General features: G+C 68.5%; 50 protein-coding genes, 1 tRNA gene and 1 pseudogene. 24 read left to right on the top strand and 28 right to left on the bottom strand.

Annotated elements, in window-relative coordinates; genetic code table 11:
• Positions 1 to 359, bottom strand: a 359-nt coding sequence (locus tag AXK60_RS05380; protein ID WP_175399937.1) for a transposase, incomplete at its 3' end; no start/stop codon positions are given.
• A gap of 307 nt (positions 360 to 666) precedes the next feature.
• Positions 667 to 737 (bottom strand) — tRNA-Gly (locus AXK60_RS05385).
• 111 nt (positions 738 to 848) lie between these two features.
• On the opposite strand from AXK60_RS05385, the gene AXK60_RS05390 reads away from it, so the two are divergent.
• Positions 849 to 2,207, top strand: a complete 1,359-nt coding sequence (locus tag AXK60_RS05390) for an MFS transporter (protein ID WP_068570082.1) — start codon at positions 849 to 851, stop codon at positions 2,205 to 2,207.
• Positions 2,197 to 2,934, top strand: coding sequence for an ArsR/SmtB family transcription factor (locus AXK60_RS05395; RefSeq protein ID WP_068570083.1), 738 nt, complete (start codon positions 2,197 to 2,199; stop codon positions 2,932 to 2,934). The genes AXK60_RS05390 and AXK60_RS05395 overlap by 11 nt, the downstream gene beginning before the upstream one ends.
• A 42-nt stretch (positions 2,935 to 2,976) precedes the next feature.
• On the opposite strand, the gene AXK60_RS05400 is transcribed toward AXK60_RS05395, so the two are convergent.
• Positions 2,977 to 3,765: a sulfite exporter TauE/SafE family protein gene (locus tag AXK60_RS05400; protein ID WP_082777833.1), complete on the bottom strand. Its 789-nt coding sequence runs from the start codon at positions 3,763 to 3,765 to the stop codon at positions 2,977 to 2,979.
• Between the two features lie 80 nt (positions 3,766 to 3,845).
• Between AXK60_RS05400 and AXK60_RS05405 the strand changes: the two genes are divergently transcribed.
• Both AXK60_RS05405 and AXK60_RS05410 read left to right on the top strand, forming a co-directional pair.
• Complete coding sequence (locus tag AXK60_RS05405; protein WP_068570084.1) at positions 3,846 to 4,610, top strand: helix-turn-helix domain-containing protein; 765 nt, start codon at positions 3,846 to 3,848, stop codon at positions 4,608 to 4,610.
• Positions 4,611 to 4,619: 9 nt separating this feature from the next.
• Positions 4,620 to 5,420, top strand: coding sequence for a crotonase/enoyl-CoA hydratase family protein (locus AXK60_RS05410; protein ID WP_068570085.1), 801 nt, complete (start codon positions 4,620 to 4,622; stop codon positions 5,418 to 5,420).
• Here AXK60_RS05410 and AXK60_RS05415 read toward each other — a convergent pair.
• Positions 5,407 to 5,997: a helix-turn-helix domain-containing protein gene (locus AXK60_RS05415; protein WP_231855437.1), complete on the bottom strand. Its 591-nt coding sequence runs from the start codon at positions 5,995 to 5,997 to the stop codon at positions 5,407 to 5,409. The genes AXK60_RS05410 and AXK60_RS05415 overlap by 14 nt on opposite strands.
• Positions 5,998 to 6,135: 138 nt before the next feature.
• Here AXK60_RS05415 and speB point away from each other — a divergent pair, with 138 nt between their 5' ends.
• The 4 genes from speB to AXK60_RS05435 are packed head-to-tail and all read left to right on the top strand — an operon-like array spanning position 6,136 to position 11,057.
• The gene (speB, locus tag AXK60_RS05420) at positions 6,136 to 7,116 is read left to right on the top strand and encodes an agmatinase (protein WP_068570086.1); all 981 of its coding nucleotides are present in this window, start codon (positions 6,136 to 6,138) and stop codon (positions 7,114 to 7,116) included.
• Entirely contained in the window at positions 7,113 to 8,549 is a 1,437-nt protein-coding gene (locus AXK60_RS05425; RefSeq protein ID WP_068570087.1) for an amino acid permease, read from the top strand. The genes speB and AXK60_RS05425 overlap by 4 nt, the downstream gene beginning before the upstream one ends.
• Entirely contained in the window at positions 8,546 to 9,337 is a 792-nt protein-coding gene (locus tag AXK60_RS05430) for a carbon-nitrogen hydrolase family protein (RefSeq protein ID WP_082777834.1), read from the top strand. The genes AXK60_RS05425 and AXK60_RS05430 overlap by 4 nt, the downstream gene beginning before the upstream one ends.
• Before the next feature lie 19 nt (positions 9,338 to 9,356).
• Positions 9,357 to 11,057, top strand: a complete 1,701-nt coding sequence (locus AXK60_RS05435; protein WP_068570088.1) for a flavin monoamine oxidase family protein — start codon at positions 9,357 to 9,359, stop codon at positions 11,055 to 11,057.
• A gap of 12 nt (positions 11,058 to 11,069) precedes the next feature.
• Here AXK60_RS05435 and AXK60_RS05440 read toward each other — a convergent pair whose 3' ends face one another.
• Both AXK60_RS05440 and AXK60_RS26790 read right to left on the bottom strand, forming a co-directional pair.
• The gene (locus AXK60_RS05440; protein WP_068570089.1) at positions 11,070 to 12,563 is read right to left on the bottom strand and encodes a cytochrome P450; all 1,494 of its coding nucleotides are present in this window, start codon (positions 12,561 to 12,563) and stop codon (positions 11,070 to 11,072) included.
• A gap of 58 nt (positions 12,564 to 12,621) precedes the next feature.
• Complete coding sequence (locus tag AXK60_RS26790; protein ID WP_156485574.1) at positions 12,622 to 12,774, bottom strand: hypothetical protein; 153 nt, start codon at positions 12,772 to 12,774, stop codon at positions 12,622 to 12,624.
• A 175-nt stretch (positions 12,775 to 12,949) separates the two neighbouring features.
• Here AXK60_RS26790 and AXK60_RS05445 point away from each other — a divergent pair, with 175 nt between their 5' ends.
• Entirely contained in the window at positions 12,950 to 14,137 is a 1,188-nt protein-coding gene (locus AXK60_RS05445) for a sensor histidine kinase (RefSeq protein ID WP_068570090.1), read from the top strand.
• The gene (locus AXK60_RS05450) at positions 14,134 to 14,811 is read left to right on the top strand and encodes a response regulator transcription factor (RefSeq protein ID WP_068570091.1); all 678 of its coding nucleotides are present in this window, start codon (positions 14,134 to 14,136) and stop codon (positions 14,809 to 14,811) included. Before AXK60_RS05445 ends, AXK60_RS05450 begins: the two co-directional genes overlap by 4 nt.
• 76 nt (positions 14,812 to 14,887) lie before the next feature.
• Here AXK60_RS05450 and AXK60_RS05455 read toward each other — a convergent pair whose 3' ends face one another.
• Positions 14,888 to 15,679 (bottom strand): crotonase/enoyl-CoA hydratase family protein, encoded by a 792-nt coding sequence (locus AXK60_RS05455; RefSeq protein WP_068570092.1) that lies wholly within the window; start codon positions 15,677 to 15,679, stop codon positions 14,888 to 14,890.
• Between the two features lie 100 nt (positions 15,680 to 15,779).
• On the opposite strand from AXK60_RS05455, the gene AXK60_RS05460 reads away from it, so the two are divergent.
• The gene (locus AXK60_RS05460) at positions 15,780 to 16,355 is read left to right on the top strand and encodes an HhH-GPD-type base excision DNA repair protein (protein ID WP_068570093.1); all 576 of its coding nucleotides are present in this window, start codon (positions 15,780 to 15,782) and stop codon (positions 16,353 to 16,355) included.
• Positions 16,352 to 17,029: a hypothetical protein gene (locus AXK60_RS05465; RefSeq protein WP_068570094.1), complete on the top strand. Its 678-nt coding sequence runs from the start codon at positions 16,352 to 16,354 to the stop codon at positions 17,027 to 17,029. The genes AXK60_RS05460 and AXK60_RS05465 overlap by 4 nt, the downstream gene beginning before the upstream one ends.
• Here AXK60_RS05465 and AXK60_RS05470 read toward each other — a convergent pair.
• The 6 genes from AXK60_RS05470 to AXK60_RS05495 all read right to left on the bottom strand — a co-directional run bounded on the left by AXK60_RS05470 (position 17,020) and on the right by AXK60_RS05495 (position 20,827).
• Positions 17,020 to 17,718, bottom strand: coding sequence for a hypothetical protein (locus tag AXK60_RS05470; protein WP_068570095.1), 699 nt, complete (start codon positions 17,716 to 17,718; stop codon positions 17,020 to 17,022). The two genes, AXK60_RS05465 and AXK60_RS05470, sit on opposite strands and share 10 nt — an antisense overlap.
• A 52-nt stretch (positions 17,719 to 17,770) precedes the next feature.
• On the bottom strand, positions 17,771 to 18,136 hold the full coding sequence (locus AXK60_RS05475; protein ID WP_068570096.1) for a hypothetical protein: 366 nt from the start codon (positions 18,134 to 18,136) through the stop codon (positions 17,771 to 17,773).
• 32 nt (positions 18,137 to 18,168) lie between these two features.
• Complete coding sequence (locus tag AXK60_RS05480) at positions 18,169 to 18,444, bottom strand: DUF3618 domain-containing protein (RefSeq protein WP_068570097.1); 276 nt, start codon at positions 18,442 to 18,444, stop codon at positions 18,169 to 18,171.
• A 17-nt stretch (positions 18,445 to 18,461) separates the two neighbouring features.
• Entirely contained in the window at positions 18,462 to 19,457 is a 996-nt protein-coding gene (locus tag AXK60_RS05485) for a PE-PPE domain-containing protein (protein WP_068570098.1), read from the bottom strand.
• Between the two features lie 83 nt (positions 19,458 to 19,540).
• Positions 19,541 to 20,344, bottom strand: a complete 804-nt coding sequence (locus tag AXK60_RS05490) for an Fpg/Nei family DNA glycosylase (RefSeq protein WP_068570099.1) — start codon at positions 20,342 to 20,344, stop codon at positions 19,541 to 19,543.
• A complete protein-coding gene (locus AXK60_RS05495; protein WP_068570100.1) occupies positions 20,345 to 20,827 on the bottom strand; it encodes a ribose-5-phosphate isomerase in 483 nt (160 codons plus the stop codon). It lies immediately after the preceding gene.
• A gap of 491 nt (positions 20,828 to 21,318) precedes the next feature.
• Here AXK60_RS05495 and AXK60_RS27530 point away from each other — a divergent pair.
• Positions 21,319 to 22,281, top strand: a pseudogene (locus AXK60_RS27530) (M48 family metallopeptidase); the annotation flags it as partial.
• A 271-nt stretch (positions 22,282 to 22,552) separates the two neighbouring features.
• Here AXK60_RS27530 and AXK60_RS05505 read toward each other — a convergent pair.
• Positions 22,553 to 23,176 carry a mycothiol-dependent nitroreductase Rv2466c family protein gene (locus tag AXK60_RS05505; protein ID WP_068570102.1) on the bottom strand — a complete coding sequence of 208 codons (624 nt, stop codon included), beginning with the start codon at positions 23,174 to 23,176 and terminating at the stop codon, positions 22,553 to 22,555.
• A 215-nt stretch (positions 23,177 to 23,391) separates the two neighbouring features.
• Between AXK60_RS05505 and pepN the strand changes: the two genes are divergently transcribed.
• Positions 23,392 to 25,959: an aminopeptidase N gene (pepN, locus tag AXK60_RS05510; RefSeq protein WP_068570103.1), complete on the top strand. Its 2,568-nt coding sequence runs from the start codon at positions 23,392 to 23,394 to the stop codon at positions 25,957 to 25,959.
• Between the two features lie 58 nt (positions 25,960 to 26,017).
• Here the strand turns inward: pepN and AXK60_RS05515 are convergent, their stop codons facing one another.
• Positions 26,018 to 26,479 carry a nuclear transport factor 2 family protein gene (locus tag AXK60_RS05515; RefSeq protein ID WP_068570104.1) on the bottom strand — a complete coding sequence of 154 codons (462 nt, stop codon included), beginning with the start codon at positions 26,477 to 26,479 and terminating at the stop codon, positions 26,018 to 26,020.
• 96 nt (positions 26,480 to 26,575) lie between these two features.
• Here AXK60_RS05515 and AXK60_RS05520 point away from each other — a divergent pair, with 96 nt between their 5' ends.
• On the top strand, positions 26,576 to 26,899 hold the full coding sequence (locus AXK60_RS05520) for a YchJ family protein (RefSeq protein WP_244881037.1): 324 nt from the start codon (positions 26,576 to 26,578) through the stop codon (positions 26,897 to 26,899).
• 92 nt (positions 26,900 to 26,991) lie between these two features.
• Positions 26,992 to 28,500 (top strand): MFS transporter, encoded by a 1,509-nt coding sequence (locus AXK60_RS05525; protein ID WP_068570105.1) that lies wholly within the window; start codon positions 26,992 to 26,994, stop codon positions 28,498 to 28,500.
• Positions 28,501 to 28,568: 68 nt separating this feature from the next.
• Here AXK60_RS05525 and AXK60_RS05530 read toward each other — a convergent pair whose 3' ends face one another.
• From AXK60_RS05530 to AXK60_RS05545, 4 genes are all read right to left on the bottom strand, one after another.
• Positions 28,569 to 29,051, bottom strand: coding sequence for a DUF5130 domain-containing protein (locus AXK60_RS05530; RefSeq protein WP_068570123.1), 483 nt, complete (start codon positions 29,049 to 29,051; stop codon positions 28,569 to 28,571).
• Complete coding sequence (gene ctaJ, locus AXK60_RS05535; RefSeq protein WP_068570106.1) at positions 29,038 to 29,295, bottom strand: aa3-type cytochrome oxidase subunit CtaJ; 258 nt, start codon at positions 29,293 to 29,295, stop codon at positions 29,038 to 29,040. Before ctaJ ends, AXK60_RS05530 begins: the two co-directional genes overlap by 14 nt.
• A 65-nt stretch (positions 29,296 to 29,360) precedes the next feature.
• The gene (locus AXK60_RS05540; protein ID WP_068570124.1) at positions 29,361 to 29,918 is read right to left on the bottom strand and encodes an HNH endonuclease; all 558 of its coding nucleotides are present in this window, start codon (positions 29,916 to 29,918) and stop codon (positions 29,361 to 29,363) included.
• Between the two features lie 179 nt (positions 29,919 to 30,097).
• Entirely contained in the window at positions 30,098 to 31,453 is a 1,356-nt protein-coding gene (locus AXK60_RS05545) for a sensor domain-containing diguanylate cyclase (RefSeq protein ID WP_068570107.1), read from the bottom strand.
• Positions 31,454 to 31,543: 90 nt separating this feature from the next.
• Between AXK60_RS05545 and AXK60_RS05550 the strand changes: the two genes are divergently transcribed.
• Positions 31,544 to 31,948: a globin gene (locus AXK60_RS05550; protein WP_068570108.1), complete on the top strand. Its 405-nt coding sequence runs from the start codon at positions 31,544 to 31,546 to the stop codon at positions 31,946 to 31,948.
• A 13-nt stretch (positions 31,949 to 31,961) separates the two neighbouring features.
• Positions 31,962 to 33,560, top strand: coding sequence for a glycoside hydrolase family 13 protein (locus AXK60_RS05555; RefSeq protein ID WP_068570109.1), 1,599 nt, complete (start codon positions 31,962 to 31,964; stop codon positions 33,558 to 33,560).
• 67 nt (positions 33,561 to 33,627) lie between these two features.
• Here AXK60_RS05555 and AXK60_RS05560 read toward each other — a convergent pair whose 3' ends face one another.
• Complete coding sequence (locus AXK60_RS05560; RefSeq protein ID WP_231855435.1) at positions 33,628 to 34,113, bottom strand: DUF4188 domain-containing protein; 486 nt, start codon at positions 34,111 to 34,113, stop codon at positions 33,628 to 33,630.
• An 85-nt stretch (positions 34,114 to 34,198) separates the two neighbouring features.
• Between AXK60_RS05560 and AXK60_RS27535 the strand changes: the two genes are divergently transcribed.
• A complete protein-coding gene (locus AXK60_RS27535) occupies positions 34,199 to 34,855 on the top strand; it encodes a MerR family transcriptional regulator (protein WP_175399938.1) in 657 nt (218 codons plus the stop codon).
• Here AXK60_RS27535 and AXK60_RS05570 read toward each other — a convergent pair.
• The 7 genes from AXK60_RS05570 to AXK60_RS26200 all read right to left on the bottom strand — a co-directional run bounded on the left by AXK60_RS05570 (position 34,819) and on the right by AXK60_RS26200 (position 44,601).
• The gene (locus tag AXK60_RS05570; protein ID WP_068570112.1) at positions 34,819 to 35,475 is read right to left on the bottom strand and encodes a DUF8185 domain-containing protein; all 657 of its coding nucleotides are present in this window, start codon (positions 35,473 to 35,475) and stop codon (positions 34,819 to 34,821) included. The two genes, AXK60_RS27535 and AXK60_RS05570, sit on opposite strands and share 37 nt — an antisense overlap.
• On the bottom strand, positions 35,472 to 35,909 hold the full coding sequence (locus AXK60_RS05575) for an acyl-CoA thioesterase (protein WP_269451155.1): 438 nt from the start codon (positions 35,907 to 35,909) through the stop codon (positions 35,472 to 35,474). The genes AXK60_RS05570 and AXK60_RS05575 overlap by 4 nt, the downstream gene beginning before the upstream one ends.
• A gap of 63 nt (positions 35,910 to 35,972) precedes the next feature.
• Complete coding sequence (locus tag AXK60_RS05580) at positions 35,973 to 40,193, bottom strand: NAD-glutamate dehydrogenase (RefSeq protein ID WP_068570113.1); 4,221 nt, start codon at positions 40,191 to 40,193, stop codon at positions 35,973 to 35,975.
• 210 nt (positions 40,194 to 40,403) lie between these two features.
• Complete coding sequence (gene ettA / locus AXK60_RS05585; protein ID WP_068570114.1) at positions 40,404 to 42,080, bottom strand: energy-dependent translational throttle protein EttA; 1,677 nt, start codon at positions 42,078 to 42,080, stop codon at positions 40,404 to 40,406.
• A gap of 162 nt (positions 42,081 to 42,242) precedes the next feature.
• Positions 42,243 to 42,599: a hypothetical protein gene (locus tag AXK60_RS26190; RefSeq protein WP_139057768.1), complete on the bottom strand. Its 357-nt coding sequence runs from the start codon at positions 42,597 to 42,599 to the stop codon at positions 42,243 to 42,245.
• A 130-nt stretch (positions 42,600 to 42,729) separates the two neighbouring features.
• Entirely contained in the window at positions 42,730 to 43,539 is an 810-nt protein-coding gene (locus tag AXK60_RS26195; protein WP_139057769.1) for a hypothetical protein, read from the bottom strand.
• 471 nt (positions 43,540 to 44,010) lie between these two features.
• A complete protein-coding gene (locus tag AXK60_RS26200; protein WP_139057770.1) occupies positions 44,011 to 44,601 on the bottom strand; it encodes a hypothetical protein in 591 nt (196 codons plus the stop codon).
• A gap of 1,080 nt (positions 44,602 to 45,681) precedes the next feature.
• Here AXK60_RS26200 and AXK60_RS25610 point away from each other — a divergent pair.
• From AXK60_RS25610 to AXK60_RS05605, 5 genes are all read left to right on the top strand, one after another.
• The gene (locus AXK60_RS25610; RefSeq protein ID WP_175399939.1) at positions 45,682 to 46,725 is read left to right on the top strand and encodes a tyrosine-type recombinase/integrase; all 1,044 of its coding nucleotides are present in this window, start codon (positions 45,682 to 45,684) and stop codon (positions 46,723 to 46,725) included.
• Positions 46,726 to 46,967: 242 nt separating this feature from the next.
• A complete protein-coding gene (locus AXK60_RS05590) occupies positions 46,968 to 47,378 on the top strand; it encodes a DUF732 domain-containing protein (protein ID WP_139057771.1) in 411 nt (136 codons plus the stop codon).
• 72 nt (positions 47,379 to 47,450) lie between these two features.
• Positions 47,451 to 49,637: a serine/threonine-protein kinase gene (locus AXK60_RS05595; protein WP_068570116.1), complete on the top strand. Its 2,187-nt coding sequence runs from the start codon at positions 47,451 to 47,453 to the stop codon at positions 49,635 to 49,637.
• Between the two features lie 19 nt (positions 49,638 to 49,656).
• Complete coding sequence (locus AXK60_RS05600) at positions 49,657 to 50,397, top strand: hypothetical protein (protein ID WP_068744137.1); 741 nt, start codon at positions 49,657 to 49,659, stop codon at positions 50,395 to 50,397.
• Positions 50,398 to 50,435: 38 nt separating this feature from the next.
• Positions 50,436 to 51,758, top strand: a complete 1,323-nt coding sequence (locus AXK60_RS05605; RefSeq protein WP_139057772.1) for a serine/threonine-protein kinase — start codon at positions 50,436 to 50,438, stop codon at positions 51,756 to 51,758.
• A gap of 430 nt (positions 51,759 to 52,188) precedes the next feature.
• On the opposite strand, the gene AXK60_RS05610 is transcribed toward AXK60_RS05605, so the two are convergent.
• Positions 52,189 to 52,550, bottom strand: a 362-nt coding sequence (locus AXK60_RS05610; RefSeq protein ID WP_175399940.1) for an ATP-binding protein, incomplete at its 5' end; no start/stop codon positions are given.

Genomic DNA, 52,550 nt, shown 5'->3' on the forward strand with positions numbered 1-52,550 from the left:
GACGCCGCAGCGATCGCCGCCAACGCCGCGTCGACATCGCCTGCTAAGGCGGTGATCAGCCGCGACACCGTCGGATCGGAGGCGACCTGGCCCATCACCTGTGGTTGGGTGCGGAGCTGATCGAGGTCGGCCAGGCAGTCCCCGCCCGCCGCGATCGACACCGCCAGATCAAGCACCGTCTTCCCCGGATCGTGGATCGCGTTCGGCTTGCGCCACGGCATCAACGCACTGGTCAGAGCCGCGGTCAGACCGACCGTCTCGGCGGTACGAAGCAACAGCACTGTCCCGGCATGCGAGACGAGGTTCGTTCCGGCCGCGTCGACCGACACCTTCGGGTAGCAGGACGTAGACTGACTCACCAGAAAGGTGCTCCTTCGAGACTGGAAATAGGTTGGTGTGGTAACCCCTATTCTTCCAGCTCAGAGCACCTTTCTTCATGTCCGACACGACCTCACCCGCGAAAGGCCGAGGCTAGTCGTTGCCGCAATCGTAGCGGGAGCCACATCACGGTGGCTGGCACTTCTGACTGGCCGCTTCCGGCTGAGCGTAGACAGGTTCGCCCCGAATCGACGCGCGGCCCCAGCGCGGCCCCAGCCCCTTGCAGCGCCCCCGAACACGACAAAGACCCCGGCCGGAAACCTACTCCGACCAGGGCCTTTCCATCTGAGCGGGCGACGGGAATCGAACCCGCGTAGCTAGTTTGGAAGACTAGGGCTCTACCATTGAGCTACGCCCGCGTACGTCTCACGACGCTCGCAACATGCTACGGCATGGCCTCGCACGGGTGGAAATCACCTGCGGCGAACTGTTCGGCGGGCACCGAACCGTTCCGGCACCAGGCTGGTGTCATGCATCCCGATCGGCGGCGCACCGTCGCACTCCTGGCCCTGTCCCTGGCGTTCGGCCTGATCCAGTTCGACGCCACCGTCGTCAACGTCGTCCTGGGCTCGATGACCCGCGATCTGGGCGGCGGCCTGGGCCTCGCGCAGTGGGCGGTCGACGGCTACACCATCCCGTTCGCGGCGCTGATGCTCCTCGCCGGCCCCGCGGCCGACCGATTCGGACGCAAGCAGGTCTGCGTCCTCGGATTCGCACTGTTCGCGCTCGCCACGGCGGGCTGCGCACTGGCCCCCGGCTGGGCGGCACTGATCGGCTTCCGCGTCGTGCAGGGCGTGGCGGCGGCGATGATCCTGCCCAGCTCGCTGGCGATGATCGGCGAGCTCTACCCCGGTGCGGCGGAACGGGCACGGGCGCTGGGGATCTGGGGCGGGATCGCCAGCGCCGGATTCGCGGCGGGTCCGCCGATCGGCGGCCTCCTGGCCGCGAGCGCGGGGTGGCGCGCGGTGTTCTGGGTGGGCGCGCCGATCGCGATCCTCGCGGGGCTGGCCGTGTGGGCGACGGTGCCCGACTCGCCCCGGCACGCCCGCCCCCTGGACGTGCGGGGCGCGACCGTCGGCGCGGCGGCGCTGGCTCTCGGCACGGCCGCCCTCATCGAGCTCGGTCAGGGGCGCGCTGCGCTCGCGGGCGCCCTGGCGGCCGCCGCCGTGCTCGCGACCAGCGCCTTCGTCGCCTCCCAGCGCGTCGCGCGGCATCCCATGGTTCCCCGCGGGCTGCTCGCGCGCGGACCGTTCCGAGGCGCGGCGATCACGGGGCTGGTCTTCAACTTCGCGCTGTACGGGGCGCTGCTCGTCGTCGGGTTGGCCCTGCAGCAGGTGCACGGCCTGACGGTGCTCGAGACCGGGGCGGCGATCCTGCCGATGACGGTGGTCGTGGCACTCGGATCCACCGCGAGTGGATTCGTCACCGCGCGTACCGGTCCCCGGCCGCCGATGGTCGCGGGCTTCGCCTGCGCGGCGACGGGCGCGCTGGTGGTCGCCGTCGGCGCGTCCCACCCGAGCGCGATCGTCACGGGGATGAGCCTGATCGGGCTCGCGTCGCTCGCCATGCCCGCGATGACCTCCGTCGCGCTGGACGCCGCGCCGCCCGAACACGCCGGGCTCGCCGGGGCGGTGCTCAACTGTGCGCGCCAGGCGGGCGGGGCGCTCGGCGTCGCCGGATTCGGGGCGCTCTACAACGCCACCGGCCGCACCTCCACCGCGCTCGCGGTGACCTTCGGCGCCGTCGCGGTCATACTCGTGGTGGGGGTGGTCACCAGCATCGGCGCCACCGCCCCCGGAGAGCAGGAGGTGCGCAGCGATGCCGGGTGATGCGGATCTGGCGGGGATCGGCGAGTTGTTCGCCGACCGCACCCGCAGCCGGATCCTCTTGTCCCTCTTGGGCGGTAGGGAGCTCGCCGCCGGCGTCCTCGCCGACGAGGCCGGAGTGTCGCGCCCCACCGCGAGCGGCCACCTCCGACGCCTCGTCGACGGGGGCCTGCTCGCGGTCCGGTCCGCGGGGCGCCACCGCTGGTACCGGATCGCGGGGCCGGAGGTCGCCGACCTCGTCGAGCGGTTGGCCGCGTTCGCCCCGCCGCAGCCGGTCAGCTCGCTCAAGGCGACCACCCGCGCGGAGCGCCTTCGCACGGCCCGCACCTGCTACGACCACTTCGCAGGCCGCCTCGGCGTCGCGATCATGGGCTCGCTGCTCGACCACGGACATCTGACGGGCGGCGACGGCCTGTTCCGCGACGACGGTGCCGACCGCCCCGCCTCGGCGGGCCGGGAGTTGGACTACCGCCTCACCGACGACGGGCTCGCCTTCCTCGACGACCTCGGCGTCGTGCTGCCCGACGGTGCCGCCCGCCCGCTGGTCCGGTACTGCATCGACTGGACCGAGACCCGGCACCACCTCGCGGGCGGCGCAGGCCGGGCGCTCAGCGACCGGTTCTTCACCGCGGGCTGGGCCGAACGCCTACCGCTGTACCGCGCCGTGCGGGTGACCCCCGCCGGGGAGCGGGTCCTGGCACGTCGATTCGGCGTCGACTGGCCCACCTGAGCCCATCCACCCGGATCACCGGGCTCACCGGGCTCACCGGGCTCACCGCACCAACGTGGCCGCCATCGCGATCGTCACCACCACCAGCAACCCGACGTACCACCGCGCGTGCGCAACATCGGACAGGCGCGGTGTGCGACGCCGCACCAGGACGATCACGGGGAGCGATCCCAGCATGAGGGCGCCCGCCGCTCGGAGATCGACGGCGCCCAGGAAACCGAATCCCGCACCGGCGGGCCGGCCGCCGGACCACAGCAGGAACACGGTGGTCGCAGGCAGCGCCACCGCGAGGGTCAGCGGATTCGCCAGCGCCGCCGCCACGTCCATGCGATGCCCGTTGCGCCGCATCATCGGCACGGTCAGGACGCTGCCGCCCACGCCCAGCACGGCCGCGACGGCGCCGATCGGGAGGCCGGCGGCCGACGGGATGGGAGGAGCATCGTCACCGTCCGGCCGCACGAAACCCGGCCGGACGGTGACGGACACGATCGTGACGACGAGGTAGGCGACGAAGCCCACTGCGATCGCGCCGCCGGGGACGTGCCGCGCCACGACCGCCCCGGCCGCTCCGCCGACGGCGAGGAGGCCGAGCAGGCGCCCGCTCCCCCGCAGCTCGGACAGCACCGCACGCCGGGTGGAGGCCGTCGCCACCGCGGCTGCGACCACCATCAGTACCGACGAGGTCGCGACGGCAGCGCGTGGGGCGTCGCCTCCCAGGTACGCGTCCGCCCACGTCAGCACCGGTACTGCGACGAACCCTCCCCCGAAACCGAACATCGCGGTCGTCACGCCCGACACCGCGCCCACCAGGACCAGGATCACTGCACTCACTCATCGATTCCACCGGACTCCGACGCTGCCGACAATCGATCGTGAGCTGGATATCTTCGAATCCCAGTAGCATCACGGGCATGCGGAACGTTCCGGTCATCGATCTCGAGGACCTCCCGCGGGACGTGCTCCCCGTCGGCACCGACTACCCCGACGGCTACGAACAGGCGCGGCACAGCCACCGTCGAGCGCAGTTCCTGTACGCCGCGACGGGCGTCATGGAGGTCGACACGGCGGACGGGGCGTGGACGGTGCCGACCGACCGCGCCGTCCTCATCCCGCCCGGCGAGCCGCACGCCGTCCGCTACGCGGGCGTGAGCACGCGCAGCCTCTACATCGAACCGGCCGCCGCTCCGTGGTGGCCGGCGCGTTGCACGGTCGTCGAGGTGACGGGACTGCTCCGGGAGCTCCTGCTGACCGCCGTCGACTTCCCCGCCGACTACGACGAGGCGGGACGCGCCGGAGCCGTCGCCGCGTTGCTGCTGCACGAGATCGCCGCCCTGGCACCGCTTCCGCTCCACGTTCCCCTTCCCGCCGATCCGGAACTGCGCGCGCTGTGCCGCGAGTACCTCGTCGAGCCCGAGGTCGCCGTCGACAACGCCACGTGGGCACGGCGGTGCGGGCGGAGCGAGCGCGCCTTCACCACGCGGTTCCGCGCGGCGACGGGGACCAGCCCCGCGGCGTGGCGCAGGCGTGCCCGGCTGCTCGCCGCCGTAGCGCTCCTGCGCACCTTCAGCGTCACGGCGACCGCGGGACGCCTGGGGTATTCGACCCCCGCGGCGTTCACCGCCGCGTTCACGGCCGAGTTCGGGATGCCTCCCTCGCGCGCACGATGGTCCGCCTAGGGTCGGATCATGACCGAACCCCTCCTGATCGAGCGCGACGGCCCCGTCGTCACCTGGACCCTGAACGACCCCGCGGCGCGCAACCCGGTGTCCGACGACGCGATGATCGAGGCGATCGAGCGCGCCGTCGACGCGGTCAACCACGACGACGAGGTCCGTGTCGCGATCCTCACCGGCGCGGGGTCGGCGTTCAGCTCCGGCGGCAACGTGAAGCACATGCGCGACAAGGAGGGCATGTTCGGCGGCACCGCGGCCCAGCAGCGGCAGGGCTACCGGCACGGCATCCAGCGGATTCCGCGGGCGCTGTACCACTGCGAGGTCCCGACGGTGGCCGCGGTGAACGGTCCCGCGATCGGCGCGGGCTGCGACCTCGCGATGATGTGCGACCTGCGAGTGGCCTCCACACGGGCGCTCTTCGCGGAGAGCTTCGTCAAAGTGGGGCTGATCCCCGGCGACGGCGGGGCGTGGCTGCTCCCCCGCATCGTCGGCATGGCGCGCGCCACAGAGATGGCACTCACGGGCGACGCGGTCGACGCCGAGACGGCGCTGGCATGGGGCATGGTGTCGAGCGTCGTCGAGCCCGACGACCTGCTCGCCGCTGCGCGCACCCTCGCGGACCGCGTCGCGGCGAACCCGCCGCAGGCCCTGCGGATGACGAAGCGCCTTCTCCGCGAGGGGCAGCACCAGAGCCTCGACGCGCTGCTCGAGCTGTCCGCGGCGATGCAGACCATCGCGCATGCGACCGCGGACCATCACGAGGCGGTCGCCGCCATGCTGGACAAGCGCCCGCCCCGCTTCACCGGGGCGTAGCCGCCCCCGCCCGCGCCCCGCCGTCCGACCGGCCGGGCAACGCGGGCGCCATCACCCACAGCACGCGCGCCCCCTCGGGTCCCGCGGCGAAGGCGTGCGGGCGTCCGGGGTCGAAGGTCATCGCGTCCCCGACGGCCAGCTCGACGCCCGGCTCCGGGGGCAAGGTGAGGTGCAGCAGCCCGCGCTGCACCAGTACGAAGGACACCTCGGCGGGTAGCGCGTAGGACTCGTCGCCGCTGCCGCCGCCGGGCTCGATGTCGCTGAGCAGCACCTGAACCCGCTGTTCGGCGGACGGCGTGAGCAGATACTCGGACAGGCCGGTGCCGCCGAAACTCACCTGCGGATAGGCGTCGGCCCGGACGACCGAGCCCGCCCCGCCACCGTCGAACAGCGATCCGACGGGGACCTCCAGGACCTCGCACAGCCGGACGAGGACGGCCATCGACGGTGCCGCGAGCCCCCGCTCCACCTTCGACAGGTATCCCTTGGTGACGCCGACCCGCTCCGCGATGTCGGCGAGCGTCAGCCGGCGGGAACGACGGGCCGCCTTGAGCGCCCCGCCCACCTGATCCGACACGGGCGGAAGGGCATCCGCCCCCGGAGCAATCGCATCCAACGCCTGTTTCCTCCCAGGAAACTCGAGTTGACAAGTCGGTCGATGTCCCACACTATGTGATCCGGCCCACAATTGCAGCCCCTGCGAGAGGATCCATCCGTGTCCGACGAAACCCAGCGCCCGTCGCAGCCCCGCGGACCGGTGGACGCGAGTCTCATTCCGCGCTACTGCGGCCCCGCGACCTTCGCCCGCCTGCCCCGACTCGACGAGGTGGACTCCGCCGCCGTCGCCGTGCTCGGCATCCCCTTCGACTCCGGCGTCAGCTACCGCCCCGGCGCACGCTTCGGCCCTGGCCACATCCGGGCGTCGTCGAAGCTGCTGCGGCCCTACAACCCCGCACTCGACGTCTCCCCGTTCGCCGTGCATCAGGTGGCCGACGCCGGCGACCTCGCGGTGAACCCGTTCGACATCCAGGAGGCGCTCGGCACCGTCGAGGCCGAGATCGCGCGCCTGCGCTCCGCGGGCTCCAAGGTCCTCACCCTGGGTGGCGACCACACGCTGGCCCTGCCGATCCTGCGGGCCGTCTCGGCCGACCGCGGCCCTGTCGCGGTGCTGCACTTCGACGCCCACCTCGACACCTGGGACACCTACTTCGGCGCGCCGTACACGCACGGCACCCCGTTCCGCCGGACGAGCGAGGAGGGCCTGATCGACCTCGAGCGCTCGATGCACATCGGCATCCGCGGCCCGCTCTACGGCGAGCAGGACCTCACCGCCGACGGCGTGCTCGGCTTCCAGGTGGTCCGCTCGGACGACTACGAGAACGAGGGACTGCAGACGGTCATCGACCGCATGCGCCGTCGCCTCGCCGGGCCCGACGGTGCCGGCGGCCCCGTCTACGTCTCCGTCGACATCGACGTCCTCGACCCCGCGCACGCGCCCGGCACCGGCACGCCCGAGGCGGGCGGCATGACGAGCCGCGAGCTGCTGAACACGATCCGCGCGCTCGTCGGCACCGATGTGGTGGGCGCGGACGTCGTCGAGGTGGCCCCGCCGTACGACCACGCCGAGCTGACCGGCGTCGCCGCCGCGCACGTCGCGTACGAGCTGCTGTCGGTCCTCGCGGTGAACGCCCGGTGAACCCGTTCACGGCGGGCCTCATCGCCCGCAAGCCGGTCGACCGGATCCTGGCCGACAGCGCCGCCGAACACGAGGGACCGCAGCTCAAGCGGTCGATGGGCCTGGGCCACCTGACCGCGCTGTCCATCGGCGCCTCGCTCGGCACCGGCATCTTCGTCATCCTCGGCGAGGCGACGCCGAAGGCCGGGCCGGCGGTCATCGTCGCGTTCGTCCTGGCCGCCGTGACGGCGCTGTTCTCGGCGCTGTCCTACGCCGAGATGGCCGGAACCATCCCCGTGTCCGGCAGCTCCTACTCCTACGCGTACGCCACGATCGGCGAGCTCTTCGCGTGGGTCTGCGGCTGGTGCCTGCTGCTCGAGTACGGCGTCTCCGTCGCGGCGGTCGCCGTCGGCTGGGGCCAGTACATCAACGAGCTGCTGCGCACCCTCTTCGACGTCGAGCTGCCCGCCGCGATCGCCGCCCCGCCCGGCGACGGCGGCATCGTCAACATCCCCAGCATGGTGATCGTGGCGCTCGCGTGCCTCGTGCTGGTGGGCGGCGCCACGGAGAGCGCCCGGCTCAACACGGCCATGGTGGTCCTCAAGCTCTGCGTGCTGGTGTTCTTCTGCGCCATCGCCTTCACCGCCTTCAAGGCGGGCAACCTCAGCCCGTTCATGCCCTTCGGCGTCAACGGCATGACCGCCGCGGCGGCGATGGTGTTCTTCTCCTACATCGGCTTCGACGCCGCGTCGACCGCCGGTAACGAGGCCAAGAACCCCACCCGTGACCTGCCGCGCGCGATCATCCTGTCGCTCGGCATCATCACGGTGCTCTACTGCCTCGTGGCCCTCGCGGCGATCGGCGCGATGCCCTGGCAGGAGTTCGGCGGGTCCGAGGCTTCACTGGCGAAGATCCTCACCGGGGTCACCGGTCAGACCTGGCCATCCGTGATCCTGTCGATCGGCGCCGTGATCGCCATCGCCAGCGTGGTGCTCGCGGTGATGTACGGCCAGACCCGCATCCTCTACACGATGGGCAGCGACGGCCTGGTGCCGAAGGTCTTCGCGAAGGTCAACCCGCGCACCTTCGTGCCCGTGCGCAACATCCTCATCGTCGGTGCGCTCGTCGCCACGCTCGCCGGGTTCGTCCCCCTGGGCGAGCTCGCCAACGCCACATCGATCGGCTCGCTCTTCGCCTTCGCGCTGGTCAACGTGGGCGTGATCGTCCTGCGCCGCACCCGCCCCGATCTCCCCCGGGCGTTCCGGACGCCGCTCTTCCCGGTCGTCCCGGTCCTCGGCATCGGCTTCTGCGTCTACCTCATGCTGCAGCTGGAGACCCCGACGTGGATCGCCTTCGGCATCTGGTCGGCGGTCGGCCTCGCGGTCTACTTCGGCTACGGCTACCGCCACTCGCGCCTGCGGGGCGGGGTCGCGCTCGCGAAGGAGGCGTCATGACGGTCGTCGTCGGGATGTACCAGGGGCCGGAGGGCCTCGGGCCCGAGCCGGACGTCGGGCGCAACCTGGCCGCGATCGACGATGCGGCAGCCCGCGCCGCCGCCGGCGGCGCGCAGATGCTGGTGACGCCCGAGCTGTCGGTGACCGGCTACGACATCGGCCCGGCCGCAACCGAACTCGCTCGTCCGCGCGGCGGCGAGTACCACGCGGCGGTCGGCGCGGTCGCCCGCCGCCACGGCATCGCCATCGTGGCGGGGTATCCCGAGCGCGAGGGCGATCGGGTCTTCAACGCCACCACCGTGATCGCTCCCGACGGTGCGGAGCTCGCGCACTACCGCAAGACGCACCTCTTCGGGGACCTCGACCGCGCGGTCTTCGCACCCGGCGACGAGCTGCCCGTGCAGTTCGACCTCGGCGGCCTGCGCTGCGGGCTCCTCATCTGCTACGACGTGGAGTTCCCCGAGGCCGTCCGCGCCCACGCGGAGGCCGGCACCGACCTGCTCCTGATCCCGACGGGCCTGATGGAACCGTTCGGCCGGATCGCGGAACGTCTCGTGCCGGTGCGGGCCTTCGAGAGCCAGTTGTACATCGCGTACACCAACCACTGCGGCCGCGAGAGAACGCTCGAGTACTGCGGGCTGAGCACCGCTGCCGGACCCGACGGCGAGGTCGTGGCCCGCGCCGGACGCGACGAGGAACTCCTGACCTTCACCGCCGACGCCGAGGGGCTGCGCGAGGCCCGCATTGCGAACACCTACCTGCGCGACCGGCGCGCCGACCTGTACTAGCCCCCGAGAAGGAGCGCACATGACCCAGCCCGCCATGCCCGCCCACGGCCCGTCCGCATCCGAGGCACCCCTGACGATGTTCGGGCCCGACTTCCCCTTCGCCTACGACGACTGGGTGACCCACCCGGACGGCCTGGGCAGTGTCCCGGACGAGGCGCTCGGGACCGAGGTCGCCGTGATCGGTGCCGGCCTCGCCGGGCTCACCGCCGCCTACGAGCTGGCCCGGATCGGCCTGAAACCCGTGGTGTACGAGGCGGACCGGATCGGCGGGCGGATGCGCAGCGAGCGGTTCTCCGGCTACGACGACGATCTCGTCGCCGAGATGGGCGCGATGCGCTTCCCGCCCTCGTCCACCACGCTGCAGCACTACCTGGACCTCGCGGGGCTGCGGACGCAGGCCTTCCCGAACCCGCTCGCGGACGCGACGCCCAGCACCGTCATCGACCTCAAGGGTGAGAGCCACTACGCGCGCACCGCCGCCGACCTGCCGCCCGAGTTCGCCGAGGTGGCGAAGGCCTGGGACGCGACGCTCGCCGACTACGCCGACGCCGCCGAACTGCAGGACGCGATCCGCGCCCGGGACGTGCCGCGGATCCGGGCCGTGTGGTCGCGCCTCGTCGAGGAACTCGACGACCAGACCTTCTACGGCTTCCTCACCGCCTCCGAGCACTTCCGCTCCTTCGCGCACCGGGAACTGTTCGGGCAGGTCGGATTCGGCACCGGCGGCTGGGACACCGACTATCCCAACTCGATGCTGGAGATCCTCCGGGTCACCTGCACCGCCGCGGACGACCACCACCGCGGCATCGTCGGGGGCTCGGACCGGCTCCCGAAGCACCTCTGGGAGAACACCTTCGACGGTGCCCGGTCGGTCAAGGATCTCAACGGGGGCGCGCACCGCCCCGCGGTGACCGAGATCCGCCGGACCGCAGGCCCCGGCGGTGCGCCGCGCTACACCCTGGTCGACGCGGGCGGCGAGACCCGCACCTTCCCCGCGGCGATCTTCACCGGCCAGGCGTGGATGCTGCTCAACACCATCGACTGCGACGACGACCTGTTGCCCATCGACCACTGGACCGCGGTGGAGCGCACCCACTACATGGGCAGCTCCAAGGTGTTCGCGCTGGTCGACCGCCCGTTCTGGCTCGACGTCGACCCGGCCACCGGCCGGGACACGATGTCGATGACCCTGACCGACCGGATGAGCCGCGGCACCTACCTGCTCGACCACGGTCCGGACCGGCCCGGCGTGATCTGCCTGAGCTACACCTGGTCCGACGACTCGCTCAAGGTGCTCCCGCTGGACGTGAACGCGCGGATGGACCTCATGCTCAAATCTCTCGGCGAGATCTACCCGGGCGTGGACATCCGCAGCCACATCATCGCCACGCCGAAGACCGTGTCCTGGGAGACGGAGCGCTACTTCATGGGCGCGTTCAAGGCGAACCTGCCGGGGCACTACCGGTACCAGGAGCGCCTCTACACGCACTTCATGCAGGAGCGGCTCGATCCGCGGCACCGCGGCTTCTTCCTGGCGGGCGACGACATCTCGTGGACCGCGGGGTGGGCCGAGGGCGCGCTCCAGACGGCGCTCAACGCCGTCTGGGGCGTCGTGCACCACCTCGGCGGCGGCACGCGACCGACCAATCCCGGACCGGGCGACGTCTTCGCGGACATCGCACCGATCCGGCTCGGCGACGAGCGCGGCACGCGCGCCTGAGCGGCGCTGTGCTCAGTCCCGGGACAGTGCGGTCACCAGGCCGCCGCGCCCCGGGATCATGGTGACGTTGCGGTGCCTCGGCTGCTCGGCCGGGGCGTCCGTCATCGCGAGATCGACGCGCTGGAGGATCTGCGTGACCACCACCCGCAGCTCCGCCATCGCCAGGCCCGCCCCGAGGCAGCGGCGGGAGCCGCCGCCGAAGGGCATGAGCTTCTGCGGCGAGGGCTTGACGCCCAGGAAGCGCTCGGGATCGAAGGCGTAGGGCCGCGGGTACAGCTCCTCGCGGTGGTGCAGCAGCAGGATCGAGATCAGTGCCACCACACCGCGGTCCACGACGTAGTCGCCGAACCGCCAGTCCGACAGCAGCTCCCGTGCCACGATCGGCACCACCGGGCGGCTGCGCATCGACTCGTTGATCAACGCCTCGAGGTAGGCCTCCTCGTCGTCCTCGCGGGCGGCGAGGACCGCTCGCCGGTACACCTCGGGGTTGCGGGTGAGGCGCTCGAAGGTCCACGCCACGGAGTTCGAGGTGGTCTCGTGCCCGGCGAGCACCAGGGTGAGCAGCTCGTCGCGGATCTCACTGTCGGCCAGCGGCGCACCGTCGTCGCCGCGCGCGGCCATGAGCACCGTGAGGATGTCGGAGCGGCCCGCGCCGTCCGGCCCGTCGGCGCCCTCCCGGCGCCGCTCCGCGATCACGGCGTAGATCGCCCGGTCGAGCGGACGGAGCACCAGCTTCAACACGCCCCGCGGCTCAGGGCTACGCGCATTGACCAGCTGCACCACGGTCGCGAGCGGGTGGGTCGAGAGGTGCAACAGCCGGATCATCGAGGAGCGGACCGCGCGCTCCGCCCGCGTGGCGCCGGATTCGTCGTCGATGCCGAACACCGCCGACATGATCACGTCGAGGGTGATCTGCTGCCCGATGTCGGCGAGCGCCACCCGCTCCCCTGGCTGCCACTGGTCGATGCGGTGGGCCGTGGCGGCGTCGATGCGCTGCTGGTACGCCGCCACCGCGCGCCCGTGGAACTGCGGCAGCAGGAGCCCGCGCTGCTGCTTGTGCCGCGGGCCGACCGAGGTGAGCACCGAGTCCGGCCCCACGATCGGCCGCAACGGCGAGAACCGGGTGGCCGACGGCGCACCGTCGGGCCGCGACATCAGCGACGCGATGTGGGTGGGGTTGGACAGCATGACGATCCGCCCCGGACCGCCGGCGAACTCGGACCGGAACACGTCCCCGTACCGCTCCGACGCGCCGAAGATCACGTCCCCCTCGCGCAGGGTGTAGGTCAGAGACGCCCGCACCCGGCCCATCGGCAACGACGGGGCCGCACTCAGCCCGGCGCCGTCGTCCACCGGACCTGCATCGTCCGAGTTCCTGCCCGAGATCCCCGGCCGCGCGGGATCACGGAGATGCCAGGCGGGTTCGGGGATGGACAGGGTGCGCGCGACGGTGCCGCCCAGCCCGCTGCCGAATCCGGATCGGGCGGCGCGTGTGATCGTGGTCATATCGTCCTCCTTCATCGATTGTGCACGCCCGTGCTCTCCCGCGGGCGGCGGCCGGTTCTCAGGGGACGACGGTGCCCAGCGGCCCGGTCCGGTGGTCGCGCTCGGCGACCGCGCGGTGAACGTCGCGCGCGCCGAAGTCGAGACCGTCGCGGTCGTGGGTGAGGACCGCGATCGCGAGGACGAACGCGGCGATGACTCCAACGGTGATCATGTCCTGCTCCTTCTCCCGTGCCCGGTGGGTGTCCCGGGTCCGTCTTCGACGCTATCGCCGGCGTCGACGCAGGTCAGCGTGCTCAAGTCGGATTCGCGCCCCCGCCCGGGGGTGGAGCCGGGGATCCGCCCCCGGGCGGATGAACCGGGCTGGTCGCGCGGCTACGATGCAAGCCATGCGCGCTCTGCGGTGGCTCGAGGCGCGGTACCGGCGTGTACTCGCGCAGCTGGGCTACGAGTACCCGCCGTACTACATGACCATCACCGAGGCGGCGATGGTGCTGCTGACGATCGGAGCGGTGGCGCCCCGAGTGCTCGCCGGACCGCAGGTCGCGCAGTGGGTGTGGCTCGCAGCCGCGATCGCCCTGTCGCTGGTGCACCTCAGCGCCAGCCTCGTGAGTGCTCGATCCGTGTCGATCACCGCGCACACCGCGGCCACCCTGGGCGTGGCGATGCTGTTCTGGTGCGTGCCCACGACCTTCGACGTGGTGCCGCTCATGCTGGTCCTCGGCATCACCCAGGTCGCGGCGGTCTGCACGCCGCGAGTGGCGGCGACCCACCTGGCCGTGTACCTCGCCGTCGTCATCGGCGCCGGCCTGCTCGGCGCGAACCACCAGGCCTGGCTCATCGTGCTGACGGTCTGCTTCGGTGCCGCGGTCGGCCAGCTGCTGCAGAACCAGCTCCTCCTGCTGCGCGCCGAGCGCCGGGCGCAGGCGGCACGCACGGCGCTCGATCGTGCGGCCATCGCCGCCGAGGTCCACGACGTGGTGGCGCACTCGCTCGCCGTCGTGCTGCTCAACGTGACCGCCGCCCGTCGCGCGCTCGAGTCCGACGACGACCGGGCCGAGGCCGTCGAGGCCCTCCGCGACGCGGAGACCCAGGGCCGCACCGCGATGAAGGACATCCGCAACACCATCGAGCTGCTGCGCACCGACGGACCCGGATCCGCGCAGCCCGGCCTGGCCGACATCCCCGAGCTGGTCGCGTCCTTCGAGCGCGCCGGACTCGCGGTGACCCTCGACCAGCGGACCTCGTCGACGGCGCTCGCCGGCACCTCCGGTCTCGCCGCCTTCCGGGTGGTCCAGGAGTCCCTGGCCAACGCCGTCAAGCACGCACCGGGCGCGCAGGTCGCGGTCACCGTCGAGGCCCGGGAGCGGCGAGGCCTGGCCGTCCGGGTCGCGTGCCCCGTGCCCGACGGTGCCCGCCGCGCCCCGGGTGGGACGGGCCTCGACGGCATGCGGGCGCGCGTCGAGAGCGCGGGCGGCACCCTCACGACCGGTCCCGTCGACGGGACCTGGCTGGTGGACGCGCGATTCCCGGCGGCCCGCCCGAGTCCGACCGTCCGTCAGGAGACCCCGTCATGACCGTGACCGACCCGCCGATCCGGCTGCTGCTGGTGGACGATCAGGACCTGGTGCGCCTCGGGCTCCACCGGATCCTGCGCCGCCGCGACGGATTCGAGGTCGTGGCCGAATGCTCCGACGGCGACGAGGTGGCGCGTGCAGTCACCGACTCCGCGCCGGACGTGGTGCTGATGGACTTGCGGATGAAGCGGATGAGCGGCATGGAGGCCACCCGACGCGTCACCGGGAACAACGGCGCCCCACCGGTTCTCGTCCTCACCACGTTCCGCGACGACGACCTGCTGTCGGAGGCGCTGCGCGCCGGCGCATCCGGCTTCGTGCTCAAGGACTCACCGGCCGAGGAGCTGATCCGGGCCGTGCGGCTCGTCGCTGCGGGCGAGGCCGTCCTCGACCCGGCGGTGACCGGCCGCGTGCTCGAGACCTACCGCGCGGCACCGGTCGCGACCGCGGCACCGTCGGGCCCGGCGATCACCCGGCTGACGTCCCGGGAGATCGACGTGCTCGCCCTCGTCGGGCGCGGGATGTCGAACGACGACATCGCCGCCGAGCTGGTGATCTCCATCGTGACCGTGAAGAGCCACATCGGATCGATCTTCACCAAACTCGACGTCCGCAACCGCGCCGAGGCGATTGTTTTCGCGTTCGATCACGGCATCGTCCGGCCGGGCGGCTGACGGTCCGGAGGGGCGGGGCCAGGTCTTCGCCCCCGACCACGGCATCGTCCGGCCGGGCGGCTGACCGCCCGGCCCGCTACTGCCGCTCGACGAAGACGGGCTTCTCCTTGTTCATCGCCGCGGTGCGGGCGATGGTGTGGTTGCGGCCGCGCAGGAGGCCCAGCTGGAGTGCCTGCTCGACGGGGAAGGACAGGCGCGAGCCGCTGTACCAGGTGTTCTCGAACAGGGCCTTCGAGGCGGCCACCGCATCGGGCGAGCGCTCCTTGAGCTTCTCCACCAACTCGAGGGCGTCCTTCATCGGATCGGCGGAGACACCGGTCACCAGGCCCCAGTCCAGGGCCTGCTTGGCGGTGAACATCTCGCCGGTCATCGTCAGGCGCTTCGCGACGTCGATGGTCGTGAGCTGGGCGATCGACGCGGAGATCGACATGTCGGGGATCAGGCCCCACTTCGCCTCGAGGATCGAGAAGTCGGCCTCGGTGGAGGCGTAGCGGAAGTCAGCGCCGAGTGCGATCTGCAGACCGCCGCCGTAGCAGTGTCCGTTGACCACGGCGATCACGGGCGCGGGCACACTGCGCCAGGCCCAGCCGGCGGCCTGGAAGCTGTTCGCGGCCGAGATCCGCTTCGGGACGAAGTTCATGAACAGGCGGCGCTGTTCCTTGCCCGCCGAGGCGAAGTCGAGGCCGGAGCTGAACGAACTGCCCTCGCCCGAGAGGATCACGGCGCGCAGCGAGTGGTCGTTCTTCGCGCGGTCCGCGGCCCGCGCCAGATCGTCGAGCATGTCCAGCGTGAGGCCGTTGTGCTTCTCCGGACGGTTGATTCGCACATAGGCGACCTCGTCGCGCACCTCGTAGTCGATGTTCGACATTCGCTTCTCCTCGATTCCGCTCGCCGTTGGCCGTCAGACCAACCCTAGCCGCCGCGTTGCTCCCGATACTGGAAGGCACGGCTGAAGTACCATGACGGCCATGGCGGTCACGTTGCACATCACGGGGGAACCCGAGTCGGACGCGGTGCTCTCCGAGCACCCGTTCGCGCTGCTCGCGGGCATGCTCCTCGATCAGCAGTTCCCCATGGAGCGGGCGTTCGCGGGTCCCTGGAAGGTCCTCGAGCGATTCGGGAGCATCGATCCCCGCGACATCGCGGTCGCGGATCCGGTGCGATTCGAGGAACTGTGCACCACCCCGCCCGCGATCCACCGCTACGGGCGCGCCATGGCGGCCCGACTGCAGGCGCTCGCGCGGATCGTCGTCGACGAGTACGACGGACACGCCGAGCGCATCTGGACCGAGGCCTCGTCCGGCGCCGATCTGGTCAAGCGGATCGAAGCGCTCCCCGGGTTCGGCGCCCAGAAGGCGAAGATCTTCGCGGCACTCGTCGGCAAGCAGCTCGGCGTGAAGCCCCGCGGGTGGGCGACGGCGGTCGGCGACTACGGCAAGGCCGGGTTCCGCTCCGTCGCGGACGTGGTCGACGGCGAGTCGCTGCAGAAGGTCCGCGCCCACAAGAAGGAGATGAAGGCGGCCGCGAAGAAGGAGGGCGCATGACGGGTCCCGGCCCGCACGGCGGGTACCACCCGCAGGAACCCGGCCAGGCGTACTCTCAGGCCCTTCCGCTGCCCGCGCCTCCGCGCGGCCCCGCCGCCCCCGGCCCCGTCCCCGGCGGCCCGCCGCCGCAGCCTCCCCGGAAGCCCTCGTCGGGCCGCAATCTCATCGTCGGCATCGTGGCCGTCGCGGCGGTGGTCGCGCTCATCGCGGCGATCGTGACGGCGGCACTGCTCAACGACTCCAAGGGGGGCAACGACCCCGGCAAGGGCGCGACGTCGGCGACGATCGACGCGACCGGTCAGGTGTTCCGGATCAACGACTGCCTCTACGACGTGCCCGAGAACCCCAAGGTCGGCAACTGCGACGACGGCGGGTCCCCGTACAAGGTCACCCAGGTGATGCCCGTGGGCGAGGCGTGCAAGAAGGAGCAGACCTCGATCGCCAAGGGGCGCGCCTACTGCCTGACCCCGAACCTCAACGTGAACTACTGCTACTCCGCCCCGGTCCCGGGAACCTGGATCAAGGCGGCCGCGCAGTGCGGCGCGCCCGGCACCATCACCGTGATCTCCGTGGTGGGCGGCCTCAAGGACTCCGCCCGCTGCACCGGCGAGTGGGACCGCAGCTACTTCTTCGACGACCCCGTCTACACCATCTGCGCCAAGTCCTACACCTGAGTCTCGGGCGAGCTCTCGGCCGAGGCCTCGGGCGCCGGCAGCACCGTCGGACCTGCGGACGGCGCGTCGATGATGCGGGCGGGGCGCGGCTGCCGCGGCTGCGCAGCCCGGGCCATCTCGTTCGCGGTGCGGAGCGCGAACTTCGGCAGGCTCGACAGCAGGTCCGTCACCGGCTCGGCGACGGTGTTGGCCGCACCCACCACGGTCTCGATGTCGCTGATCCGCTGATTCATCGCGGACACCGTGGGGGTGAGCCGGTTGAGCGCGTCGGTCATCGCGGCGAGTTGCGCGACGACACCGTCCTCCGCGGTCAGCACGTCGACGATGCCGCCGTCCCGGGTGGCACGGTCCAGCGGACCGTCGGGCCGGATGATCCGATCGACGGATCCCCCCTCGTTGAACAGGTCCGCCACCCGATCGGCCGCGCCGCCGGGACCCACCACCCGGTGGATGGCACCCTCGTCGCCGAGCAGATCGGAGACGCGGTGCACGATCGACGGCACGCGCTGCGCGGCGGTGATCAGGTTCTCGTGGCGGGTGCCGTCACCCGAACCGGGATCGAGCCGGTCCGCGGCCATCCCGACGACGTCGCGCGCCACCGCGACGGAGGTCTCCGCCGCGGCGAGGCCGAGACCCGCGGCGGCCAGCCCGACACGTGCCGGGGCGAGCAGTACTTTCGGAAACTCCATGGTTCCAGCGTAGCGCCGATCCGCGATCGCGGAATCAGGAGATTCCCTGAGGTCAGACGCCGGGTGTGGGGCTCACCACGTAGGTCACGTCACCGTCGTTCGCGGAGATCCCGACGGTGAAGCCGTGGCCCCGGTACACCGCCCCGACCCGGCCGGCGTCCAGCGGGACGCCCGGCGCGACCGGCGCGAGCCCCGCGGCGAGCAGGGCGCGGGCGGCGGCCACCGTGTCGCGTCCGTCGACGGTGACGCGCCACATCGGGTGGCCCACGTCGATCGTCTCCGCCTTGCTGACCGTGCCGACGATCGGCACCTGCGCGACGGGGTATCCGGCGGGCAACGGCGTCACGGCGCGCGGCGGCGCGCCGCAGCCGCCCGCTCCCATCGCGACCGCGGCAACGACAAGGGCGGCGCCGATCACGGCGCCGCCCCTTCTCGTCTCGAGCACGGAGATCAGATCGAGATCCGGCCCTCGGCCAGCGCTCGGATGATCTGCTTCTCGCGGCGGGCGCGGGCGACCCGCGATCCCACGACGACGAGCACCAGCACGACGGCACCGGCTGCCGCGGCGAGTACCGGCGGCTTGGTCACGGTGGCGATCACCGATTGCTGGGCCTGCTCGGCGAGCTTGCGGGGATCCGCGCGCTCCCCCAGCTGATCCAGCGTCGCCGCCAGCTGCTCCCGGGCGCGCTCGATATCGCGCTCGATGCTCTCGGTGTCACGTGCCACTTCGCTCTACCTCCGGGTCAGCCGGCCTGCAAATACTTCTCCGACTCTAGACCAGCGGTCGCGGCCGCGGCCCGCTGCGGGGCCTGGGCGGCGCGATCCGGCTCCGCGGGGAGGGCGAAGGTGGCCTGGACCTGCAGCCACTGCGCGAGGATCTGGCAGCCCGTGAGCTCGTAGTCCTCGTGCCGGAGCCGGGCGAGCGGCTCGTTCGCGTAGGCGGTGTGCCGGTCGCCGCGCAGGTTGTAGTCCCGCCCGCGGTAGTTCACCCGCGGCAGGTAGCCCAGGATCTCCCGACCGGCGGTGCGCAGCCGGTCCACGTCGCGCCGCCACTGCCGCGACCCGAACGCGGTGCGGGTGGCGTTCTGGAAGCGGTGCCCCAGGTACTCCCCGGCCGCGCGCGGCGCCCAGGTCGCCAGGTCGCGGAGCGTCAGATAGGCGGTCGCGTCGGCGATGTCACGCACGAAGGAGTCGACGCTGGCATTGCAGATGACATCCTGCGGGTGCGAGATCCACAGCAGTGGCAACCCGTCCGGCACCGCAGGTCCGTCGCCCACGACGCCCGATCCGCACAGCGCTGGGTCGCTGCCGTGCGGCCGCTCCGGGTCGGAGATCAGGCCGGCGGCGAGCACGTGCGGCGCGAGCACGGGACCGTCCGCCATCGCGCCCAGGACCCGTCGGACCACGGTGCATCCCTGCGAGTACCCGATGAGGACCACCGGCCCGTCGATCTCGGCCATCGCCACGAGAAGGCGTTCGACGCCGATCGCGACGGACTCCGCGAACGAGACGCCGTCGCGCGCCGGGACCGGGCCGTACGACGCCGGGTAGCCCACCCACCGGTCGGTGAACCGATCGTCGAGTTCCGCCACCACATGGCTGAGCATGCCGGTGACATCGGTGCGCGGATCGTCGATCCACGACTCGCCCGTACCGCCGACGGCGAGCACGGTGATCCGGGCCCGGCCGGCGTCCGCCGGTCGTCGGGCCGCCCTGCTGTGGACGGTCAGCGTGTTCATGCCCGCGACTCAACCCGCTGCGTGTGTGAACGAGCTGAAATCCATGTTAAGAAAGCGGTTCTGTGTCTGAGCTAACAGCGCGGTCAACTCTGACAGGTGGGACACCAGTAGAGGTTTCGCGCCTCCATCACCTCGGTGCGAACGGGCGTGCCGCACACCCGGCAGGGCTCGCCGGTGCGCCGGTAGACATAGGTCCGGGGCCGGTCCTCGGCGTACGACGGTGCGCCGTGGTCGTGTTCGGGACGCACTACGTGCATGCGCCCGCGCTCGACGCCGATCGGCATGAGCGCGACCAGGTCCGCCCAGATGCCGTCGAACTCCTCACCGGACACGTCCCGCCCCTCGCGGTGCGGGTCGATCCCGGCCCGGAACAGCACCTCCGCCCGGTAGACGTTGCCGACGCCCGCCAGCACCTTCTGGTCCATGAGCAGCGCGCCGATCGGTCGTCGCGAGCGCTCGATGCGCCGTCGTGCGTCGTCCGGGTCGGAGTCGGGTCGCAGCGGGTCGGGCCCGAGACGGGCCAGGACACCGTCGACCTGCTCCTCCGTGACGAGCTCGCAGGCGGTGGGGCCGCGCAGGTCCGTGCCGCCGCGCGGTCCGACGATGCGGTACCTCACCTGCCCCACGGGCGCGGGCGCGGCACCGTCGACCAGGCCGAAGTCCGTGAACGCGCCGTACAGGCCCAGGTGCACGTGCACGATCGCGCCGCCCTCGTAGCGGTGCCACAGGTGCTTGCCCCAGGAATCCGCGCGCTCGAAGACCCTGCCGTCGAGGCGCTGCGCCTCCGGTGCGAACCGCCCTTGGGGGCTGGAGACGCGGACGCCCTCGCCCCCGAACAGTGCGTCGTGGGCGAGGGCGAGCCGGTGGAGTGTGTGCCCCTCGGGCAATTACGCCTCCGGCGAGGCGGGCACCTCGGGCGCGACGCCCGTGCGCTCGTACTCCGAGAGGATGTCGATGCGGCGCTGGTGGCGCGGCTCGTCGGACCACTCGGCGGCGAGGAACGCGTCGACGATGGCGAGCGCCTCCTCCTTGCTGTGCATGCGGCCGCCGAGACCGATGAGCTGCGCGTTGTTGTGCTGCCGCGCCAGCTGCGCGGTCTCGACACTCCACGCCAGGGCGCAGCGAGCGCCGGGCACCTTGTTGGCGGCGATCTGCTCGCCGTTGCCGCTGCCGCCGAGCACGATGCCGAGGCTGCCCGGGTCGGCGACGACGCGCTTGGCGGCGTCGATGCAGAAGGCCGGGTAGTCGTCGAGGGCGTCGTAGGTGTGGGCGCCGCAGTCGACGACCTCGTGGCCGCCCGCCGTCAGGTGCTCGATGATCTGGGACTTCAGTTCGAATCCGGCGTGATCGCCGCCGAGGTAAACGCGCATGGCTACAAGTCTTGCACGCGCCGCGCGAGCATCGATGAGCGGCACAGCCTACATTCGATGGCATGGATGACAGCACCGAGCAGACACCGGGGCAGGAGCCGAAGGACGACTCCGCCCCCACCGAGTCCGCCCGCAGCGGCGCCTTCAGCTCCGAGCCGAACGAATCGACGATGCCCAGCACGGGCTTCTTCCCCGTCGTGCAGCCGGAGGACGTAGCACCGGGCGCGGACGCCGCAGCGTCCGTCTCCCCCTCGGACGCTGCGACCTCCGCGATCCCCGCCGCCGATTTCCCCACCGAGCGACACCGGACCGGCAGCCATCACGCGCTGCCCGAGCTGGGCGCGCACGACCCGGCGGTCACCGCCGGGCTCGGCGCGGCACCGTCGTATCCGGGAACCGGCGAGATCCCGCAGTTCCCGGCCGGCGCTCCCTTCGGCGCCGGGCCGCAGTTCCCGGGCGGACCGGCCGGACCCGTCGGTCCGGTGACGCCCGTGTACCAGCCGCCCGCCTACGCGGGCGCGCCCCGGCGGCACCCCTGGGAGATCCCGCTGCTGGTGATCGTGATCCTGGTGACCCTGCTCATCTACGGCGGCTCGATCCTGCTGGCGATGCTCGGCGCCATCAACGAGTACACGCTGCTCGCGCTGCTGGTCCCGATCGTCCTGTGGCTCGGGCGAGGCATCAACTGGGCCTCACCCCGGGTCCAGGGCATCCAGATGACGCCCACGCAGTTCCCCGAGGGCTATCGGATGGTGCGCGAGGCCGCGGCCCGGTACGGCATGCGCGAGGTGCCCGATGCGTTCGTCGTCCTCGGCAACGGACAGATCAACGCCTTCGCGTCCGGCCACGGGTTCCGCAGGTTCGTCGTGGTCTACAGCGACCTGTTCGAGATCGGCGGCGAGGCCCGCGATCCCGAGGCGCTGGCCTACATCATCGGTCACGAGGTGGGCCACATCGCCGCCGGCCACGTGTCCTACTGGCGCCAGGTCGGCTCGTTCGCGATGAGTTACCTGCCCGTCATCGGGACCGCGCTGTCGCGCTCGCAGGAATACACCGCCGACAACTACGGCTACTTCAACGAGCCCGCCGGGATCCCCGGCGGCATGGGCGTGCTCGGCGCCGGCAAGTACCTCGGCAAGCAGGTCGACTTCGACCAGCTCGCCGACCGCGCGTCCACCGACAAGGGCTTCTTCACCTGGGTGGTGAACCTCCTGTCATCCCATCCGGTGCTCACCTGGCGCGCCGCGGCGCTCCGCAACCGGACGCGCGCGGGCTCGCTGTGGTTCGCACCGTCCCAGCCGCTCCGCGGCATCGGCGGCGGCGCCGTCGTGCCCGCCGGGCCGGTACCCGTGTACAACCGCCAGGAGACGCTGGCCCCCGCGCCGGGCGCGGCCCCGCAGGCTCCTGCCGCGCACGGCTTCGCTCACCACGCCCCGTCGGCCGGGTACCCGCCGGCACAGCCCGCTCAGCCGGGGCAGCCCAGTCAGCAGGCGTACCCCGGCCAGCAGCCTCAGCAGGGCGGGCAACCCCCGCAGTATCCGGAGGGCGGCTACTTCGCCCAGCGCCACCAGCTCTCGAAGGACGAGTCCGGGGCGCAGGCGGAACCGGGCTCCGATGACCGGCCCGGGAACCCGGGTACGCCGCCGAACGGCCCCGCCGGCTCCTGATCCCTCCACAGCGAAGAACCCCGCCGATCGATCGGCGGGGTTCTTCGCTGTGCGGAGCTCAGTCGAACTCGGGCTCCTCGGTGCGCGTGCGCTTGAGCTCGTAGAAATGCGGGTACGCGGACAGCAGAACCGCGCCGTCCCACACCTTCCCGGCGGTCTCACCGCGCGGGATGCGCGAGAGCACCGGCCCGAAGAAGGCGACGCCGTTGATGTGGATCGTGGGGGTGCCCACGTCGTCGCCGACCTTGTCCATGCCGGCGTGGTGGCTCCTGCGCAGCTCCTCGTCGACATCGGTGCTGTTCGCGGCAGCCGCGAGGTCCGACTCGAGGCCGACCTCGGCGAGCGACTCCGCGATCACGACCGGCAGGTCCTTGTTCTGCTGGTTGTGGATCCGGGTGCCCATCGCGGTGTAGAGCTGGGGCAGCACCTCGTCGCCGTGCCGTTGGGCGGCGGCGATGAGCACGCGCACCGGGCCCCACGCCGTCTTCATCAGCTCCTGGTAGATCTCGGGCAGGTTGTCGCGGCCCTCGTTGAGCACCGCCAGGCTCATCACGTGGAAACTCACGTCGATGTCGCGGACCTTGTCGACCTCGAGGATCCAGCGCGAGGTGATCCAGCACCACGGGCACAGCGGGTCGAACCAGAAGTCGACGCGGTCCTTCGTCGGGGCGGTCTCGGTCACAGGGTCTCCTTGCGTTCGCGGTGGTCGACGGTGCCGCCGGGCACGGCGCGGACGTTCCCGGCCCGACGGTGTCGATTCTTCCCCTCGTCGCAACGCCGCGCACGCGCATGTGCTTCCCCGTCACACACTCGCGGGGCGCGGGTGGCATTGTGGAATCGGTCCCATCGAAGCGCGCAGTAGCCGAGCATGCACCCGAGCACGAAGGAGCGTCGCCCTTGTCCGCCCCCAATCTCACCCGGATCCAGGCCGCCGAACGCGCGGGAGTCGTCACCGTCTCCCGCTACGCGATCGACCTGGATCTCACCGACGGCGCGAACGCGCCCGGCGACAAGACCTTCGGCTCGACCACGACGATCACGTTCTCGGCGACGCCTGGCGCGGAGACCTTCATCGACCTCATCGCCACCGGCCTCACGGCGACCCTCAACGGGCGCCCGGTCGACACGTCCGGCTACACCGAGGAGGGCGGCCTGGCCCTGCACGGCCTCGCCGCGGAGAACGAGCTCGTGATCTCCGGGCGGTTCTTCTACTCCAACACCGGCGAGGGCCTGCACCGCTTCGTCGACCCGACCGACGCCGCGGTGTACCTGTACTCGCAGTTCGAGACCGCCGACGCCAAGCGCATGTTCGCGTGCTTCGACCAGCCCGACCTCAAGGCCGTCTTCGACGTGAGCGTGACGGCACCGTCGGCCTGGACGGTGGTGACGGGCGGCGCGGAGGCGACCAGGGAGCCGCTGCCGACCGGCGCGCACCGCTGGACCTTCGTCACGACCGAGCCGATGTCGACCTACCTCGTGGCGCTCATCGCCGGCCCGTACGCGGTGTGGACCGACGCCTACACCGATGAGCACGGCACCATCGACCTGCGCCTGTTCTGCCGCGCGAGCCTCGCCGAGCACATGGACGCCGATCGGCTGTTCGTCGAGACCAAGCAGGGTTTCGGCTTCTACCACAAGAACTTCGGGATCCCCTACGCCTTCGGCAAGTACGACCAGCTGTTCGTGCCGGAGTTCAACGCGGGCGCCATGGAGAACGCCGGCGCGGTCACCTTCCTCGAGGACTACGTCTTCCGGTCGAAGGTCACCCGCTACCTCTACGAGCGGCGCTGCGAGACGGTGCTGCACGAGATGGCGCACATGTGGTTCGGCGACCTGGTCACCATGCGGTGGTGGGACGACCTGTGGCTCAACGAGTCCTTCGCGACCTTCGCCTCCGTGCTCAGCCAGGCCGAGGCCACCGAGTACACCTCGGCGTGGACCACCTTCGCCAATGTCGAGAAGTCGTGGGCCTACCGGCAGGACCAGCTGCCGTCGACGCACCCCGTCGCCGCCGACATCCCGGACCTGCAGGCCGTGGAGGTCAACTTCGACGGCATCACCTACGCCAAGGGTGCGTCGGTGCTCAAGCAGCTCGTCGCGTACGTGGGCCTCGAGCCCTTCCTCGCCGGCCTGCGCGCCTACTTCGCCGAGCACAAGTTCGGCAACGCCACCTTCGACGACCTGCTCCGGGCGTTGGAGGCCTCCTCCGGGCGCGACCTGTCGGACTGGGGCGCGCAGTGGCTCAAGACCACCGGCATCAACATCCTGCGCCCCGACTTCGAGGTCGACGACGCCGGGAACTTCACCCGGTTCACCATCGTCCAGGAGGGCGCACAGCCCGGCGCGGGCGAGCTGCGCACGCACCGCCTCGCGGTGGGCGTCTACGCGGATCAGGATGGGAAACTGGTGCGCACCGAGCGCGTCGAGCTGGACGTCGCCGGCGAGCGCACGGACGTGCCGGAGCTCGTGGGCGTGCACCGCGGCGAGCTGGTGCTCCTCAACGACGACGACCTCACCTACTGCTCGGTGCGGCTGGACCCGGTCTCGCTGGACACGGTCACCGGCCGCATCGCCGATATCGCGGAGTCGCTGCCCCGCACCCTCGGCTGGTCCGCGGCGTGGGAGATGACCCGACAGGCCGAGATGCGGGCGCGCGACTTCGTCGAGCTCGTGCTCGGCGGCATCGGTGCCGAGACCGAGGTGGGCGTGGTGCAGCGCGTCGTGCTGCAGGCGCAGACCGCGGTCGAGTCGTACGCGGATCCGACCTGGGCCGACGCGGAGGGCCGCGAGCGGCTCGCCGCCGGACTGCTGGAGCTCGCCCGGGACGCTGAGGCGGGCTCGGACTTCCAGCTGGCCTTCGTCAACGCGCTCGCGGCGTCCGCCCTGGGTCGCGCCGAGATCGATGCCCTCCGTGCGCTGTACGACGAGGCCGAGCCCGCCACCGTCGGGCTCGCCGGCCTGACGGTCGATACCGATCTGCGGTGGCGGCTGCTCACCGCGCTGGCCCGCGCCGGCGTCGTCGGGGTGGACGAGATCGACGCGGAGGTCCTCCGCGATCCCACCGCCGCGGGCGAGCGCTCGGCCGCGGCCGCGCTCGCCGCGCGCCCGGACATCCGGGTCAAGGAGGAGGCCTGGGAGAAGGTCTTCGGCGACGACTCGCTGTCGAACACGCTGACCCGCGCCATCACCGCGGGCATCGGCGGCCCCGGTCAGGGCGAGCTGCTCGCGCCCTTCACGCCGCGCTACTTCGCGTCGATCGACGAGGTGTGGGGCCGCCGCTCCTCCGAGGTCGCGCAGACCGTCGTCGTGGGCCTGTACCCGTCGTGGGACATCTCCGACGGTGCCGTGGCCGCCGCCGACGCGTGGCTCGCGGGAGAGCACCCGCCGGCGCTGCGCCGCCTGGTACTCGAGGGCCGCGCGGGCATCGTCCGCTCGCTGGCGGCCCGCGCCTTCGACCGGTCCTGACCCATCGAACGCCGCGGCCCCGGGATCGAAGGATCCCGGGGCCGCGGTCGCCCGTGGCTCAGCTGATGAACGGGTGCCCGCTCACGGTCCTGCCGGGGTCGTCCTGGATCACGTCCCAGTGCTCGACGATCTTGCCGCCCGCGACGCGGAAGATGTCGGCGACCGCCTGCGCCTTGCCGTCGTAGACGGACTTCGCGTAGACGACCACGTAGTCGCCGTCGGCGACCACGCGCACGATCGAGGTGCTGTACTTCGGGTCCTTCACGACGGGACCGAGAACCTTGACGAAGGCCTCGCGCCCGTCGGCCACCTCGGGATTGTGTTGGATGTAGTTCTCACCGATGTAGCGCTGGGCGGCTCCCGCGATGTCGCGGTGCACGAAACCCTCGGTGTAGAAGGCGGTCACGACCTCCTTGGGGGTCGACGGTGCCGCACTCGCCTGGGCCGCGACGCCGAGCACCAGTGCACCGACGGTGAACAGCGCCGCGACGGCGTTGCGGATCGTCCGGTTGAGGTTCATCCCGTATCCAATCATTGAAACTTCAATACTTTTATTCGATCAGAACACGATCGAACGCGACGCACAACGTGATGCCCATCGCCGTACGCTGCACACATGGACGCGCGCCACACTCCCGACACCGCCGAAGCACTGATGCGTTCCCGCTTCGCCGCGTTCCGCGACGGCGACGTGGAATGGCTCCTCGCGTCGTGGCATCCGAGCACCCGCCCGGCGGATCTCGAGCTCGACGAGGACGTGCGCTGGCGCGGACTCCAGATCGTCGACACCGTCGACGGCGCCGCCGGCGACGGGACGGGCGTCGTGGAGTTCCGAGCCACCTACCTCGCCGCCGGGGAGCTCGGCGTGCTCCACGAGCGGTCGCGCTTCGTCCGGGAGGACGACGCATGGTTCTACGTCGACGGCGACCTCTTCACCTGATCCACTCCCCGATACCACCCCATATCGGCGCATACCGTCCGCCGTTCCGGACCCCGCGCCTCATGATTAGAAAATCTTGTTAGCGTGGAGAAATGGACAGGACGCGAACGGAATCGGGCGAACTGCACATAGCGGGCTGGGGCACCGAGAGTGTTCGATCCTCTCGCCGCCGTACGCTGGCGCGGCTCTTCCGGCGCAAGCCGCCGCTCACCGAGGAGTCGATCACGGTCGTCGACCAGCCGATGCTCAAGCGGGCGATCACCGCCGCCGCACTGGGCAACATGATGGAGTGGTTCGACTTCGGCGTGTACGCCTACCTCGCCACGACGCTCGGCAAGGTGTTCTTCGAGAGCCTTTCGCACACCGGTCAGCTGCTCGCGACCTTCGGCACCTTCGCCGCCGCGTTCTTCGTCCGCCCGCTGGGCGGAATCGTCTTCGGACTGATGGGCGACCGCGTCGGCCGGCAGAAGGTCCTCGCGGCCACCATGATCATGATGTCGATCGGCACCTTCGCCGTGGGCGTCATTCCGTCGTACGCCGCGATCGGGATGTGGGCGCCGATCCTCTTGCTGTGCGCCCGGCTCGTGCAGGGCTTCTCCACGGGCGGCGAGTACGGCGGCGCGACCACCTTCATCGCCGAGTACTCCCCGGACAAGCGCCGCGGCTTCCTCGGCAGTTGGCTCGACTTCGGCACGTTCATCGGCTATTCGTGCGCATCGCTGCTGGTCACGGTCCTCAACGCAGCGCTCTCCGAGGCGGACATGCTGTCGTGGGGGTGGCGCATCCCCTTCTTCATCGCGGGCCCGATGGGCCTGATCGGCCTGTACCTGCGCCTCAAGCTCGAGGACACCCCCGCTTTCCAGGCCCAGTTGGACGCCCACGAGGACGCACTGAAGGCGGTGCAGACGCCCCAGCACGAGCTGCGCATGATCATCACGAAGCTCTGGCGCCCACTGCTCGTGTGCATGGGCCTGGTGATCCTCTACAACGTGACCAACTACATGATCACCGCCTACCTACCTACCTATCTCACCGAGGTGGCGCACCGCACCCAGCTGACCGCGGACATGCTGGTGCTGCTCGCGATGCTCGTCGTGGTCGCGCTGATCCTGATCGTGGGACACCTGAGCGACATCGTGGGCCGCAGGGCCGTCTTCGCGACCGCGGCGGTCGCGCAGATCGTCGTCGCGGTGCCCGCGTTCTGGCTCTTCAGTCACGGCTCGCTCTGGGGCCCGGTGGTGGCCTGCATCGTGTTCGGCGCCGTTCTGGCCTGCTTCGCGGCGCCCACCGCCTCGACGCTGCCCGCCCTGTTCCCCACCGCCGTCCGGTACGGCGCTCTGGGACTCGGCTTCAACGTGGCCGTCTCGGCGTTCGGCGGCACGACCCCACTCATCACGTCCGCGCTGGTCGACGCTACGAAGAACGACCTGGTACCGGGCTTCTACCTGATCGTCAGCGGCATCGTCGGCCTGATCGCCGTCATCGCGATGCGCGAGACCGCCACCCAGCCCCTGCTCGGCTCCGCGCCGCAGGTGGACACCCCGGAGGAGGCGACGGAGCTGTACGAGGAGGCCCGGGACCTGGCGGCGGCCGAGCACTGACCTCGGTCCGGAGACGAAGGAACGGCCCACCGGATCGGATCCGGTGGGCCGTTCGTTCGTGCTGACTACTACGCCGTGGGTGGCTTCACGGCCGAGGCCATGACGCGCAGCGCGGCGATGAGGCCGTCGATGAGATCCCCGGCCTGGAAGGGCGGGATCGCGGCGGTCACGCCGAGCTGAGCGACCTTGTCGCCCAGGCGGTCGGCGACGCCGCTACCGGTGAGCACGACGATGTCGCGCGTGTTCGGCGAGACGGCGATGAGCGCGGCGTACTCCGGCTCGGGAGCCTGACGGAGCACCGCCTCGGCACCGGCGTGCGCATCGTCACCCAGGTCGCCGATGTACACCGAGAAACGGGCGTTCGCGTCGCGGGTCGCGCGGATCAGCGCCTCGTCGAGGCCGATCAGCTCCTCGCGCGAGAAGGGCGGGTTGACCGGGCTGTCGCTCGCCTGACGGGCCGCCGAGATGCGCCCGCTGGAGGTGATGGCCGTCCCGATGGGCAGGTCGCCCTGCGGAACGGCGACGGTCTGCGTGTGATCACCACTTGCCACGAGCGGCACCCCCGATCAGGTTCTCGTTGTCATGGTCGTCGTGGTGCCCGCCGTGCGGCCCCACCTGCGCCTCGTCGACCGCGCTGAACAGCATGGGCTCGCGGGTCCACGGCTCGCCGAGCTTGTACTCGTCCGGCTGCTGGTACTTCTCGTTGCGGCCGGTGGCCATCGAGATGACACACAGGACGACGATGACGATCGTGGCGATCACCGTGATCCCGCCGATGATGTTGAGCAAGCTCACTGTGGGCCCCTTTCCTGTCTGTGCGAACGCCCCACGGCGCTGGTCGGTCTGCAGAACAACTTAGCCTATGCCGCATCGAGGTCGAGATACCGACTCCACATCGGGTCGACCTCCTTGAGGGTCGACAGCAACCGCCAGTGCCGGCCCTGCGGCGCCCGCGGTTCCGTGCGGAGCTTCCAGCCGATTTCGGACAGCAGCCGGTCGGCCTTGCGGTGGTTGCAGGGGGCGCAGCAGGCCACACAGTTCTCCCACCCGTGGGCACCGCCCCGGGAGCGCGGCTGAACGTGGTCGATGGTGTCGGCCTTACCCCCGCAGTAGCCGCAGCGGAACCGGTCGCGATGCATGAGCGCGGCCCGGGTCATCGGTACCTGCGCCCGGTACGGCACGCGGACGTACGTGCGCAGCCGGATCACCGAGGGCACAGACAGCGAACGGTCCGCTGAATGCACCAGCGGACCGTTCGGATCGTCGTGGACCACATCGGCCCTATCCCTGAGCATGAGGACTATCGCCCTCCGCATCGAGATCGCGGTCAATGGCTCGTAGGTGGCGTTGAGGAGCAGCACCCGCCGCTTGCCCCACACCGACCCGCTGGGCGGGGTGTCGCCGGCGAGCGCGACCATCGCGGGGGCACCCGCGGCGTGCGTCCGCTTCATCGACTCTCCTCACCCTAGCGCCGACCCGCCGGGTTCGGCCGGGTCGTCCGCCTCTAGTAGTGCACCACGGACGACCGGTATCCGCACGGTGATTTCCGCGCATTTCCCGCGGCGAGTCGGCGCACAACCGGTGAACGCGAGGTGACCTACCCGACCACCACCCGGTTCCTGCCCAGGCCCTTGGCCCGGTACAGCCGACGGTCCGCCTCGCCGAGCAGCTGCGCGGCCGTGGACGTCGCGATCGAGCCGGACGCCCCACCGCAGCTGACCGAGACCGGGCGGGCACCGTCGTGGGTGAGTCCGAGGGCGAGCACGTCCGCGCGGACCTGCTCGAGGAGTGCCGGGAGGTCGACGGGGCCCTCGATGACGAGTCCGAATTCGTCGCCGCCCAACCGCGCCGCCGTGCTCCGCACCGCCGAGCCCGCTCGGGCCAGCACTCCGGCGACGGACTGCAGCGCGGCGTCCCCGGCCCCGTGCCCCCGCGCATCGTTGTACCCCTTGAAGTCATCGACGTCGATGACCGCGACGTGCACCGCGTCCCCACCCCGCGACGTCCGCCAGGCCTCGTCGAGCGCGCTGCCGAACCCCCGACGATTGGCGATCCCCGTGAGGTCGTCGAGCTCGACCAATCGGCCCAGTTTGAGGACCTCGCGGGCGGCCGCGCGACGGGCGATCACCTGCGGACTGATGTCGGTGAGCATGCTGACGATGCGCAGCGGACGCCCGTCGGGCCCGCGTTCGGTGACCCGGCCCTGCCCGAGGCCCCACAACCACTCACCCGACCGGGTCTTCAGACGGTGCTCGAAGGAGAAGCTCGGGGTCTCGCCACGCAGGTGGCGCCACACGGCGGCCAACGCGGGCGTCAGGTCCTCGGAGTGCACCCGGCGCTCCCATTCGACGGGACTCGAACCTATCTCGTCCTCGTGGCCCGCGTAGCCGAGCACCGCCTTCCAGCGGGCCGACAGGAACACCTCGCCCGACGTGAGGTCCCACTCGGCGACCCCGTCCCCCGCGACGTCGACGACGAACTGCCAGCGCGCCCGCGCGTTCTCCAGTTCGGCCGCCGCGCGCCGCGATTCGGTGACGTCCCGGGAGATCCCGATGAGACCGATGACGGCTCCGTCGGCGCCCCGGTAGGGAGCCTTGAGGGACATGAAGGTGCGCACCCGACCCTCGACGACGGGTGTCTCCTCGACCTCGCGCGCCGTCCCGCTGCTCATGATGGCGCGATCGGTGGCCATGAGTCGCGCCGCGAACGCCGGCCCGAAGAAGTCGGTGTCGTCGCGCCCCAGGACCTCCTCGACCGGCGCGCCCTTGACCTTCGCCGCCGCCGCGTTGAGGAACACGTACCGGCCCTCGAGGTCCTTGACGAACACCAGGTCCGGAGCCGCGTCCGCGATGGCCTGCAGCATCCGGAGGGTGGCGAGACCGCGGTCCTCGGCGGACCGCGTCGACTCGTCGATCATCGCGCGCAACCGCTCGATCTCCCCGTCACCGTCCACGGATCGAACAATAGCGGCGGGCCCCGGCCACCGTCGTCGCGCCGCGCTGCCGGTCCGGAGCGGCTGCCCCGCCCGTGCGAGACTGGAGAGGTGAGCACGCCCGACCAGCAGAGCTTCTACGACGCCGTCGGCGGCGCGGACACCTTCCAGGAGCTGATCCACCGCTTCTACCAGGAGGTCGCTCGCGACGAGCTGCTGCGACCCCTGTACCCCGAGGAGGACCTCGGCCCCGCCGAGGTCCGCCTGCGGATGTTCTTCGAGCAGTACTGGGGCGGCCCGCGCACCTACTCCGAGCAGCGCGGCCACCCGCGGCTCCGGATGCGGCACGTGCCGTACCGGATCACCGAGATCGAGCGCGACGCGTGGCTGCGGTGCATGGACACGGCGATCGCCTCGATCGACGACGTGCGGATGAGCCCCGATCGCAAGCAGCAGCTCAGGAACTACTGTGAGATGGCCGCACAGATGCTCGTGAACACCCCCATGGGCGGATGACTTGAGGAGTGAGATGACGCCACCCGTCCGCACGCCCCGCTACACCGACGCCCCGTGGTGGAAGGACGCGATCTTCTACCAGGTGTACCCCCGGTCCTTCTCCGACTCCAACGGTGACGGCGTGGGGGACCTGCGCGGCGTGATCGACCGGTTGGGCTACCTCGAGCTGCTCGGCGTCGACGCGCTGTGGCTCTCGCCGGTGATGCGCTCCCCCATGGCCGACCACGGCTACGACGTCTCGGATCCGCGCGACATCGACCCGCTGTTCGGGACCATCGAGGACATGGACGAGCTGATCCGGACCGCGCACGCGCACCGGATCCGCGTGACCATGGACCTGGTGCCGAACCACACCTCCGATCAGCACCCGTGGTTCCGCGCCGCGCTGGCGGCGGGCCCGGGCAGCGCGGAGCGCGAGCGCTACGTCTTCCGCGAGGGCCGCGGGCCGAACGGTGACGAGCCGCCGAACAACTGGCCCAGCATCTTCGGCGGCCCGGCCTGGCATCGCGTGACCGAGCCCGACGGGACGCCGGGCCAGTGGTACCTGCACATCTTCGCCCCCGAGCAGCCGGATCTGAACTGGCACAGCGAGGAGGTCTTCCAGGATCTGGCACAGACCCTGCGGTTCTGGCTGAACCGCGGGGTGGACGGTTTCCGGATCGACGTCGCGCACGGGATGGCCAAGCCGGCGGGGCTGCCGGACATGGACCTGGTGAACAACCAGATCATGGACAACGACGAGAACGACCTGCGGTTCAACGATCCCGGGGTGCATGCGATCCACCGGCGCATCCGCGCCGTGATGGACGAGTTCCCGGGACGCGTCACCGTCGGCGAGATCTGGGTGAAGGACAACGACCGCTTCGCCGAGTACATCCGGCCCGACGAGCTGCACCTGGGCTTCAACTTCCGCCTGGCGGAAGCGGAGTGGGACGCGCGGGAGATCCGCGCGGCGATCGACAACTCGCTCATCGCGGTCGAGTCGGTGAACGGCATCCCCACGTGGACGCTGTCCAACCACGACGTTCCCCGCGAGGTCACGCGGTACGGCGGCGGCGATCTGGGCGTGGCGCGGGCGCGGGCGATGATCCTCGTGGAGCTGGCGCTGCCCGGAACGGCGTTCCTCTACAACGGCTCCGAGTTGGGCCTACCCAATGTCGAGCTGCCCGACGAGGCGCTGCAGGACCCCACGTGGGAGCGCTCCGGGCACGCCGAGCGCGGCCGCGACGGCTGCCGCGTCCCCCTGCCCTGGCAGGGAACCCTTCCGCCGTACGGCTTCTCGACGGAGCCGGACACCTGGCTGCCGATGCCGGACGACTGGAAGGACCTCACGGCGGAGGCCGAGCTCGAGGACCTCGACTCGACGCTCACGCTCTACCGCACCGCGATCGAGCTGCGGCGCATGCGGCCGGAGTTCCGTGGCGACGCGATCGAGTGGTACGGCGCTCCCCGCCCGGGTGTGCTGGCGTTCCGCCGGGTCGACGGCCGCCTGACCTGCGTGCTCAACGCGTCGGACGACCCCGTCGAACTGCCCGGGGGCGAGGTCGTCCTCGCCAGCGCACCGCTGGTCGACGGTCTGCTGCCCCCGAACGCCGCCTGCTGGCTCGCGTAGCGCGCTGTCGGCGGACGCGGCTGCGCCTGATCCGCCCTCCCGGCTTCCCGGCTTCCGCCGAGACCGATCAGGCGCCGATGCGCTCGCGCGCCGACGTACCGCGCCGCCCGACGGGCTGCACGCCGACCGCCGCGCCGAGCCCGACCGGCTTCGCGAGGTCGCCGTAGATCGACTCGTGTCCGCCGGCGGGCACGCGGTAGGTCTCGTGCCAGATCCCCGCACGCGAGCGCCCGTCCTGGTGGGTCATCGCGTAGAACTTCAACCACGCGGGGCGGTGCCGGAAGTCGGTCGACCGGGCGTATCGCTCCAGGTCCTCGAAGCTGCGCCAGTACTGGACCGCCATCGGCCCGGTCGTCGTGAACGCGTTGTAGCCGCCGAGGAACCCGATCGCGCCGCCGCGCCGGCGATCACGCTTGAGCTCTCGCTGCATGCCGAACATCGAGCGGGTGAGGAAGACCGCCTGCCCGAGATTCCACGTAGGACGCGGCTGCATCCCGATCAGGAAGACGATCACATCACCGTCATGGGCGTCGGTCTTGATGTCGTGCTTCACGGTGCGCCTCCCGAGGCAGCATTGGATAGTGACACTCTCCATATTGGAGAGTGAAGCTATCCCGTGTCAAGATCGAATCATGCGATTGTCCGAGTTATCCGCCGAGACCGGCGTCAGCACCGCGTCGCTGAAGTTCTATCTCCGGGAGTCGCTGCTCGAGCCCGGCGTGCCGCGCACGCGCACCCAGGCCGACTACGGCCCCGCGCACGTCGAACGGGTGCGCCTCATCCGCGCCCTCGTCGAATCGGGCGGCCTGTCCCTCGCCCAGGTCCGGCGCGTCATCGACGCTCTGGACAGCCCGACGGTGCCGCGCCACGAGCTGCTCGGGGTCGCGCAGGACGCGCTCGCGGACGGCACCGCCTACGACGAGGATCCCGACTGGACCGCTACCGCCGTCGCCTTCGTCGAGCACCGCGACTGGCGGATCCGCGACGGCGATGTCCTGCTCCCCCAACTCGGATCGCAGCTCAAGGCGCTCGCCGAGACCTGCGACGTGGGCAGCACCAGCACCCTCGACCGCTGGGCGGACGCCGCGGAGGGCATCGCCGCCGGCGACCTCGACACACTGACGGACGACGACGAGCAGGCGCTGCGCACCGCGATCGTGGGCACGGTCCTCTCCGACCGAGTGCTGCAGACCCTGCGCCGCCTGGCGCAGCAGAACCTCACCGCGACGCTCCTCGAGCGCGCCACCGAGGCCGAGCGTCAGACCAACAGGCCGGGCCCGGATTCCCTTCGCTGATACAGCGATCCGTACCGCGCGTCCACCCGCACCCACGTCGCCGACGCCGACACCCGGACGGGCTCGTCGGCACCGTCGGCGGCGAAGCCCATCGCCTCCAGCGCGAACGCCGTGCGCAGCGCGATCGGCACGGTGGTCTCCCCCGAGCTCACGCTGACCACCTCCGAGTCCAGCAGCGACGCCGGCGGCCCGGCGGGACCGCCCGCCTCCCGTCCCACCTCGACGCCGCGCGCCGCGACGTCCCGCAACGCGCGCGCAGGTACCTCGTCGACGGTGACGAAACCCGTTGCGGGTGGGAGCGCGCCGCGCCAGGCCGAATCGAGGGCGAAGCCCACGTCGACGTACCCGCCCGCGTGCTGCCGGTCGCCCGCGGGATCCTCTCGCAGGGAATCGAGGACGGTCGTGGCGCTGCACACGAGTGACTCCGGCGCGACAGTACCGGTGAGCACCCGGACCACGAGGACGCCGAAGCCCGTTCGGCCCCAGACCTCGACGTGGTCGTCGTCGCGCCGCCGGACCCGGACGACGGCCGAGTCGTCGGTGCGCAGCAGCCGGGTGACGAACGCCGCGAGGTTCGCCCGCGGCCGCGCCCCGGGCACCGTCAGCCTCCGGTCGCTCACCGGGAGAACGACTTCAGGTAGTCGCGCTGCTCTCCGGACAGGCGGCGCACCCGCTGCTCCGCCACGTCGAAGGCGGCCAGGCGCACGTGCGCCACCACGGCCGGCGCGGTGTCGAGCAGGGCGCCCGCGGGCCGGACCTCGTGGTGCACCACGAAGTCGGCCGCCCGCACGGCGGACGTCCACACCGTCACCTGCAGCGGCGAATCCTGGTGCCGCAGTTGCCCGCGGTACTCGACCTCCAGCTTGGCCAGCAGCAGTCCCTCGAGCAGGTCGCGGGTGGGCGCGTCCGGCGCGAAGAGCAGCGGGATCCGCGCCTCCTCCAGCAGCGTCACCATGCGCGCGTTGTTGATGTGCTGGTAGACGTCCATATCGGACCAGCGGACGTCGACGGGCACCGTCAGGACGGAGGCACCGTCGGCGGAGACGGTGCGCAGGCCCGTGACGCCCGCTGCGGTGAAGCTGTAGTCGGTCACGCCCTCAACGCTAGCCGACCACCGCTACCCCACGTGGCGCAGGAGCGAGCGCAGGGCCCGGGTCGCGACGGACAGCCGCGACTCGTCGTTCGCCGCCGCAGCCGCACCGTCCACCGGATCGAGGATCTCGGCGAGCAGCGCACCCACCCGCTCGAGACGCTGCGCGTGATGCGAGGCCCAGTCGCCGATCTTCTGCGTGGCGGGCTCGTCGGGATCGGTGAAGTTGAGCACCTCGACGGTGAGCGCCCGCAGCGCGCCGTACAGGTCGTCGCGCAGCGCGAGGCGGGCCATCTCGCTCCACCGGTCACCGCGCGGCAGCTCCGCGACCGCGCCCAACATCTTGTCGATCCGGAGGTGCTGCATGAGCGCGAAGTACAGGCGCCCGACCTCGTCGTCCTCACGCTCGGTGATGTCCGCGATGTCGACCACGTCCAGCAGGCTGAACCGGTACAGCGCCCGGCTCACCGCATACGCCAGGTCGTCGGGCACACCGGCCTCCCTGGCGTGATCCGCTGCCTTGCAGGCGTACGCGTCGTACTCGATGTCCCAGTCCGGCATCGCGGCCGTCATCGCCGCGATCCGGTCGGCGTAGCGGTTGACCTCCGCACCGATCGCGATCGGCTGGGGCCGGTTGGTGAGCATCCAGCGGGCGGCGCGGTCGAGCACGCGGCGGCTCTCGGAGAGCAGCGCGGCCGATTCCGCCGCCGAGGTCGGCAACGCCTTGACGGCCGCCCAGGTCGCGGGCAGATCGAAGACCCGACTGACCGCCACGAAGGCGCGTACGGCGTCCGAGGCGGCGGCGCCGGTCTCCTCCTGCAGGCGGTAGACGAAGCTGACGCCGGCGTTGTCGACGAGCTCGTTGACCGCCTGGGTCGCGACGATCTCACGGCGCAGCGGGTGCGAGAACACGGCATCGCCCGCACGGTCGCGCAGGTGATCCGGGAAGTACGCCGGGAAGCCCGCCGCCAGCGCGTCGTTGTCGGGCAGGTCGCTCGCGATGACATCGTCCTTGACGGCGAGCTTGACGTGCGCCATCAGGTTGCACAGCTCCGGCGAGCTCAGGCCCAGCCCGGCGGCCTGCAGCCGGTCGGTCTCCTTGCGGGTCGGCAGCGCCTCGAGACGCAGGTCGACGCCGCGGTTACGACTGAGGTCCGCGAGGATCCGGGCGTGCACGTCGACCATCTTCGGCGCGAGCGAGCGCTCCACCGACAGCGCGGTGTTCTGGGAGACGTTGTCCGCCAGCACCAGCCGGGAGACGTCGTCGGTCATGGACACCAGCAGGTCGTGCCGCTCGGCCTCCCCGATCGCGCCGGCCGCGATCTGCCGGTCCAGCAGGATCTTGATGTTGACCTCGTGGTCGGAGCAGTCCACGCCGGCCGAGTTGTCCATCGCGTCGGTGTTGATCCGGCCGCCGCTGCGATCGAACTCGATGCGGCCGAGCGGCGTCACGCCCAGGTTTCCCCCCTCGCCGACGACCTTGGCGCGCAGCTGGTTCCCGTCGACGCGGATCGCGTCGTTGGCACGGTCGCCCACCGCCAGGTCGGTCTCCGTCGACGCCTTGATGTACGTACCGATCCCGCCGTTCCACAGCAGGTCGACCGGGGCCAGCAGCACCGCGCGCATCAGTTCCGGCGGGGTCAGCTCGGTCACGTCGTCGGCCAGGCCCAGCGCCGTCCGGACCTGCGGGCTGATGGGCACCGACTTCGTATCGCGGCTGAACACGCCGCCGCCCTCGCTGATCGTGCTGGTGTCGTAGTCCTTCCACGACGACCGCGGCAGGTCGAACAGGCGCTGCCGCTCCGCGAAGCCCACGGCGGCATCGGGATTCGGGTCGAGGAAGATGTCGCGGTGGTCGAAAGCGGCGACCAGCCGGATGTGCTCGGAGAGCAGCATGCCGTTGCCGAAGACATCGCCGCTCATGTCACCCACACCGACCGCGGTGAAGTCCTCGCTCTGGGTGTCGACGCCCATCTCGCGGAAATGCATCTTCACCGACTCCCACGCGCCGCGCGCGGTGATGCCCATGCCCTTGTGGTCGTAGCCCTCGGAGCCGCCGGACGCGAAGGCGTCACCGAGCCAGAAGTCGTATCCGGCGGCGACGTCGTTGGCGATGTCGGAGAAGGACGCGGTGCCCTTGTCCGCGGCCACGACGAGATAGGTGTCGTCGGCGTCCCGGCGGACCACGCGCTCGGGCGGGAGCACGGCACCGTCGGGGCCGAGGTTGTCGGTCACGTCCAGCAGGCCCGAGATGAACATGCGGTAGCAGGCGACGCCCTCGGCGCGCTGCGCGTCCCGGTCGACGGTGGCGTCGCCGGTGATCTCCGGCGGCTGCTTGACGACGAAGCCGCCCTTGGCGCCGACCGGCACGATGACGGCGTTCTTGACCGCCTGCGCCTTGACCAGGCCGAGGACCTCGGTGCGGAAGTCCTCCCGGCGGTCCGACCAGCGCAGGCCGCCGCGGGCGACCATGCCGAACCGCAGGTGCACGCCCTCCACACGCGGCGAGTACACGAAGATCTCGAACCGCGGGCGCGGCTTCGGCGCCTCGGGGACGCGGCCGGGTTCCAGCTTGATGGAGATCACGGGCTTGTCGGCGTAGAAGTTGGTGCGCACGGTGGCCTGCACGACGTGCAGGTAGGCCCGCAGGATCCGGTCCGCGTCCAGGCTCGTGATGGCCTCGAGCGTCGCGACGACATCGGTCTCCGCCTGGGCGGCCGCATCCGCGTCCGCGGCGATCGGGTCGAAGGTGGCCGTCCACAGCCTGTCCAGAGCGAGCGCAGCGTCCCGATGCTCCAGGAGCACCTGCGCCATGTGTCCCGGACTGTAGGGAAAACCGCACTGGCGCAGGTACTGTCCGATAGCTCGTAGCAGCGCGACGCGCCGCCAGTCCAGCCCGACGGAGAGGATCAGCTCGTTGAACCGGTCCACCTCGGCATCGCCCCGCCACGCCGCCGCGGCGCCATCGCTCGCCAGCCCGCGCAGTACGGCGTACCGCCCCGGCAGGTCCGACTCCGCCACCCCGGTCGCGGCGGCCGCGGTCAGCGCAGCGGGCACTCGCAGGCCGAAGTCGTAGACCGAGCACAGCACACCGTCGGGCCTGCGGATCTTGTAGGGGCGCTCATCGAGGACGTCCACGCCGAGCGACTGCAGCATCGGCAACGCCTGCGAGAGCGTCACCCGGCCGCCGTTGACGTACATCGCGAACCGCAGGCCGGCCTCGTCACCGTGACGCGGGTCGTAGAACACCAGGTCCTGCCCATCGGGCGCGAGGCCCGCGATGCGGGTGACGTCGGCGAGCGCCTGCTCCGGCGCGGCATCCTCCTTGTAGTTCGGGGAGATACCCGGCAGGTACTCGCGCACGAGGGCGGCGTCGGCGCCGGCGGCAGTCGCGGCGGCCAGGACGTCCTCGTCCCACGTGCGGCTGACATCGCCGAGCCGGGCCCGGATGCGGGCCTCGTCGGCGGCCTGGAAGACGGGAACCGCGCCCTCCGCCCGCGGGAGCAGCACGAACTGGATCCGAGCGATCGCGGACTCGGTGACGCGCGCGGTGAACCGATCGACCCGCATCCCGGTCTCGTCCTCGAGCACGTCAATGAGCACGCCGCGGGCCCGCGAGGTGTAGCGGTCGCGGGGCAGGTAGACCAGGGCCCGCGCGAACCGCGCCAGCTTGTCGGTCCGGAGGAACAGTGCGAGGTCCTCGTCGCCGAGGTCGCGCAGGGCGCCGAAGACACGGGCCAGCTCGTCCTCGTCCGCCACCACGAGCCGCAGGCGCGGATAGGTCTGGATGAACTCCATCAGGCGCTGATTGGCCGGATCCGACCGGTCCACCCCGATCCGCGCGAGCACGCGCTCGATCTTCGCCCCGACCATGGGAATGCCGAACACGTTGTGGTGCAAGCCCAGAACCGTCATCGCCATGGCGAACAGCTCGGTCGGCCCACCGTCCGACGGGCTCGCGGCGAGCAGGAAGGGAGAGCCCGCGGCGTCGCCGAGCGGCTGCGCGAGCTCGACGACCCCGATGCCGCCCGCCTCCGGCGCCGGCATCGCGTCGATGACCGCGCGGAGCTTGTCGTCGGGATCCGAGAGCACCCCCGTGCCGGCGTCGCCCGTCCACGTTCCGAGGATGCGCGCGTTCTCCTCGGAGAGCCAGGTCAGGAAGTCCGACGGTGACCGTCCGGGGGGCTGGTTGCCCACGCTCGCTGCAGCTCGGGTGAAGTCGGACGGATCGTGCGCGGACTGCTCCACGGGTGTACTCCTCCTGCGATGAGTCGCGGCAGCGGGCACGCCAAATGCGAGGTCAGCACACGGCGCCGTTGCCAAGGTGTGACGGAGCCGGTGGGCTCCGCGCACCACACTACGACCGAGCAGGGGGTTACGGGCGAGTAATGAACGACGACGCCCCCGGCGCGGGCCGGGGGCGTCGTTGTTCGTGCGGAGCGGGTCCGCGCGCGGGAATCAGTCGCGCGTGAGCTTGCGGTGCGTCACGGCGTGCGGACGGGCGGCATCGGCGCCGAGGCGCTCGACCTTGTTCGCCTCGTACGCCTCGAAGTTGCCCTCGAACCAGAACCACTGCCCCTCGTCGACGTTGCCCTCCCACGCCAGGATGTGGGTGCAGGTGCGGTCGAGGAACCACCGGTCGTGAGAGATCACCACGGCGCAGCCGGGGAACTGCTCCAGCGCGTTCTCCAGGCTCGACAGGGTCTCGACGTCCAGGTCGTTGGTCGGCTCGTCGAGGAGGATCAGGTTGCCGCCCTCCTTGAGGGTCAGCGCCAGGTTCAGGCGGTTGCGCTCACCACCCGAGAGGACCTCCGAGGGCTTCTGCTGGTCCGGGCCCTTGAAACCGAAGGCGCTCACGTAGGCGCGGGCCGGCATCTCGTTCTGGCCGACGGTGATGTAATCGAGCCCGTCGGAGACCACCTGGAAGACGGTCTTCTTGGGGTCGATGTTGGCGCGGTTCTGGTCGACGTAGCTGAGCTTGACGGTCTCGCCGACCTTCACGTCGCCCGAGTCCGGGGACTCGAGACCGACGATGGTCTTGAACAGCGTGGTCTTACCGACGCCGTTCGGACCGATCACGCCCACGATGCCGTTGCGCGGCAGTGTGAACGACAGGTCCTTGATGAGCACGCGGCCGTCGAAGCCCTTGTCGAGGTTCTTCACCTCGACGACCACGTTGCCCAGGCGGGGCGGCGTGGGGATCTGGATCTCCTCGAAGTCGAGCTTGCGGTGCTTCTCGGCTTCGGCCGCCATCTCGTCGTAGCGCTCGAGACGGGCCTTGTTCTTGGTCTGCCGGGCCTTCGCGCCCGAGCGGACCCACGCGAGCTCCTCCTTGAGGCGCTTCTGCAGCTTCTGATCCTTCTTGCCCTGCACCTCGAGGCGTTCGGCCTTCTTCTCGAGGTATGCCGAGTAGTTGCCCTCGTAGCCGTGCAGCTTGCCGCGGTCGACCTCGCAGATCCACTGCGCGACGTGGTCGAGGAAGTACCGGTCGTGGGTCACGGCCAGCACGGCGCCGGCGTAGCTCGCGAGGTGCTGCTCGAGCCACAGCACCGACTCGGCGTCGAGGTGGTTGGTGGGCTCGTCGAGGAGCAGCAGATCGGGCTTGCTCAGCAGCAGCTTGCACAGAGCCACGCGGCGCTTCTCACCACCGGAGAGGTTCTCCACGGACGAGTCGCCCGGCGGGCAGCGCAGCGCGTCCATGGCCTGCTCGATCTGCGAGTCCACATCCCAGGCGTCGACGGCGTCCAGCTGCTCCTGCAGCTTGCCCATCTCCTCCATCAGCTCGTCGCTGTAGTCGGTGGCCATGAGCTCGGCGACCTCGTTGTAGCGGCGCAGGTTGACCATGGTCTGGCCGAGGCCGTCCTCGACGTTCTCCTTGACGGTCTTGGTCTCGTCCAGCTTGGGCTCCTGCATCAGGATGCCGACGGTGGCCTCCGGGTCCAGGAAGGCCTCGCCGTTCGACGGCTGGTCCAGGCCCGCCATGATCTTGAGGATCGACGACTTGCCCGCACCGTTCGGACCGACGACGCCGATCTTCGCGCCCGGGTAGAACGACATCGTCACGTCGTCGAGAATGACCTTGTCGCCGTGCGCCTTACGCACCTTCTTCATCGTGTAAATGAAACGCTCTGACATTTTTACCCAATCTACCTGCAATAATGCAAGTTTCGCTCGCTGCCCCTTGTCCGTGCGCACAAGTGTTCTGACAGAACGTGCACAAGTCATCCCAGATTCTACGTTCGAGCGCGGATACAGTGGCCACGGACTGCTGACCAGCCACGGCGCCACCCCACAGCTCTACTGTCCACCGTCATCCGACAACTCTTCAATCCTCACACCAACCGCGGCTACACCCCGTGACGCCACAGCACAAACAAGGGTTGCTATCAAACCAAATAGTGCCGCTTCCCTGCCGATCCCATATTCAGGACTATCGATCGCCCCGGCCAGCCAACCGATGGGAAATAGGTAACCCGCAATAACGAGCACCGCAAACGAGAAGAAGAAGGAGACTAGCAAAACCAGGAGCTCGTCAAATAATAATCCCACCGCGCCGATCGAAGCACCAATACCAGCGATGCAACCAACCACAGTCAAGCGAGTGTTGCCAAAAATAGGATAGCGATCGTCACCGCTTACGATCCAGGCGTCCACGGCAGCGTTGTATGCGAAATACAGCAAAGCTAGCAACGACACCAGCATAAGCAATCCCGAACCGAATTGCACGATCCGGACAGATCTATCATTGCCTACCAGACGAACCAATCGAGGTATCACGACAAGCCTAATTGTTCACATAAGGATCTACCGACACGATGCACCACTTTCCGCTATCCCGCGCGAATCTGGCTGATCCGTCATGTCCAACCGTATCACTGGGACTTACGAACGGCCGATTGGGCGAAGTGTGGTAGAACCTGGCTTCAATAGGGTACGGAATCTTCCATCCAGGCTTCGCGGTGATCAGAAAGCGCTCCCAACGCGCCACCTCGTAATATTCCGGTCCCGAGTACTTACCAATCTCTCGATCAGGATCTGTATTTTCGAGCATGTGAGATTCCACAACCGATGAAGGGCAAACTAGCGCGAGAACATCTCTCCACGTCTTCCCCTTCCGATTCAAAGAGTAGAATTTCTCGACCAGCTTCTTGAGGTCTTCCTGCACTCCCGCCTCGACGTTCCCACTCTGACGCTCCCTGTCAACCGCATTAAAAACATCGACACACCGCTTCTCGAAACCCGTTTCACCACCATCATGAAATGCAGTTCCCGGCTGTACGTTATCCCAAGAAAGCCCACAACTAATCCCCGATACAGACGAATCACTCCCCTGCGCGCCTACTGTTGTCTCACTACTGCCGCTCGTCGAAGCCGAGCTGCTTGACGTGGACGGACCTGCATCATCACTCTCCAGAAGGTCGGGGAATGACACGGTCGTTGTAGTAGTTGCCGCCTCTGATTCCAATTCAGATAACGTAGCCGGCCCATCAGAATCGAAGGCGCATCCGCCTGCAACGGCGATTAAGACCAGCACCAAACCAGTTCTGAACAAGAATTTTACCCGGACGACAGATGCGCCATTACCATTCAGCATGGTATCGATGCTATCACATATTCCCGAACTCGCCACGCGGAGACAACGCAAGGCGTAGCCAGTCGCAGCCTAACAGTTTCGCCGCTTAACGACCATCACGATGGTGTCTCGTTCCTCGACACTTCTCACACACCAGTACCCAAGACAGCGTGCGAGCCACCGATCTCGCTCAACCCATGTTGAACATCAACAGGTCGCGTTCAGGTCGCCCAAAGATGGACGATATCGGCCGTATTCGAAATCTCAACATATGTTGATCGCCAAAATCACGAGATGCTCGGCCAACCCGGTTCAAGCTCCATACGGAACGATCCCGAGTTCGCGGATAGGACTCTGTGGTCCGGAATCAAAATTGTTGATTCACAAGCTCTCACTCAGATCTCAATCCGCATCATCCGCATCCAAGGATTCAAATCCTTGATGCCAGCACCGCCAGGTCAGGAGGTGTGGCCAGGTGTACTCTTAGCAGGCTCAATTCGAGACATCCCGTTCTGCGCGTGCTTCCATCATGTCATTCACGATGTCCGCTACCTGACTAGCGGGGCGCGTACCCAGTTTGATCAGCCGCATGTCGCCTAGATCAGATTCCTTAACCACTGTTCCAGAATCGCGAAGAAATTGAACATCATTCGCCGAAATGTCACCTGCGATCGTCTCCGTCTTTGATCTTTCAATTCCACCTAACGTCCACATCGATCTACCTCGACGAATCTGACTATCGGGAGCTCTCATGTTTTGAAACTGAGACTTGACCTTGCTCCCGTGCTTCTCGCCGTACTTTGTGCAATACCTCGCCCAGCTATTCATAGCGGCGTACCTGCTGCCATCCGGACCCAAGCGGACAGCCTCACCAGTCCATGCAATCTTATTGCCTCGCGACGAGAACTTGCCATAGCTCGAAACCAGAGCGTTAATCCATAAGCGCTTCACCACGTCGGCCTTGTAGCATGACTTACCGCGGAAGTCTATTCTGACGTCAGCATCAGGGATATACAACCAACCAGACCAGTGCTCGATATTTGCAGTCAATTTGCTATGCGTAAATTCAACCGTGGTATCCAAGGTAAGTCCTTTGAGGCCGGCTACTCCTCGTATCGCGCGGGCGAATCTTCGACGGATAGCCCTCGAATCTTTGTAGCCCAAATTGTCTACGACCGACTTCGGCGGCATCGCTAAGACAATCGGAAACAGGCTGCCGTGCGCTAGATCGTAGTCGACCGCGAGAAGACGGTCTAGAGTCGACCTCCTGTTGTCTCGAACCCCAGGAGTGTTGGCCGCCCCTGCAGGTCGTCCACCAATCGAGGACGCATCATGGTCATAGTCAACCACATAGGTCTTAATCTGGTCGTTCAGAGCGCGAGCTCTCAATATATTTCTACGCATCGCCCCATCTCCTAGAATCTTGCCACGTTTCCTTTGTTGGCGCTAACTGCGCAGCATTCCGCCGGAACTGTTGGCCACCACTAAGTACATTAGCATGAATCTAATTCAAATACTGCTAGTCATCAGATAGCTTACAACTCGAAGGTGAATCTCTCCTGTGATAGTCACTGCAATGGTCGTGACGACCGCATAGAACAGTAAGGCGAATCCAGCTGAGATGGTGCACTCTAGAGGATTTCGAGTGCAATCGGATTACCAAGCGAATGCACCCATTGACATGCACTGATTCCTGCCGAGGAACTCTAAGACGGACGATGCCTGGCATACAATTTATGTACCCGGTAATAGTATTAAGAACAGACAATAGTCTGATTGATCTGCGGATCTTTACCCCCAAGTCGCCTAACCCAACTCGCGCCTTCCTAACTCTTCATCAACATCCCGATGCTTTTGTCCTGACATGCCCGGGATCGTTGCGCGTCAACAATGAACTGGCTGCACGCAACATCCAGGCGGCGACACCTTGTATAAGTTGTGTAAATCGAACTCCTCGGTTAGGCTTGGCTTGTGAGCGTGAATCGGATAGTCCTACCAAGTGGCAACACTCGATGGCGCGGATCTGTGTACGATAAGTCAACGGGCAGGTCTCGAACCAAGAATTTCTCACGGCAGGACGACGCCCTGACTTGGGAGCGCACCGAATACGCGAAGATGTCTGGCGGAATAATGTCCCCTTCAGTTAGTCCTACCGAAGTAGTGATGGCCCGGAACATCCAGGAGAAGGACCTGGTCGCGAAGTTATCCACCATGACACACGAGACGACCATCTCGCCGTTGGGCAATCGACTCATCGCTAAATCTAATACGAACCTGGGGACGTTCCTCGACTCCTGGGTACTCGAATCCAGTAATTCCAACACTCGCAAGCTCCGTCAGAACTTGCGTGACAACTGCGAGCCGATCGCGGGCACGCTACTGATCAACTTCACTCACAATGACATTGTCTTGTGGGCGAATGGCCTACGATCTGGCGTCACTAAGAGTGGGAATAGCCTCGCTGAATCCACAATCAGAACCCACATGCGAATGCTAAAGGGTGCGTTCAACACCGCCGTGGAACGGGATCTTCTTCCCAAAGAGCTGCATCCAATGGCTGGGATGAAGCAAAAACGGTCCAATGGACGTGCAATCTCTCCGAGCGAGATCCCTACGAGCGAAGAGGTGCGCGCCTTTAAGAATGCAATGAGAGCTTCAGACGACGCGCGCTTCGCGCACAACTATGATCTCGAACTAATGGTTACTATCGCAGCAACCGCAGGACTTCGAATCAGCGAGATTGCGGGTCTGCGTATAACATCAATCGACCGGTCCGCCGGGCGGATTATGGTAATGGAACAAGCGGACGGAACCAATCCGTGGTCGTGGGCGCCTCCGAAGAACGGAACTTCACGCGAAGTGCCCTTACCGAACGAGGTCGTCGAGAAATGCCTCGAGCACGCGCGAGTCAATAATCGAGGACCGCGTGATCCGCTATTTCAAACAACGAACGGGGCAATGTGGTCACCGTCGCATGCCAACCAGGCGCGACGCAGACGGCGGGTACCGTTCGCCTGGCATAGCCTACGTCACTACTACGCCTCTACGCTTATCCACAATGGCATAGACGTACCTACTGTCTCTTCCTTGCTGGGGCATTCCACAACCCAGATCACATTGGATGTCTATACCCATATCCTGCCTGGTGCGATGACCCGGGCTCGAGAGGCGATTACAACTGCGGCGTCCATTAATGGCCTTGTTTAGAATCCCGGTGCTGTGCCCTGATTGACTTCCTCACGGCCTCAACCGCCCGCATACGGCAAAGGAGAGACTCGCCTGATTTCGGCGATCAGGCGGACAGCTGGGCCGTTGCTTCGTGTTGCGCCCCTCGACCATCGATAGTCGCGCGCCTACCTGGCTTGACACTCTGTCGAGAGTTGATTATCATAAGTTCGGAGTGGTGTATCTTTACTTGTCCGGTGGGTGCTTCCACCCGGAATGCCAGCTTGAGCGAGATCCGCTGCGATCCTGTTGGTGCGGTTCGCAAACAACTGCGCACCGCAGAGAAGGAGCAGGAACAGATGACGAAGATGACAGAGATCGGTCGGATCGCTCGCGGAGCGCTCATCGCGACGGTGGCCGCGGGCGGTGTGGCACTCGCAGGCGGCGGGCCGGCCAATGCGTTTACTGCGCAGGACCAGGCGTTTCTGACCGTGCTGCGCGCTCAGGGCATCGTCGCGAAGGATGGAGGTGCGACCGCGGTTCGCATCGGAAAGGCGGTTTGCGCGGATCGACGCGACGGAGTCTCGTTGCAGGTCATCGTGAACAAGCTCAACAGGCAAGCAGGCCTCACGCCGTACAACGCCTCGTACTTCGCAGGGGCCGCAACGCGCGTCTACTGCCCGTGGTATCTCTGATGTGTCCACAATGGAACTGATTCGCTCGGACAGCGTTCGGCCGACCGAATCGGGTACTCACGTGATCTGGCGATGGGGGCAGTGGTGGGTTTGTCGGACTACACGGTGATCAGGCCGCTCGGACGTGGTGCGATGGGTGAGGTCTTCCTGGTGCGGCATCCACGTCTGCCCCGGATGGAAGCGCTCAAGCTGTTGATGCCGGCGCTCGCACGAGACGAGGTATACCGGGCTCGATTCCATCGAGAAGCGGCGATGCTCGCTACAGTGTCGCACCCCAATATCGTGACCGTGTTCGACTCAGGTACTGCGTCCGACAGACTATGGATGACTTCTGAGTTCATCGATGGCCCGGACGTACTCAGCCTCATTCGCAGAAATGGCGCTCTGGATCCGTGTCAGGTCATCGATATCGTGAGGCCAATCGCTGAGGCACTGGAGTTCGTGTGGTCGAGGTACGGGCTGGTGCATAGAGACATCAAACCTGCCAATATTCTCACGCTGCTCGACGGCGACCGCCCGGCGGTCGTGAAACTCGCGGACTTTGGTGTCGCGACGATGACGGAACTGACCAGTGGCTTGACCGAGACGCGAGGCATGGTCGGCACGCTTGCGTATCTGGCTCCGGAGGTGATTCACGGCGACGGTGCAGATCCGCGCTCGGACCAGTACTCGATGGCATGTTCGGCGTTCGAAATGCTCACAGGGAGTCTACCCTATCGCGTCGCCGCTCCTGCGGCGCTGATGATCGATCACCTTCACACGCCTCCGCCGTCAGCCTCCGCGCGCAGACCCGGTCTGTCTGAAGCCGTCGATGCCGTCCTCGCCAAAGGAATGGCCAAGAGTCCGAACATGCGGTACCGGTCCACGGCAGACTTCGCCTCCGCACTTGCATCCGCTCTGAGTGGCGGGGGTGTGCCTCACCGGCATACTGAGTGGACTTCGCGTCGTTACGGGCTGCGATGGCGCGCCGTTGCGGCCATGTGTGTTGTCGCGCTCCTATTGACGACAGCCGTGGTCCTGGTCGGCCCGCTGGGCTGGGGGTCACAGCGCGTGGCTGGCCAAGCAACAGTGGGCGAGCCAGCGCTTGATACTGGCAACTTCGGCACCGCGCCGCGCACTGTGGTCGCGCGGACCGAATCTGACGCCTGGCAACAAGAGTCACTCAACATGACGGACGCCGTCGTAGCCCCGTGGGAGGTTGATTCGGACTTTCAGTACCGGTTCGACACGACCACGGACGGCCAGAACTACCAGGAGGTCAGCGGGCCGGTCGTGTCAACCGCCAAGTTTGGATATCAGACGACCGCACGGTTGTTCAACCAAGAGCAGGCGAGCGCACTCAGGGCGATCAAGATGACTGCAGGGTACGTCGCAGTGTCGGTGGATGCCATGGGAGACGCTGCCAACAGAGTCCTGCGGGTGGGCATGCTCCGCTTTCGCACTGCGGAAGCGGCCGATCTGGCCTTGCGCGCGGTGGGGGCGAAACCAAGCACAGACGCATCGTTGAAGGGCGCCGGCAACACCGTGACGATCCTGGACGAACTGCTCTCGGTGGACAGCCCAGATGGCTCTGGGAAAAAGGTGCCTGTACGCACCCTAACTGCTGCAATCAAGGTCGGCGATCTGCTCGTGGTGGCAGGTGCGTCGGGAGCGGACAGCGGTGGCGCGGCGAAGATTGTCGCAAAAGCGCTGACGATGCAGGAGAAGCGATCGGCTGAGTACAGGCCGACGCCCGTTCCGACGTCCTCGCCCGAGATCCCTCGTGTTCCGATGGACCGCGATGGGGTTATGAGCGCTACGCTGCCCAACAAGGTGGACACTAATTCGGACCAGGGTTTTTCACCCGGCATCTCAGCGGGCGACGGATACGTCTCCGCTCGGGGTTGGGCATTGAATCAAGGAAGCTACTTGACTAAGCAGACCCTGGACGAGTACGGAGTCGACCTCGTCGGGTCCACCCAGAATGGCAACAGTGTCATCTTCCGCGCCAAAGATGCGACCCAGGCCGGGCGGATGTTCGCGGGATTCGTCTCGGACCGCACCGCGGGTGGGGTCAGGAACTTCGGCGTACCAGGACTAAATCGAGTGACCGCCTCGTGCACCGAAACCCCCGAGGCACGATCTGATGGCTCCGTTCGGCAGTACTACGTGTGCCGCGTACACAGGGGGCGGTACATGGCGGGTCTGGGCAGCTTTCAGAAGACTGATGCGCTTCAGGGCATCGCAGCACAGTACAAGCTCCTCGGGTCATTGCCGTGACGACCGCAATTCCAGGACAATGAAGGCAGTGCCGCATCTTGATGACCTCGTCGGGAGCGTCGTCCCGCTCTCGCGTGACCGGGTGACCTCAATCGGTCGCGATGCCGATCTCTCGTTCCCCGGCAACAACTTTCTGCACCGGCGTCTCATCGACATCTACTGGCGCGATGACGGCTGGTGGATCGAGAACGTGGGAGCCTGGATCCCCGTCCGATATTGCGCTGCGGCTGAGGCACTCAGCTCCATACTCGACGTGGGCCAGGCGATGCGGCTCAGCAGCCGCGTGACGCATCTCGTGTTTCGCGCAGGCGGCACGGAGTACGAGGTGGTTGTGAGGATCCCAGACCACCGCGAGCATCGACGAACCGAATCGGTTGGGCTTTCCCCCGGCACGAGCACCTTGGGCCCCGGATCTCTGACCTTGGAGCAGCTCGCGATGCTTGTCGCGTTCTGCGAACCGCTCTTGCTCGCCCCCGGCGTGGGCATAGACCGAATCCGCTCGATGCGCGCCGTCGAGGACCGGCTGGGCTGGAGTTCGGCAAAACTTCGTCGCAAGCTGGACAATCTGTGCGGGAAGCTCGCGACAGCGGGGGTAGCGGGACTCGTCTCGGAAACTGGGGTACCCGCGACGAACCGTCGGATCGCACTCCTAGAGTGGGCGCTGGCGACGCGCATCATCTCGACAGACTCCGTACGGCTATTGGACTTGTCCACTGTGAACGGGCCTCTGCACCCGAGACGCGATGGCGAAGATCAGTGAGCCTGGCTGCACGACAGGACGGACCGGAAGGTGGAAGTGTGAATCTCGAGCCTGGTACTCAGTTCGCTGGATACCGCGTCGTTGACGAAGTTGGGCGAGGAGGTATGGGACAGGTGTTCCTCGTCGAGAACGACCGCCTGCAGCGCCTCGAAGCGATGAAGTTAATGGCCGTCGGGTCCACCGACGCGCAGTTCCTCAGACGCTTCGCGACCGAGGCGCGGACGGCTGCAGGTTTGGATCACCCGGGGATCATCACGGTTTACGACTACGGGGTCACGCGTGGCGTTCCCTGGTACACCATGCGCTACATACCCGATGCAGTGTCCCTCGACGGGAGCGTTGTAGAACCACGCGACGTGATGAACGTGCTTGGTGAGCTGAGTGAGGCGATCGACTACGCCCACTCCATGGGCGTCGTTCACCGCGACATCAAGCCGGCCAACATCGCCGTGAGCACCGCTACGGATGGGTCAATCGCACGAGTCACGCTATTGGACTTCGGAATCTCCCGCGTGCTGGATGAGACCCGGATGACTTCCGCAGACGCCGTCGTTGGTTCAGCGGCGTATCTCGCTCCGGAATTGGTGCAGGGTGGCCAGCCGAGCGCGGCATCAGACCAGTACGCCTTGGCGTGCACGGTCTACCAGTATCTGTCCGGCGCCCCATTGTTTCGCGCGGACTCCGTCGCCGCATTGTTGTACGCGCAGGCACACGCTGATCCACGACCACTCACAGGTGCCGCTGGACCACTCGATACTGTCGTCCGGCGGGCTCTGTCAAAGGACCCTACCCATAGGTACGAGACATGTACGGCGTTCTCGGACGCCTTTGCGGGCGCCGTCCTTGCATCGCAGGCGCCCACTGAGTTCAACTACGCCCAGGTCGCTCGCGGAGCGATAACACCCGAAGGGGCGGCGGGTACTGGTGCCCCTTCGGCTGCGGCGGATGGGCAACTGGAGCCAGCCAAGCAGCCAGCTGCAGTGGGCAGCAGCGCGATTCAAGACGCGTGGAGGTCCGGTAGCAACATCATCGGTGGCATCGGCCGTTCGGCATCACGAAATGTGGAGCGAGACTTACGCGATTTTCGATCGCGCGCGGTTCGGGTACCTGAGCGATTGTGGTGGCGCTTCACTCTCCTCCTTGTTGCCACTTGCTTGAGTATGTGGGGCCTAGTCGCCGCCGTGTTGTTCGGCGCGGACGCATACGGGCAAGCAGTCGAAGCCGGCCGGCGATGGTGGCTCGATACGGAGGTAGTCCTCCAAGGCATCGCCGCATTGGTCGGAGTTATTGTCTTAGCCTTCTTCGCCACACGGTTCCTCCGTGCGGCACGAGAGGTGCGCTCCAACTGGAAACGGGACTAGTCGACGCCACCAATTACCCGGTTCAGCGACAACAAGTCACGGCAGCAGCCGCAGAGAGTCGCGAGACACGATTCTACTGGCCAAGGCCCACTCACAGAGGACGACCCTGCGGTTGCTCGCAGAGGGGCCTGGGGCCAGTCCGGGAACTCCCGCGGTGGTCAGCTTGACACACAAATTATCGATCTTCCGCTCGAGCTTCTTCACCGACCAGTCTAGGCGGCACGCAGCGTCCTTCGTCGAGACGATCTGAGCCATGCCGGTACCCGGCTGGCGGAGGATAGGTTCACACAGCGCAACCAAGAGTTGCAATTGCTCGATCGTGAGCGAGCCTGGCCCGAGCGTCTCGATACCGACGGGCAGCGGTGGTGATCAGGCTCATCGAAAGTCCCCAGTGATGCTCATTGAAATTCCTCACCTGGGTGCGGTCGGATTATAGCGGTCGGCGGCTGGGTGCGATTGCTGTGCGGTGGGTTTCGTTGCGGGCGTGGTGGTCTCGTAGTCGGTAGCTGTCGCCGTCGAGTTTGAGGACGACGGAGCGGTGTAGGAGCCTGTCGAGCATGGCCGCGGCGACGGTGGTGTCGCCGAGGACTTCGCCCCATTCGGAGACCGATCGGTTGGTGGTGATGACGATCGATGTTTTCAGATACCGTTGCGCGACAACCTGAAACAACGCTGATGCGGCTTCGGCGGGCAAGGGGAGGTAGCCGAGTTCGTCGATGACGAGCAGCGTCGGGCCAGCGAAGAACCGCATGGTCGTCGACCAGCGGCCTTCGATCGCCGCTTTGTGGCAGC

The sequence above is a fragment of the Tsukamurella pseudospumae genome, from assembly GCF_001575195.1.
Lineage (GTDB): Bacteria > Actinomycetota > Actinomycetes > Mycobacteriales > Mycobacteriaceae > Tsukamurella > Tsukamurella pseudospumae.

Coding starts and splice junctions, on each gene's coding strand:
- AXK60_RS05390 (WP_068570082.1), top strand. CDS start 849: ATGCATCCCGATCGGCGGCGCACCGTCGCACTCCTGGCCCTGTCCCTG.
- AXK60_RS05395 (WP_068570083.1), top strand. CDS start 2,197: ATGCCGGGTGATGCGGATCTGGCGGGGATCGGCGAGTTGTTCGCCGAC.
- AXK60_RS05405 (WP_068570084.1), top strand. CDS start 3,846: ATGCGGAACGTTCCGGTCATCGATCTCGAGGACCTCCCGCGGGACGTG.
- AXK60_RS05410 (WP_068570085.1), top strand. CDS start 4,620: ATGACCGAACCCCTCCTGATCGAGCGCGACGGCCCCGTCGTCACCTGG.
- AXK60_RS05430 (WP_082777834.1), top strand. CDS start 8,546: ATGACGGTCGTCGTCGGGATGTACCAGGGGCCGGAGGGCCTCGGGCCC.
- AXK60_RS05435 (WP_068570088.1), top strand. CDS start 9,357: ATGACCCAGCCCGCCATGCCCGCCCACGGCCCGTCCGCATCCGAGGCA.
- AXK60_RS05440 (WP_068570089.1), bottom strand. CDS start 12,563: ATGACCACGATCACACGCGCCGCCCGATCCGGATTCGGCAGCGGGCTG.
- AXK60_RS26790 (WP_156485574.1), bottom strand. CDS start 12,774: ATGATCACCGTTGGAGTCATCGCCGCGTTCGTCCTCGCGATCGCGGTC.
- AXK60_RS05445 (WP_068570090.1), top strand. CDS start 12,950: ATGCGCGCTCTGCGGTGGCTCGAGGCGCGGTACCGGCGTGTACTCGCG.
- AXK60_RS05450 (WP_068570091.1), top strand. CDS start 14,134: ATGACCGTGACCGACCCGCCGATCCGGCTGCTGCTGGTGGACGATCAG.
- AXK60_RS05455 (WP_068570092.1), bottom strand. CDS start 15,679: ATGTCGAACATCGACTACGAGGTGCGCGACGAGGTCGCCTATGTGCGA.
- AXK60_RS05460 (WP_068570093.1), top strand. CDS start 15,780: ATGGCGGTCACGTTGCACATCACGGGGGAACCCGAGTCGGACGCGGTG.
- AXK60_RS05465 (WP_068570094.1), top strand. CDS start 16,352: ATGACGGGTCCCGGCCCGCACGGCGGGTACCACCCGCAGGAACCCGGC.
- AXK60_RS05470 (WP_068570095.1), bottom strand. CDS start 17,718: ATGGAGTTTCCGAAAGTACTGCTCGCCCCGGCACGTGTCGGGCTGGCC.
- AXK60_RS05485 (WP_068570098.1), bottom strand. CDS start 19,457: ATGAACACGCTGACCGTCCACAGCAGGGCGGCCCGACGACCGGCGGAC.
- AXK60_RS05495 (WP_068570100.1), bottom strand. CDS start 20,827: ATGCGCGTTTACCTCGGCGGCGATCACGCCGGATTCGAACTGAAGTCC.
- AXK60_RS05515 (WP_068570104.1), bottom strand. CDS start 26,479: ATGAACCTCAACCGGACGATCCGCAACGCCGTCGCGGCGCTGTTCACC.
- AXK60_RS05520 (WP_244881037.1), top strand. CDS start 26,576: ATGGACGCGCGCCACACTCCCGACACCGCCGAAGCACTGATGCGTTCC.
- AXK60_RS05525 (WP_068570105.1), top strand. CDS start 26,992: ATGGACAGGACGCGAACGGAATCGGGCGAACTGCACATAGCGGGCTGG.
- AXK60_RS05540 (WP_068570124.1), bottom strand. CDS start 29,918: ATGGTCGCGCTCGCCGGCGACACCCCGCCCAGCGGGTCGGTGTGGGGC.
- AXK60_RS05555 (WP_068570109.1), top strand. CDS start 31,962: ATGACGCCACCCGTCCGCACGCCCCGCTACACCGACGCCCCGTGGTGG.
- ettA (WP_068570114.1), bottom strand. CDS start 42,080: ATGTCAGAGCGTTTCATTTACACGATGAAGAAGGTGCGTAAGGCGCAC.
- AXK60_RS26195 (WP_139057769.1), bottom strand. CDS start 43,539: ATGCTGAATGGTAATGGCGCATCTGTCGTCCGGGTAAAATTCTTGTTC.
- AXK60_RS25610 (WP_175399939.1), top strand. CDS start 45,682: ATGGCCCGGAACATCCAGGAGAAGGACCTGGTCGCGAAGTTATCCACC.
- AXK60_RS05595 (WP_068570116.1), top strand. CDS start 47,451: ATGGGGGCAGTGGTGGGTTTGTCGGACTACACGGTGATCAGGCCGCTC.
- AXK60_RS05600 (WP_068744137.1), top strand. CDS start 49,657: ATGAAGGCAGTGCCGCATCTTGATGACCTCGTCGGGAGCGTCGTCCCG.